64 protein-coding genes and 1 pseudogene (2 of these 65 only partly in view) are annotated in these 54178 nt (G+C 69.4%); 50 read left to right on the top strand and 15 right to left on the bottom strand.

What is annotated here, in order from left to right; translation table 11 throughout:
* Positions 1 to 87, top strand: partial view of a DNA-directed RNA polymerase subunit beta' gene (locus tag R4Z62_RS13400; protein ID WP_064534615.1) — the end only. 3828 nt of this gene lie to the left of the window's left edge; only the last 87 of its 3915 coding nucleotides appear in the window; its start codon lies off the left edge, out of view; the stop codon is at positions 85 to 87.
* 269 nt (positions 88 to 356) lie between these two features.
* On the opposite strand, the gene R4Z62_RS13395 is transcribed toward R4Z62_RS13400, so the two are convergent.
* Entirely contained in the window at positions 357 to 860 is a 504-nt protein-coding gene (locus R4Z62_RS13395) for an RICIN domain-containing protein (protein ID WP_491519901.1), read from the bottom strand.
* 660 nt (positions 861 to 1520) lie between these two features.
* On the opposite strand from R4Z62_RS13395, the gene rpsL reads away from it, so the two are divergent.
* The 4 genes from rpsL to tuf all read left to right on the top strand — a co-directional run bounded on the left by rpsL (position 1521) and on the right by tuf (position 5890).
* Positions 1521 to 1892: a 30S ribosomal protein S12 gene (gene rpsL, locus R4Z62_RS13390; RefSeq protein WP_003948652.1), complete on the top strand. Its 372-nt coding sequence runs from the start codon at positions 1521 to 1523 to the stop codon at positions 1890 to 1892.
* A 2-nt stretch (positions 1893 to 1894) separates the two neighbouring features.
* Complete coding sequence (gene rpsG / locus R4Z62_RS13385) at positions 1895 to 2365, top strand: 30S ribosomal protein S7 (RefSeq protein WP_003992340.1); 471 nt, start codon at positions 1895 to 1897, stop codon at positions 2363 to 2365.
* Positions 2366 to 2404: 39 nt separating this feature from the next.
* Positions 2405 to 4531 (top strand): elongation factor G, encoded by a 2127-nt coding sequence (gene fusA / locus R4Z62_RS13380; protein ID WP_491519900.1) that lies wholly within the window; start codon positions 2405 to 2407, stop codon positions 4529 to 4531.
* A 165-nt stretch (positions 4532 to 4696) separates the two neighbouring features.
* Positions 4697 to 5890, top strand: coding sequence for an elongation factor Tu (gene tuf / locus R4Z62_RS13375; protein ID WP_018564791.1), 1194 nt, complete (start codon positions 4697 to 4699; stop codon positions 5888 to 5890).
* A 327-nt stretch (positions 5891 to 6217) separates the two neighbouring features.
* Here the strand turns inward: tuf and R4Z62_RS13370 are convergent, their stop codons facing one another.
* The 5 genes from R4Z62_RS13370 to R4Z62_RS13350 all read right to left on the bottom strand — a co-directional run bounded on the left by R4Z62_RS13370 (position 6218) and on the right by R4Z62_RS13350 (position 12129).
* Positions 6218 to 7594, bottom strand: a complete 1377-nt coding sequence (locus R4Z62_RS13370; protein WP_355476304.1) for an alpha-lytic protease prodomain-containing protein — start codon at positions 7592 to 7594, stop codon at positions 6218 to 6220.
* A gap of 154 nt (positions 7595 to 7748) precedes the next feature.
* Positions 7749 to 8717, bottom strand: a complete 969-nt coding sequence (locus tag R4Z62_RS13365; RefSeq protein ID WP_389597502.1) for a LysR family transcriptional regulator — start codon at positions 8715 to 8717, stop codon at positions 7749 to 7751.
* A gap of 101 nt (positions 8718 to 8818) precedes the next feature.
* Positions 8819 to 11011: a permease gene (locus R4Z62_RS13360; RefSeq protein ID WP_491519899.1), complete on the bottom strand. Its 2193-nt coding sequence runs from the start codon at positions 11009 to 11011 to the stop codon at positions 8819 to 8821.
* A complete protein-coding gene (locus tag R4Z62_RS13355; RefSeq protein ID WP_491519898.1) occupies positions 11008 to 11682 on the bottom strand; it encodes an ABC transporter ATP-binding protein in 675 nt (224 codons plus the stop codon). Before R4Z62_RS13355 ends, R4Z62_RS13360 begins: the two co-directional genes overlap by 4 nt.
* 90 nt (positions 11683 to 11772) lie before the next feature.
* Entirely contained in the window at positions 11773 to 12129 is a 357-nt protein-coding gene (locus R4Z62_RS13350; RefSeq protein WP_064534623.1) for a hypothetical protein, read from the bottom strand.
* Positions 12130 to 12722: 593 nt separating this feature from the next.
* Here R4Z62_RS13350 and gdhA point away from each other — a divergent pair.
* Complete coding sequence (gene gdhA, locus R4Z62_RS13345; RefSeq protein WP_064534625.1) at positions 12723 to 14081, top strand: NADP-specific glutamate dehydrogenase; 1359 nt, start codon at positions 12723 to 12725, stop codon at positions 14079 to 14081.
* Positions 14082 to 14212: 131 nt separating this feature from the next.
* On the opposite strand, the gene R4Z62_RS13340 is transcribed toward gdhA, so the two are convergent.
* Positions 14213 to 15733, bottom strand: coding sequence for an MFS transporter (locus R4Z62_RS13340; RefSeq protein ID WP_491519897.1), 1521 nt, complete (start codon positions 15731 to 15733; stop codon positions 14213 to 14215).
* Positions 15734 to 16142: 409 nt separating this feature from the next.
* Between R4Z62_RS13340 and R4Z62_RS13335 the strand changes: the two genes are divergently transcribed.
* From R4Z62_RS13335 to R4Z62_RS13325, 3 genes are all read left to right on the top strand, one after another.
* Complete coding sequence (locus R4Z62_RS13335) at positions 16143 to 16640, top strand: MarR family winged helix-turn-helix transcriptional regulator (protein WP_064534629.1); 498 nt, start codon at positions 16143 to 16145, stop codon at positions 16638 to 16640.
* A gap of 245 nt (positions 16641 to 16885) precedes the next feature.
* The gene (locus tag R4Z62_RS13330; RefSeq protein WP_159393107.1) at positions 16886 to 18196 is read left to right on the top strand and encodes an AAA family ATPase; all 1311 of its coding nucleotides are present in this window, start codon (positions 16886 to 16888) and stop codon (positions 18194 to 18196) included.
* A gap of 3 nt (positions 18197 to 18199) precedes the next feature.
* The gene (locus R4Z62_RS13325) at positions 18200 to 18706 is read left to right on the top strand and encodes a hypothetical protein (protein ID WP_355476294.1); all 507 of its coding nucleotides are present in this window, start codon (positions 18200 to 18202) and stop codon (positions 18704 to 18706) included.
* Between the two features lie 28 nt (positions 18707 to 18734).
* Here R4Z62_RS13325 and R4Z62_RS13320 read toward each other — a convergent pair whose 3' ends face one another.
* From R4Z62_RS13320 to R4Z62_RS13305, 4 genes and pseudogenes are all read right to left on the bottom strand, one after another.
* Entirely contained in the window at positions 18735 to 19631 is an 897-nt protein-coding gene (locus R4Z62_RS13320; RefSeq protein WP_355476292.1) for a helix-turn-helix domain-containing protein, read from the bottom strand.
* 272 nt (positions 19632 to 19903) lie between these two features.
* Complete coding sequence (locus tag R4Z62_RS13315; protein ID WP_491521868.1) at positions 19904 to 20290, bottom strand: ATP-binding protein; 387 nt, start codon at positions 20288 to 20290, stop codon at positions 19904 to 19906.
* Between the two features lie 22 nt (positions 20291 to 20312).
* Positions 20313 to 22115 (bottom strand): reverse transcriptase/maturase family protein, encoded by a 1803-nt coding sequence (locus R4Z62_RS13310; protein ID WP_491519784.1) that lies wholly within the window; start codon positions 22113 to 22115, stop codon positions 20313 to 20315.
* Between the two features lie 536 nt (positions 22116 to 22651).
* A pseudogene (locus R4Z62_RS13305) lies at positions 22652 to 22837 on the bottom strand (ATP-binding protein); the annotation flags it as partial.
* A 146-nt stretch (positions 22838 to 22983) separates the two neighbouring features.
* On the opposite strand from R4Z62_RS13305, the gene R4Z62_RS13300 reads away from it, so the two are divergent.
* The 35 genes from R4Z62_RS13300 (at position 22984) to R4Z62_RS13130 (ending at position 44305) form a co-directional block, all read left to right on the top strand.
* Positions 22984 to 23841 (top strand): helix-turn-helix domain-containing protein, encoded by an 858-nt coding sequence (locus R4Z62_RS13300; RefSeq protein ID WP_355476288.1) that lies wholly within the window; start codon positions 22984 to 22986, stop codon positions 23839 to 23841.
* A complete protein-coding gene (locus R4Z62_RS13295; protein WP_355476286.1) occupies positions 23838 to 24089 on the top strand; it encodes a DUF397 domain-containing protein in 252 nt (83 codons plus the stop codon). The genes R4Z62_RS13300 and R4Z62_RS13295 overlap by 4 nt, the downstream gene beginning before the upstream one ends.
* Positions 24090 to 24606: 517 nt before the next feature.
* Positions 24607 to 24915 (top strand): 30S ribosomal protein S10, encoded by a 309-nt coding sequence (gene rpsJ, locus R4Z62_RS13290; protein ID WP_003948644.1) that lies wholly within the window; start codon positions 24607 to 24609, stop codon positions 24913 to 24915.
* Positions 24916 to 24932: 17 nt separating this feature from the next.
* Entirely contained in the window at positions 24933 to 25577 is a 645-nt protein-coding gene (gene rplC / locus R4Z62_RS13285; protein WP_018564803.1) for a 50S ribosomal protein L3, read from the top strand.
* A gap of 8 nt (positions 25578 to 25585) precedes the next feature.
* Entirely contained in the window at positions 25586 to 26245 is a 660-nt protein-coding gene (rplD, locus tag R4Z62_RS13280) for a 50S ribosomal protein L4 (RefSeq protein WP_064534640.1), read from the top strand.
* Positions 26245 to 26664, top strand: coding sequence for a 50S ribosomal protein L23 (gene rplW, locus R4Z62_RS13275; RefSeq protein ID WP_064534642.1), 420 nt, complete (start codon positions 26245 to 26247; stop codon positions 26662 to 26664). Before rplD ends, rplW begins: the two co-directional genes overlap by 1 nt.
* A 53-nt stretch (positions 26665 to 26717) precedes the next feature.
* The gene (gene rplB, locus R4Z62_RS13270; protein ID WP_018564806.1) at positions 26718 to 27554 is read left to right on the top strand and encodes a 50S ribosomal protein L2; all 837 of its coding nucleotides are present in this window, start codon (positions 26718 to 26720) and stop codon (positions 27552 to 27554) included.
* A gap of 12 nt (positions 27555 to 27566) precedes the next feature.
* A complete protein-coding gene (gene rpsS / locus R4Z62_RS13265) occupies positions 27567 to 27848 on the top strand; it encodes a 30S ribosomal protein S19 (RefSeq protein ID WP_003948639.1) in 282 nt (93 codons plus the stop codon).
* A 44-nt stretch (positions 27849 to 27892) separates the two neighbouring features.
* Positions 27893 to 28240 carry a 50S ribosomal protein L22 gene (gene rplV / locus R4Z62_RS13260; protein ID WP_003974262.1) on the top strand — a complete coding sequence of 116 codons (348 nt, stop codon included), beginning with the start codon at positions 27893 to 27895 and terminating at the stop codon, positions 28238 to 28240.
* The gene (gene rpsC / locus R4Z62_RS13255; RefSeq protein WP_028420771.1) at positions 28240 to 29070 is read left to right on the top strand and encodes a 30S ribosomal protein S3; all 831 of its coding nucleotides are present in this window, start codon (positions 28240 to 28242) and stop codon (positions 29068 to 29070) included. Before rplV ends, rpsC begins: the two co-directional genes overlap by 1 nt.
* Positions 29071 to 29075: 5 nt before the next feature.
* Complete coding sequence (rplP, locus tag R4Z62_RS13250; RefSeq protein WP_018564810.1) at positions 29076 to 29495, top strand: 50S ribosomal protein L16; 420 nt, start codon at positions 29076 to 29078, stop codon at positions 29493 to 29495.
* Positions 29495 to 29719 carry a 50S ribosomal protein L29 gene (gene rpmC / locus R4Z62_RS13245; protein WP_018564811.1) on the top strand — a complete coding sequence of 75 codons (225 nt, stop codon included), beginning with the start codon at positions 29495 to 29497 and terminating at the stop codon, positions 29717 to 29719. The genes rplP and rpmC overlap by 1 nt, the downstream gene beginning before the upstream one ends.
* The gene (gene rpsQ, locus R4Z62_RS13240; RefSeq protein ID WP_018543912.1) at positions 29716 to 30000 is read left to right on the top strand and encodes a 30S ribosomal protein S17; all 285 of its coding nucleotides are present in this window, start codon (positions 29716 to 29718) and stop codon (positions 29998 to 30000) included. Before rpmC ends, rpsQ begins: the two co-directional genes overlap by 4 nt.
* Positions 30001 to 30106: 106 nt before the next feature.
* On the top strand, positions 30107 to 30475 hold the full coding sequence (gene rplN, locus R4Z62_RS13235) for a 50S ribosomal protein L14 (RefSeq protein ID WP_003998823.1): 369 nt from the start codon (positions 30107 to 30109) through the stop codon (positions 30473 to 30475).
* A 2-nt stretch (positions 30476 to 30477) separates the two neighbouring features.
* Positions 30478 to 30801 (top strand): 50S ribosomal protein L24, encoded by a 324-nt coding sequence (gene rplX / locus R4Z62_RS13230; protein WP_024883202.1) that lies wholly within the window; start codon positions 30478 to 30480, stop codon positions 30799 to 30801.
* Complete coding sequence (rplE, locus tag R4Z62_RS13225) at positions 30801 to 31358, top strand: 50S ribosomal protein L5 (RefSeq protein ID WP_018564813.1); 558 nt, start codon at positions 30801 to 30803, stop codon at positions 31356 to 31358. The genes rplX and rplE overlap by 1 nt, the downstream gene beginning before the upstream one ends.
* 5 nt (positions 31359 to 31363) lie before the next feature.
* Positions 31364 to 31549 (top strand): type Z 30S ribosomal protein S14, encoded by a 186-nt coding sequence (locus R4Z62_RS13220; protein WP_003948630.1) that lies wholly within the window; start codon positions 31364 to 31366, stop codon positions 31547 to 31549.
* 212 nt (positions 31550 to 31761) lie between these two features.
* Positions 31762 to 32160 (top strand): 30S ribosomal protein S8, encoded by a 399-nt coding sequence (gene rpsH / locus R4Z62_RS13215; protein ID WP_026252022.1) that lies wholly within the window; start codon positions 31762 to 31764, stop codon positions 32158 to 32160.
* Positions 32161 to 32184: 24 nt separating this feature from the next.
* The gene (gene rplF / locus R4Z62_RS13210) at positions 32185 to 32724 is read left to right on the top strand and encodes a 50S ribosomal protein L6 (protein ID WP_064534646.1); all 540 of its coding nucleotides are present in this window, start codon (positions 32185 to 32187) and stop codon (positions 32722 to 32724) included.
* A 3-nt stretch (positions 32725 to 32727) separates the two neighbouring features.
* A complete protein-coding gene (gene rplR / locus R4Z62_RS13205; RefSeq protein ID WP_018564816.1) occupies positions 32728 to 33111 on the top strand; it encodes a 50S ribosomal protein L18 in 384 nt (127 codons plus the stop codon).
* A 64-nt stretch (positions 33112 to 33175) separates the two neighbouring features.
* A complete protein-coding gene (gene rpsE, locus R4Z62_RS13200) occupies positions 33176 to 33781 on the top strand; it encodes a 30S ribosomal protein S5 (RefSeq protein ID WP_007494753.1) in 606 nt (201 codons plus the stop codon).
* A gap of 2 nt (positions 33782 to 33783) precedes the next feature.
* The gene (gene rpmD / locus R4Z62_RS13195; RefSeq protein ID WP_009190145.1) at positions 33784 to 33966 is read left to right on the top strand and encodes a 50S ribosomal protein L30; all 183 of its coding nucleotides are present in this window, start codon (positions 33784 to 33786) and stop codon (positions 33964 to 33966) included.
* A gap of 2 nt (positions 33967 to 33968) precedes the next feature.
* The gene (gene rplO, locus R4Z62_RS13190) at positions 33969 to 34424 is read left to right on the top strand and encodes a 50S ribosomal protein L15 (protein ID WP_064534647.1); all 456 of its coding nucleotides are present in this window, start codon (positions 33969 to 33971) and stop codon (positions 34422 to 34424) included.
* A 242-nt stretch (positions 34425 to 34666) separates the two neighbouring features.
* Complete coding sequence (gene secY / locus R4Z62_RS13185) at positions 34667 to 35980, top strand: preprotein translocase subunit SecY (RefSeq protein ID WP_064534649.1); 1314 nt, start codon at positions 34667 to 34669, stop codon at positions 35978 to 35980.
* Positions 35980 to 36642, top strand: a complete 663-nt coding sequence (locus R4Z62_RS13180) for an adenylate kinase (protein ID WP_491519896.1) — start codon at positions 35980 to 35982, stop codon at positions 36640 to 36642. Before secY ends, R4Z62_RS13180 begins: the two co-directional genes overlap by 1 nt.
* 120 nt (positions 36643 to 36762) lie before the next feature.
* Positions 36763 to 37599 carry a type I methionyl aminopeptidase gene (map, locus tag R4Z62_RS13175; RefSeq protein ID WP_491519895.1) on the top strand — a complete coding sequence of 279 codons (837 nt, stop codon included), beginning with the start codon at positions 36763 to 36765 and terminating at the stop codon, positions 37597 to 37599.
* Positions 37600 to 37835: 236 nt separating this feature from the next.
* On the top strand, positions 37836 to 38057 hold the full coding sequence (gene infA / locus R4Z62_RS13170; RefSeq protein ID WP_004927214.1) for a translation initiation factor IF-1: 222 nt from the start codon (positions 37836 to 37838) through the stop codon (positions 38055 to 38057).
* Between the two features lie 70 nt (positions 38058 to 38127).
* The gene (rpmJ, locus tag R4Z62_RS13165; protein ID WP_003998809.1) at positions 38128 to 38241 is read left to right on the top strand and encodes a 50S ribosomal protein L36; all 114 of its coding nucleotides are present in this window, start codon (positions 38128 to 38130) and stop codon (positions 38239 to 38241) included.
* Between the two features lie 202 nt (positions 38242 to 38443).
* Positions 38444 to 38824: a 30S ribosomal protein S13 gene (gene rpsM / locus R4Z62_RS13160; protein ID WP_018564821.1), complete on the top strand. Its 381-nt coding sequence runs from the start codon at positions 38444 to 38446 to the stop codon at positions 38822 to 38824.
* Positions 38825 to 38890: 66 nt separating this feature from the next.
* Positions 38891 to 39295: a 30S ribosomal protein S11 gene (rpsK, locus tag R4Z62_RS13155; protein WP_003956432.1), complete on the top strand. Its 405-nt coding sequence runs from the start codon at positions 38891 to 38893 to the stop codon at positions 39293 to 39295.
* 140 nt (positions 39296 to 39435) lie between these two features.
* A complete protein-coding gene (locus tag R4Z62_RS13150) occupies positions 39436 to 40458 on the top strand; it encodes a DNA-directed RNA polymerase subunit alpha (RefSeq protein ID WP_003966937.1) in 1023 nt (340 codons plus the stop codon).
* Between the two features lie 171 nt (positions 40459 to 40629).
* Positions 40630 to 41115: a 50S ribosomal protein L17 gene (rplQ, locus tag R4Z62_RS13145; protein ID WP_018564822.1), complete on the top strand. Its 486-nt coding sequence runs from the start codon at positions 40630 to 40632 to the stop codon at positions 41113 to 41115.
* A gap of 119 nt (positions 41116 to 41234) precedes the next feature.
* The gene (gene truA, locus R4Z62_RS13140; protein ID WP_385497289.1) at positions 41235 to 42089 is read left to right on the top strand and encodes a tRNA pseudouridine(38-40) synthase TruA; all 855 of its coding nucleotides are present in this window, start codon (positions 41235 to 41237) and stop codon (positions 42087 to 42089) included.
* Positions 42090 to 42179: 90 nt separating this feature from the next.
* On the top strand, positions 42180 to 43508 hold the full coding sequence (locus R4Z62_RS13135; protein WP_491519894.1) for a UDP-glucose dehydrogenase family protein: 1329 nt from the start codon (positions 42180 to 42182) through the stop codon (positions 43506 to 43508).
* Between the two features lie 17 nt (positions 43509 to 43525).
* Positions 43526 to 44305: a polyprenol monophosphomannose synthase gene (locus R4Z62_RS13130; protein WP_491519893.1), complete on the top strand. Its 780-nt coding sequence runs from the start codon at positions 43526 to 43528 to the stop codon at positions 44303 to 44305.
* A 21-nt stretch (positions 44306 to 44326) separates the two neighbouring features.
* On the opposite strand, the gene R4Z62_RS13125 is transcribed toward R4Z62_RS13130, so the two are convergent.
* Positions 44327 to 45205, bottom strand: coding sequence for a hypothetical protein (locus R4Z62_RS13125; RefSeq protein WP_064534661.1), 879 nt, complete (start codon positions 45203 to 45205; stop codon positions 44327 to 44329).
* Between the two features lie 317 nt (positions 45206 to 45522).
* Here R4Z62_RS13125 and rplM point away from each other — a divergent pair, with 317 nt between their 5' ends.
* From rplM to glmM, 3 genes are all read left to right on the top strand, one after another.
* Positions 45523 to 45966 carry a 50S ribosomal protein L13 gene (gene rplM, locus R4Z62_RS13120; RefSeq protein WP_018564826.1) on the top strand — a complete coding sequence of 148 codons (444 nt, stop codon included), beginning with the start codon at positions 45523 to 45525 and terminating at the stop codon, positions 45964 to 45966.
* Positions 45967 to 46008: 42 nt separating this feature from the next.
* Complete coding sequence (gene rpsI, locus R4Z62_RS13115) at positions 46009 to 46521, top strand: 30S ribosomal protein S9 (RefSeq protein WP_018564827.1); 513 nt, start codon at positions 46009 to 46011, stop codon at positions 46519 to 46521.
* A 275-nt stretch (positions 46522 to 46796) separates the two neighbouring features.
* Positions 46797 to 48155, top strand: a complete 1359-nt coding sequence (glmM, locus tag R4Z62_RS13110; RefSeq protein WP_064534662.1) for a phosphoglucosamine mutase — start codon at positions 46797 to 46799, stop codon at positions 48153 to 48155.
* A gap of 94 nt (positions 48156 to 48249) precedes the next feature.
* On the opposite strand, the gene R4Z62_RS13105 is transcribed toward glmM, so the two are convergent.
* On the bottom strand, positions 48250 to 49200 hold the full coding sequence (locus R4Z62_RS13105) for a DUF389 domain-containing protein (protein ID WP_491519892.1): 951 nt from the start codon (positions 49198 to 49200) through the stop codon (positions 48250 to 48252).
* Between the two features lie 28 nt (positions 49201 to 49228).
* Positions 49229 to 50197: a type I pantothenate kinase gene (gene coaA / locus R4Z62_RS13100; protein ID WP_491521867.1), complete on the bottom strand. Its 969-nt coding sequence runs from the start codon at positions 50195 to 50197 to the stop codon at positions 49229 to 49231.
* 170 nt (positions 50198 to 50367) lie between these two features.
* On the opposite strand from coaA, the gene glmS reads away from it, so the two are divergent.
* The 3 genes from glmS (at position 50368) to R4Z62_RS13085 (ending at position 52947) form a co-directional block, all read left to right on the top strand.
* Positions 50368 to 52215, top strand: coding sequence for a glutamine--fructose-6-phosphate transaminase (isomerizing) (gene glmS / locus R4Z62_RS13095; protein ID WP_064534667.1), 1848 nt, complete (start codon positions 50368 to 50370; stop codon positions 52213 to 52215).
* 109 nt (positions 52216 to 52324) lie between these two features.
* On the top strand, positions 52325 to 52540 hold the full coding sequence (locus tag R4Z62_RS13090; RefSeq protein ID WP_491519891.1) for a DUF4287 domain-containing protein: 216 nt from the start codon (positions 52325 to 52327) through the stop codon (positions 52538 to 52540).
* A gap of 35 nt (positions 52541 to 52575) precedes the next feature.
* A complete protein-coding gene (locus R4Z62_RS13085) occupies positions 52576 to 52947 on the top strand; it encodes a holo-ACP synthase (protein WP_018564833.1) in 372 nt (123 codons plus the stop codon).
* Positions 52948 to 52966: 19 nt separating this feature from the next.
* Here R4Z62_RS13085 and R4Z62_RS13080 read toward each other — a convergent pair whose 3' ends face one another.
* Positions 52967 to 54178, bottom strand: partial view of a PP2C family protein-serine/threonine phosphatase gene (locus R4Z62_RS13080; protein WP_491519890.1) — the 3' portion only. It continues 579 nt past the right edge of the window; 1212 of the gene's 1791 nt are visible here — the last part of the coding sequence; its start codon lies beyond the right edge, outside the window; its stop codon occupies positions 52967 to 52969.

Here is a 54178-nt window from a genome sequence, read left to right as displayed (position 1 = left end):
GACGACATCGACTACTCGCCGTTCGGCACCGGCTCCGGCCAGGCCGTTCCGCTGGAGGACTACGACTACGGTCCGTACAACCAGTAAGCGAGCAGCAGCATGAAGGGCGGTCACCCCGGTGGGGTGGCCGCCCTTCGGCGCGTCGGCGGGGCGGGGCGCAGCCCTCTTGGCCCGGCCGGAGAAAAGACCCGGAAGAGCCCTGTGGACCGAATAAGGGCTGGCCGGGAAAATACCCGCCGAACGGAAGAGGGAGGGCCCTGGGAATTGGGATTCCCAGGGCCCTCCCTTCCTCTTCTTTCTTCAATTACGCGCCGGTCCGCTGATGCCGTGAGCGAATGCCGACGGAGTGTGGTCCGCTAGACCCAGGACCATTTCTGGTCTTTGTTGCCGTTGCAGCTCCACTGGATCGCATTGGTCCCCTTGCCGAAGCTTCCGGACCCGGCAAGGCACATCTTCGAGTTCCTGTTGATGATTTCGTTCCCGCTGCTGCCGGACTTCCAGTACCACTTTTGGTCGGGATTCCCGTTGCAGTCCCACACCGATATGTTGGCGCCGCGTGCGGTCGAACCGCCGGAGACGCCCAGACACTGGCCATTGCCGTTGATGACCTGGTAGATGGTCCCGAGGACGTCCTCGGCGACGGGGTTGAAGGTCCAGGTCTGGTCCCGGTTGCCGTTACAGGACCACATGTAGCCCACCGTGCGGTTGGCGCCGTTGAGGCTTCCCAGGCAGTAGCCGTAACCGCTCCGCAGGCTGTGGCTGGCGCCCGCCGCCGATGCTGTCGGCGCGAGCCCGGCAGCGGTCACGAGTGCGGCCGAGAGGGCTCCGGTCACGACTGATGCGCGCGTGAACTTATTCATGTCCTATGTCACTCCAGTTGCTCTTCGGGAAGGGGTCTTCACGATCGGACCGCGAGGGCCGGCTGGCTGAAATTGGCCATGACTGCATCTTGCGCGGTGAAAGATGACAGACACCTCGACTGCGGATGATCCCCCCGCTGATCGGCCGCACCGGGATGCTAACAAGTCGTGATCACCGAGTGGAAGCGCATTCCGGACAAGGGTTGACCGTTTCCGTGCGTAACGGAAAGTGACGATGTTTCTGTCGGTTTCCGGTGCCGTGATCGAGTGCGGGCCGTGGATGCGCGTGGGCCGGTCGCGGCGCGCGGCCGCGGGTTCGGTCCTCCGTCCCGGCCGGCGCGGCTCCGGACCGGGGCCGAGGGGACGTGCGCGACGGCTCGGCGGAGCCCGCGTCGCCCGGTGTCCGGGCGCCGGCGTTCCCGTCCGCCGTTTCTGTTTTGACCGGAGTGACTGCGCTGGGTACGCTCAGACCTTGTGCCTGGGGTGTGCCCTGACCCTGTTGCGTGCCTGTAAACCGCACCGGGGCCGAGAGTGGCCACCGCAATCCGCGCTTCTTCCCGTCTTGCGGCGGGGATCCGCGGGATTCGACACACCCGACCGCGTGGGTCGGCGATGTTCCAGGTTAGCTGTACCCATCGGCACACAGAAACCGGAGAAGTAGTGCCTACGATCCAGCAGCTGGTCCGCAAGGGCCGGCAGGACAAGGTCGAGAAGAACAAGACGCCGGCACTCGAGGGTTCGCCCCAGCGCCGTGGCGTCTGCACGCGTGTGTTCACGACCACCCCGAAGAAGCCGAACTCGGCCCTGCGTAAGGTCGCGCGTGTGCGTCTGACCAGTGGCATCGAGGTCACCGCTTACATTCCGGGTGAGGGACACAACCTGCAGGAGCACTCCATCGTGCTCGTGCGCGGCGGCCGTGTGAAGGACCTGCCGGGTGTTCGCTACAAGATCATCCGCGGCTCGCTCGACACCCAGGGTGTCAAGAACCGCAAGCAGGCCCGCAGCCGTTACGGCGCCAAGAAGGAGAAGTAAGAATGCCTCGTAAGGGCCCCGCCCCGAAGCGCCCGGTCATCATCGACCCGGTCTACGGTTCTCCTCTGGTCACGTCGCTGATCAACAAGGTGCTGCTGAACGGCAAGCGCTCCACCGCCGAGCGCATCGTCTACGGCGCCATGGAGGGTCTGCGTGAGAAGACGGGCAACGACCCGATCATCACGCTGAAGCGCGCGCTGGAGAACATCAAGCCGACCCTTGAGGTCAAGTCCCGCCGTGTCGGTGGTGCGACGTACCAGGTTCCGATCGAGGTCAAGCCCGGTCGCGCCAACACGCTCGCGCTGCGCTGGCTGGTCGGTTACTCCCGCGCCCGCCGCGAGAAGACCATGACCGAGCGTCTGCTCAACGAGCTTCTCGACGCTTCGAACGGCCTCGGTGCGGCCGTCAAGAAGCGCGAGGACACGCACAAGATGGCCGAGTCCAACAAGGCCTTCGCGCACTACCGCTGGTAGTCGCTACCCACATCGAGACCGAGAGAAGACTGAAGCCTTATGGCTACCACTTCACTTGACCTGGCCAAGGTCCGCAACATCGGGATCATGGCCCACATCGACGCGGGCAAGACGACCACCACCGAGCGGATCCTGTTCTACACCGGCGTGTCGTACAAGATCGGTGAGGTCCACGACGGCGCCGCCACCATGGACTGGATGGAGCAGGAGCAGGAGCGTGGCATCACGATCACGTCTGCTGCGACCACCTGTCACTGGCCGCTCGAAGACAACGACTACACCATCAACATCATCGACACCCCCGGGCACGTCGACTTCACCGTAGAGGTGGAGCGCTCCCTGCGCGTGCTCGACGGTGCCGTGACGGTGTTCGACGGTGTCGCCGGTGTCGAGCCGCAGTCCGAGACGGTGTGGCGTCAGGCCGACCGCTACGGCGTGCCGCGCATCTGCTTCGTCAACAAGCTGGACCGCACCGGCGCCGAGTTCCACCGCTGCGTCGACATGATCAGCGACCGCCTGGGCGCGCAGCCGCTGGTCATGCAGCTGCCGATCGGTGCCGAGGCCGACTTCAAGGGCGTCGTGGACCTGGTCCGCATGAAGGCGCTCGTGTGGTCCGCCGAGGCGGCCAAGGGCGAGATGTACGACATCGTCGACATCCCGGACACCCACACCGAGGCTGCCGAGGAGTGGCGCGGCAAGCTGGTCGAGGCCGTCGCGGAGAACGACGAAGAGCTGATGGAGCTGTACCTGGAGGGCACCGAGCCCACCGAGGACCAGCTGTACGCGGCCATCCGCCGCATCACCATCGCCTCCGGCAAGTCCAGCGAGACCACGGTCACCCCCGTGTTCTGCGGCACCGCGTTCAAGAACAAGGGCGTCCAGCCCCTGCTCGACGCGGTCGTGCGCTACCTGCCGACCCCCCTGGACGTCGAGGCCATCGAGGGCCACGACGTCAAGGACCCCGAGGTCGTCGTCAAGCGCAAGCCGTCCGAGGACGAGCCGCTGTCGGCCCTCGCGTTCAAGATCATGAGCGACCCGCACCTGGGCAAGCTCACCTTCGTCCGGGTGTACTCCGGCCGCCTGGAGTCCGGCACCGCCGTGCTGAACTCCGTCAAGGGCCGCAAGGAGCGCATCGGCAAGATCTACCGCATGCACGCCAACAAGCGTGAGGAGATCGACGCGGTGGGCGCCGGCGACATCGTCGCCGTCATGGGCCTGAAGCAGACCACCACCGGTGAGACGCTCGCGGACGAGAAGAACCCGGTGATCCTGGAGTCCATGGACTTCCCGGCGCCGGTCATCGAGGTCGCGATCGAGCCCAAGTCCAAGGGTGACCAGGAGAAGCTGGGTGTCGCCATCCAGCGGCTCGCGGAGGAGGACCCCTCCTTCCAGGTCAGCACCAACGAGGAGACCGGCCAGACCGTCATCGGCGGTATGGGCGAGCTGCACCTCGAGGTGCTCGTCGACCGGATGAAGCGCGAGTTCAAGGTCGAGGCCAACGTCGGCAAGCCGCAGGTCGCCTACCGCGAGACGATCCGCAAGGCCGTCGAGCGCGTGGACTACACCCACAAGAAGCAGACCGGTGGTACCGGTCAGTTCGCCAAGGTGCAGATCGCGATCGAGCCGATCGACAGCGGTGACACGGCGTACGAGTTCGTGAACAAGGTCACCGGTGGCCGCATCCCGAAGGAGTACATCCCTTCGGTCGACGCCGGTGCGCAGGAGGCCATGCAGTTCGGCATCCTGGCCGGCTACGAGATGACGGGCGTCCGCGTCACGCTTCTCGACGGCGGCTACCACGAGGTCGACTCCTCCGAGCTCGCCTTCAAGATCGCCGGTTCGCAGGCCTTCAAGGAGGCCGCGCGCAAGGCCAGCCCCGTGCTGCTCGAGCCGATGATGGCCGTCGAGGTCACCACGCCCGAGGACTACATGGGTGAGGTCATCGGCGACATCAACTCCCGCCGTGGCCAGATCCAGGCCATGGAGGAGCGGGCGGGTGCCCGCGTCGTGAAGGGTCTCGTGCCCCTCTCGGAGATGTTCGGCTACGTCGGAGACCTCCGCAGCAAGACGTCGGGTCGCGCAAGCTACTCGATGCAGTTCGACTCCTACGCCGAGGTTCCGCGGAACGTCGCCGAGGAGATCATCGCGAAGGCCAAGGGCGAGTAACTCTCCCGAGTTCCAGCCCGTAGGCTTGACTCCGGAGCCTCGTGGGGCATTCCGCCGGAACCGACAGGAACCGGCCGGAACGCCCCCGGGATCCGGGCCATCCAGCAAAGATCACCTGGCGCCGATGAAGTAAGGCGTACAGAACCACTCCACAGGAGGACCCCAGTGGCGAAGGCGAAGTTCGAGCGGACTAAGCCGCACGTCAACATCGGCACCATCGGTCACATCGACCACGGTAAGACGACCCTCACGGCCGCCATTACCAAGGTGCTGCACGACGCGTACCCGGAGCTCAACGAGGCCACCGCGTTCGACAACATCGACAAGGCGCCCGAGGAGCGTCAGCGCGGTATCACCATCTCCATCGCGCACGTCGAGTACCAGACGGAGACCCGTCACTACGCCCACGTCGACTGCCCGGGTCACGCGGACTACATCAAGAACATGATCACCGGTGCCGCCCAGATGGACGGCGCGATCCTGGTGGTCGCCGCGACCGACGGCCCGATGCCGCAGACCAAGGAGCACGTGCTCCTGGCCCGCCAGGTCGGCGTTCCGTACATCGTCGTCGCCCTGAACAAGGCCGACATGGTGGACGACGAGGAGATCCTGGAGCTCGTTGAGCTCGAGGTGCGTGAGCTCCTCTCCGAGTACGAGTTCCCGGGCGACGACGTCCCGGTCGTCAAGGTCTCCGCGCTGAAGGCCCTCGAGGGCGACGCGAAGTGGACCCAGTCCGTCCTGGACCTCATGAGCGCCGTCGACACCGCGATCCCGGAGCCGGAGCGCGACGTCGACAAGCCGTTCCTGATGCCGATCGAGGACGTCTTCACGATCACCGGTCGCGGTACGGTCGTCACCGGCCGTATCGAGCGTGGTGTCCTCAAGGTCAACGAGACCGTCGACATCATCGGCATCAAGACCGAGAAGACCACCACCACGGTCACCGGCATCGAGATGTTCCGCAAGCTGCTCGACGAGGGCCAGGCCGGTGAGAACGTCGGTCTGCTCCTCCGTGGCATCAAGCGCGAGGACGTCGAGCGCGGCCAGGTCATCATCAAGCCGGGCTCGGTCACCCCGCACACCGAGTTCGAGGCGCAGGCCTACATCCTCTCCAAGGACGAGGGTGGCCGCCACACGCCGTTCTTCAACAACTACCGCCCGCAGTTCTACTTCCGTACGACGGACGTGACCGGCGTCGTGACCCTCCCCGAGGGCACCGAGATGGTCATGCCGGGTGACAACACCGAGATGACGGTGGAGCTCATCCAGCCCGTCGCCATGGAAGAGGGCCTGAAGTTCGCCATCCGCGAGGGTGGCCGCACCGTGGGCGCCGGCCAGGTCATCAAGATCAACAAGTGACCCAGGTCCTGTAGCACCAGCAGCAGCTGAGCTACGGGAAGGGCCCGTACGACTCCGGTCGTACGGGCCCTTCCGCATGTCCGGATCCATAGAGCAGGCGTGCGGCGGCGAGCATCGGTGTCGAGGCCACCTCCGGGCAGCCACCGGGTGCCGGAGGGAGAGAAGATCCAGCACGCGTGAGGCGCGCGCCTTCGTGCGGGCGAACACGCCGGAGCGGGCCCGGACTCGCCCTGGGTCGGGTGGTCCGGGCCCGCTTTTTCCCCCTCGGGCGGGCAGTGGCTCAGGTGGGGCGGTGGTTGTCGTGGGGTCCGGGAGCCGGGGTCGGGCTCAGGACTGGGCCCACAGGGCCGGGACGTTCGGGGGCTCCCAGCCGGGCTGGGCCTGGTGGCCCTGGAGGCAGCGGTAGGTGGAGCCGCCGTAGGTGACGGTGTCGCCGGGCTGGTAGACCGTGCCGGCCGCCCAGGTGCCGCTGGGGTCGCCGGGGCCGGGGCCGGGGCCCGGGTCGTCACCGGTGGTCTTCAGGGTGAGGCCGTAGTTGGACAGGATGGGGTTGATCGGCTGGAAGTAGGTCGTCCCGCCGCTGGAGCAGTTCCCGGAGCCGCCCGAGGTGACGCCCTGCGCCTGGCTGCCGGAGATGAAGGAGCCGCCGGAGTCACCGGGTTCGGCGCACACCGAGGTGCGGGTGACACCGGAGACGGTGCCCTCCTGGTAGGTCACGCTGGAGTTCAGCTGCTGGACGGTGCCGCAGTGCCAGCCGGTGGTCGAACCCGAGCGGCACACCGAGGAGCCGACGGTCGCCACCGTGGACCCGGTCACCTGGAGGTTCTGGCCGTTCTGGTTGACGTACGGCGTCGCGGTCCAGCTGGAGTTGGTGGCCACCCACGACATGTCGTTGCCGGGGAAGATCGACGCCTGGAAGGTGCCCTGCGACACCTGGTTGGCGCCGGTGGTGGTGGAGCCCGCCTGCCCGCAGTGCCCGGCCGAGGCGAAGCCCTGCTGGGTGCCCCGGGTGATGGGGAAGCCGATCGAGCAGCGCGTGTTGCCGTTGATGTAGTACGCGTCGCCGCCCCGCAGGTCGTACAGCGGGCGGGGCCGCTCGGACGTCTTCACCACCTTGGCCAGCGACGGGTCGACCCCGGCGGCGGCCAGCAGGTCACGGGCCGCGGCGGGCCGCAGGGCCTGTACGACCAGCGTGTTGGTGGGTACGTCGACGTACCACGCCGGGGCGTCGCGTGTGTCGCGATGGGCGGCGGCGCGGTCCAGGCGCGCCTTGGCCGCGTCCAGCGAGGCGAGGGAGTGGCGGACCACGACCGCCTCGGCGCCCCCTGCCCTGATCGCCGCCGCGTCGGCGGCGTCGGTGGTGGCCACGCTCAGCCTGCCGGAGTCCGCGCCGTGCACCCACGCGCCCGCGTAGTCCGCGCCGAGGGCGGCGCGCAGCCGGCCCGCGGTGGCCCCGGCCTCGGCCTCGTTGGCCAGCCGGTGCTCGGCCTGCTGCCGGTCGATGCCCAGGTCGCGCTGCATGGCGTTCAGGACGGCCGCCGAGGTCTCGGCGGTGTGCAGGGTCCGGGCGGCCGACCGCACCGGCGCCTGCGACTGCGTGGTGGCGGCTGCCTGGGCGCCGGCCTGTCCGCTGAGCCCGGTCAGGACCAGTGCGCCCGTCGCCACCACCGCGGCGCACGCGGCTCTCGTATGTCTGTGGGGCATGGGGGATCTCCTCGGGTTCGGTGGGGGGTGCCGAAACCGTAGGAGGGCCGACTGGGCGGCGTAAGACTCCGGTTGACCCCCTTGCCCGGCGTTATGGAACCGGACCGTCCGGCGTGCTACGGCCTTCTCGGGGGAGCCGGCGGCGCGGGCGGGGTCACGGCAGGGTGCTGCTCGTCCGGCCGCCGCCGGCGAGCCAGTCGGCGTAGCTGTCGCTGCGCGCCGCCACGGCGGAGTGGGCGCGGCGGACCTGGGCGAGGACGGTGTCCGCGGTGCCGGCGCGCTGGGTCGCCGGGTGCCAGCCCAGCAGGTGCCGCCACAGGAGCGGGGTGCCGGCCAGCGGCCTGGTGGTGATGCCGGGCGTGGTCGGGAAGGTGGCCCGGCACAGCCCCACCGCCCGGCCCACCTGGACCAGGTGCACACAGGAGGCGATGTCCGTCTCGTACATCCGGCCGGGCGCGAACCCGGCGCGGGCGCAGGCGGCGGTGAAGCAGTCGGCGAAACAGCCGTCGCCGGGCACGCAGGCCCACTCCTCGTCGGCCAGCTTGGCCAGTTCGACCTCGCAGGTGCGGGCGAGCGGATGGTCGTCGGCGAGCATGACGAAGACCGGGTCGACGGCGAACTCCTCCCACGCCAGGTGTTCGCTGTCCGGTGGCGCGGCGGTGCCGCAGGCCCCGGTGACGGCGAAGTCGAGGCGGCCCTCGGCGAGCAGCGTCGCCAGTTCGCGTTCCGACCAGGAGGCCTGGGTGGAGACCTGGACGTCGGGCGCGGCCGCCGCCAGCAGGTCCACGAGGGCGCCCAGCAGCGGCCCGTGCGTGGCGCCCAGCCGCAGCCGCTCGGCCTCCCGGCCGGCCCGTGCGCGGGCGAACCGGACGGCCTCCTGCTGGAGTTCGGTCACCGCGGGCAGCACGATCCGCGCGCGTTCCAGCACGAGTTCGCCGAGCGGAGTGGCGCGCACGCCGTGCCGCCCGCGTTCGAACAGTTCTCCGCCCAGGGCCCGTTCGATGCGTCTGAGCTGGGCGCTCAGCGCGGGTTGTGCGAGCCCTAAGACCGTTGCCGCTCTGGTGAGGCTGCCCGCCTCGGCTATCGCCCGGACCGTCTTGAGATGCCGCAACTCCAGCTCCATGGGGGGAGCTTGCTGCGCAGGCGGCGGAGGGGCAAGGGGTTGGTCCGGACCACTGGAAGCACGGACGGCGCGTACCGGCCGCGGCGGACCGGGCCGGGGGTTCAGTCCGCGACGGGGCGCCAGCGGCGGGCGGCCCGGGTCGTCACGACGGAGGCCAGCGCGCCGGTGAGCAGTGCGAGGACGGCGGCGCCGGCCCCGCCGGTCAGCAGCAGCCCCGTCGACAGGTGGCCGCCGCTGGTCCGGCTCAGGAAGAGCGTGCTGTCCCAGAAGATGAAGACCATCGCCACGCCGACCGAGAAGACCATCGGCACGGTCAGATGCCAGAACGCGACGGACCGGAACACGCGGGTGCGGCCGGTGAGGACGACGAGCGGTGCCAGCGCGGTGCTGAAGCGGCGGAACTCCGCCATGGTGCTGACGCCCGCGGCGGCGAGCAGGACCAGCAGGCCCGACGTGCCCAGCATCATCACCCAGCGCACATTGCGGCGCATGTTGCTCGCGCCCAGCACCCATTCGTCGCCGAGCGCGCCCGCCTCGGCGTGCGGCAGCGCGGTGAAGGCGGCTTCCTTGACGGCCGTGAGCTGGGCGGTGTCCTTGTGCGCGGAGACGACCAGCAGGGTGTTCCCGGCCCGCCGCCAGCCGGGCGTGACGGCTGTCCTCGTGTCCGTCCCGTACCAGCGCAGGAGTTCTCCGACGCGGGGATCGGCCGGGGTCATGGGCAGCGCCGCCGCGGTGCAGGACAGATGCAGTCGCCGCATGGCCGGGCACGGGCCGTCCAGGGTGGTGAGGAGCCCGGTCTCGGTCTCCTGGGTGCCCACGACGAGCAGATCGCTCCCGGCGGGCAGCGCGGCGCCGAACCTGGCGAGGTCGGCGTCGGTGAACCCGCCGGTGCGCACCACGGTGACGCCCGTCCCGATCCGGGACCGCGTCGCGTCCGCCTCCCGCACCATGTCGCTGCTGCGGCTGGTCCACAGCTGGAGCTGGACGACCAAGCCCAGGCCGATGATCACCGCGGTGGCGAGCCGGATGACGACGCCCGGGTGGGCGGCCGTCCACCGGCCCCCGACCAGCATCCCGACGCCGCCGCGCCGCCGCCCGGCGGCCGCCATGCCCGTGCCGAGGCGGCGGCCGATCCTCCCGATCAGCGACGGCAGGAAGGCCCAGCACCCGATCGTGCCGACGGCGAACATGATGATGTACGCCTTGCTGTGCACGAACTGGCCGGCCAGCAGGACCACCACGGAGGCGCCGAGGCCGGCGAAGCGCCAGTGAGGGACCCGCTCGGCGAGCCGGCGCGGCCTGGTCGCGCCCTTCGTGCGGCCCAGCCGGTGCAGGGCGACCACCATGGCCAGCATCAGCACGAAGACGCCGGCCGCGCAGCCCAGGGCCAGGGGCCAGACGGCCCGCACGTCGTGCCGGTTCAGTACGAACCCGGTCTCGGGAAGGCGTACCTCCACCGCCGTGGCGAGCGCGAACGGGACACAGCCCGCCAGGACGCCGCAGGCCACCGGCAGCAGCGCCTCGCCCAGGTCGACCAGGGCGCGGTGGCGCCGGCCCGCACCGATCGCGCCGAGCAGCTGGGTACGCCGGTCGCGGGGCGCCGAGCCGACCCGGACGGCGATGACGCAGAAGGCGAGGGCGGGCAACCCGAGCAGACCGCCGATGCCGGTCATCATCATGGTCAGCGACTGCACGGTCAGGGCCTCGCCCAGACCCCAGGCGCGCCCGTAGCCGGAGATCGGGGTCCAGTCCTCGCGCTCCTTGCCCTCGGGTGCCTTCAGCGGGCGTGCGTAGGCGAGGCGCTCGGCGGGGGAGGCGAGGCCGGACTCACCGATCACCCCGCTGACGCGGCCGTATCGGCTCGTGATGCCCTCGGCGGCCCCCACCCGTGCCAGTTCCGGGGAGAGCACGGCCTCGCCGGGGGCGGGCCAGGCCTTGAGACCGGGTGGCGGCGGGGCCGTCGCGGTGAGCGGCCAGACCTTGACGAACCAGTGCGGGGTGGAGCCGATCGCGTCGGAGGTGGCCAGCCACAGGGCCACGGGCGCCTGTCCGTGCGCGGCGAGGACGGGGCCGCGGGCCCGCTCACGCGCGTCCCGGCCGTCGTAGGCGGCCGCGGCGGCCACCGCGGCCAGCGCCGCCGTGGTGAGGAAGGCCGCGGCCAGCAGCAGGGCGAGGAACCTCAGCCTGCTGCCCCGGGCGGCCCGGCCGGCCGAGGCCCCCACGCGCAGGAGCTGCCACCAGAGCCTGCGGCCGGACCCGGGGCGCCGGACGGCGGGGGAGTCCGCGCCGCTCATGCCACCGCCACCAGGAGGCTGCCCGACTCCAGCCGGTACCAGTGGTCGGCGCGTTCGGCGACGGTCAGGTCGTGGGTGACGACCACCAGCGCGCAGTTGCTGCGGCGCGGCAGGGCGAACAGCAGGTCGGCGACGGCCTCGCGGGTCTCGGTGTCCAGCGCGCCGGTGGGCTCGTCGGCGAGGATGACCGCCGGGTCGGTGATGAGGGCGCGCGCCACCGCGGTGCGCTGGCGCTCGCCCCCGGAGAGCAGCCCGGTCTGCGTCTGTTCCCGCGGCACGCCGAGTTCCTCCAGGAGCGCCGCGGCACGGGCGTACGCCTGCCGGTGCTCCATGCCGCCGAGCAGGGCCGCCAGCGCCACGTTCTCCACGGGGGTCAGCTCCGGCAGCAGTTCGCCGAACTGGAAGACCATGCCCACCGTGTTCCTGCGGTGTTCGGTGAGCCTGCGCTCGGACAGCGTGGCGAGGTCCACTCCGGCCAGCGCGACGGAGCCGTCGTCGGGCCGCATGAGGCCCAGCAGACAGGTCAGCAGCGTGGATTTGCCGCTTCCGCTCGGTCCCGTGATCACCACCGACTCACCGGAGCGCACCCGCAGCTCGACCCCGTCGAGCACTTTCCGCTCGGCGAAGGAGCATGTGAGTCCGGAAACAGCGACCGCTTCCACCTGATCCACCTTCTCGACCTCTCAGACCGTGCCCCGCGCACCGCCGTTTGGGGCTGCCCCACGCTCCGGGGCGGCCCCAAACGTCATTTCTCCCCGCTCCTAGCCGACAGAGGTCCAGCCGGTGCAGATGTCATCGTCCCAGTCGTGCTCTTCGCATGCGTGGATCTTGGTTATCTTCGAGCCGGACGCGGAATAGACCGTCGTGTTCTTGCCCGACTTGTTCCAGAGCGTCTTCTTCGTGGAGCCGGAGCTCTGGCGGTTGTACTCGCCCTTGACCCACTGCTTGGAGCCGAGGTCCTTGACCCCTGTCTTTCCCTTGTCCCCGCCGGCGGGAGCCCACTGGGAGACCCGGCCGGAGACCGTGACGGTGGTGCCGAACGCCTGGGCGGCGGGCACGGCGACGGCTGCCGCGGCGATGAGACCGCCGCTCACCATCCTGATGAGCGAAGCGCGCATGAGATACCCCCTGTTGATCGGTCGCGATTTCCTTGCGGAAGAGCCGGACCGGAAGTGCCGTGAATTCGGAACTAAAAGTTCCGAATATGTTCACTTTTTCGACCTGCCGGCCGACGGGAAAACACAGTACAGGCGGACATGAAGGGAAAGGGAAAGGGTGAGAGTATGTCTGGAAATCGCCTGGCGCTCGCCGCGCTCTGGCACGGCGCGAGATTGTCGGCGCGCACCGGAAGCGCTTGCTGAGCGGGTGTTGTGACGTATTGGGCCGGTGATTCCCGCGCGGTCGGAAGGGAATGGCCGATTCCTGGCCCCCGCCGCCCGCTGCGGCGGCCGCGGACCGCGGAGCCCCGGTCTCCTCCGCCGGGAGCCCCGGTCCCAGCGGCGCCGGCGCTCCCGGCGCTCCCGGCGGGGGAGACCGGGGGCGGACCGCGGCGGTGACGGAAAACGAATCTCGGATGGTGAGCAGCCGCCGCTCGATCACTGGTCAGCGTGTTCACGCAGGAGTAACACTGGAGCGTCCCGCGCGCGGCAACGGCGCCGAGCGCTCACCACCGGTCACGCACCGGTAGCACGCCGCGCCAGAAAGGGCCCCCGTGACGACCCGAGACGACACCAAGACACAGCTCGACGCCCTCCGCAGCGAGATCGAGCGGCGCAACCCCGCTCAGCCCGAGTTCCACCAGGCCGTGCACGAGGTGCTGGACACCCTGGCCCCGGTGCTGGCGGCGCGCCCGGAGTACGCGGAGCCCGGCCTGGTCGAGCGGCTGTGCGAGCCGGAGCGGCAGGTGATCTTCCGGGTGCCGTGGCAGGACGACAAGGGGCGGGTGCACGTCAACCGCGGTTTCCGGGTGGAGTTCAACAGCGCGCTCGGCCCGTACAAGGGCGGCCTGCGCTTCCACCCCTCCGTCAACCTCGGCATCGTCAAGTTCCTCGGCTTCGAGCAGATCTTCAAGAACGCGCTGACCGGGCTCGGCATCGGCGGCGGCAAGGGCGGCAGCGACTTCGACCCGCACGGCCGCAGCGACGCGGAGGTCATGCGGTTCTGCCAGTCGTTCATGACGGAGCTGTACCGGCACATCGGTGAGCACACCGACGTGCCCGCCGGGGACATCGGCGTCGGCGGACGCGAGATCGGCTACCTCTTCGGGCAGTACCGGCGCATCACCAACCGCTGGGAGGCCGGCGTCCTCACCGGCAAGGGCCCCGGCTGGGGCGGCTCGGCGATCCGGCCCGAGGCCACCGGCTACGGCAGCGTCCTGTTCGCCGAGGCCATGCTGCGCGAGCGCGGCGAGGACCTGGAGGGCCAGACGGCCGTCGTCTCCGGCTCCGGCAACGTCGCCATCTACACCATCGAGAAGCTGCTCGCCCTCGGCGCCAACCCCCTGACCTGCTCGGACTCCGGCGGCTATGTCGTCGACGACAAGGGCATCGACCTCGATCTGCTCAAGCAGGTCAAGGAGGTCGAGCGCGGGCGGATCAGCGACTACGCCGAGCGCCGGGGCAGCTCCGCGCGCTATGTGTCCGGCGGCCGGGTGTGGGAAGTGCCGGCCGATGTCGCCCTGCCGTCCGCCACCCAGAACGAGCTGGACGAGAACGACGCCGCCACGCTGGTGCGCAACGGTGTGAAGGCCGTCTCCGAGGGCGCGAACATGCCGACCGTGCCCGAGGCCGTGCACCTGTTCCAGCGCGCCGGGGTCGCCTTCGGGCCCGGCAAGGCCGCCAACGCGGGCGGCGTCGCGGTCAGCGCCCTGGAGATGGCGCAGAACCACGCCCGTACGGCCTGGTCGCCCGCCCGTGTCGAGGAGGAGCTGGCGCGCATCATGGGCGACATCCACACCACCTGCCACGAGACCGCCGAGCGCTACGGCGCCCCCGGCGACTATGTGACCGGCGCGAACATCGCCGGGTTCGAGCGGGTCGCCGACTCGATGCTCGCGCAGGGCGTCATCTGACCCGTGCTCGCGCAGGGCGTCATCTGATCCGCACCGCCCGACCCGCACCGCCCAGGACACACGACCGCGCCCCGCTCCGGAACCCGTACGGTCCGGAGCGGGGCGCGATCGTGTGTGTGCCCGCCGTACGGCTAGTGCGCGGCGGCTCCCGCCGGGGCGCCGTGCCGGGACGGCCGGGCGGTCACCAGGAGGCCGGAGGCCACCGCGGCGAGCAGCATCGCGCCCACGCCCCACCAGATGGCCTGGGTGTAGCCGTGGACGATGCCCTCGCGCAGGACCTGCGCCTTGCGGGAGGGGTCGGTCAGGTGCTGTCCGACATAGGTGGAGGTCGCCGAGGTGGCGATGGTGTTGAGCAGCGCGGTGCCCAGCGAACCGCCCACCTGCTGCGAGGTGTTGACCATGGCGGAGGTCACACCGGCGTCCTGCGGCCGGACCCCGTTGGTCGCGGTGGAGAAGACCGGCATGAAGGTGAGGCCCATGCCGAGGCCGAGCAGCAGCTCGGCGGGCAGCACGTGCGTGGTGTACGCGGAGTCGACGCCGAGCTGGGTCAGCACCAGCAGCCCGGAGGCGGCGAGCAGCATGCCCGGCACCATCAGCAGCCGCGGGGGAGTGCGGGGCAGCAGCCGGGCGGAGATCTGCGTGGAGCCGATGATGATCGACGCGGACATCGGCAGGAACGCCAGGCCGCTGCGGACCGGCGAGTACCCGAGGATGCCCTGGAAGTAGTAGGTCATGAACAGGAACAGACCGAACATGCCGATGGTGGCCAGGGCCATCGTCAGGAAGCTGCCCGCGCGGTTGCGGTCGGAGACCACGCGCAGCGGCAGCAGCGGGTGCTTGGCCTTCATCTGCCACAGCACGAACGCCACCAGCAGCACCACACCGCCGCCCAGCAGGCCGACGACCAGGCTGTCGCTCCAGCCGCGCGGCTCGGCCTCGGAGAAGCCGTAGACGACGGCGACCAGGCCGCCGCAGCCGAGGATGACACCGGGGATGTCGAGCCTGGCCCCGCTGTGCCCGGGGCGGTCGCGCAGCAGGATGACGGCGCCGATCACGGCGACGGCCGCGATCGGGATGTTCACGTACAGGCACCAGCGCCAGTTCGCGTACGAGGTGAGGACGCCGCCCAGCAGCAGGCCGAGCGCGGCGCCCGCGCCCGCGATGGCGCCGTAGATGCCGAACGCCTTCCCGCGCTCGCGGGGGTCGGTGAAGGTCGTCGTCATCAGGGAGAGCGCGGAGGGCGCGAGGACGGCGCCGAAGACGCCCTGGAGGGCGCGGGCGCCGAAGAGCATGCCGGGGCTGCCGGCCGCGCCGCCGATCGCGGAGGCGACGGCGAAGCCGATCAGGCCGATGATGAAGGTGCGCTTGCGGCCGACCAGGTCGGCGATGCGGCCGCCGAGCAGCAGCAGGCCGCCGAAGGCGAGGGTGTAGGCGGTGATGACCCACTGGCGGTTGCCGTCGGACATGCCGAGGGCCTTCTGGGCGGAGGGCAGCGCGATGTTCACGATGGTCGCGTCGAGGACCACCATCAGCTGGGCGAGGGCGATGATCACCAGACCCCACCAGCGGCGGGGGTCGGGGGCATCGGCGGGTGCGTGCGCGGTGGCGGCCGGGGCCGTCCGTATCGCTTCGGTCGGAGGGGAGTCGCTCATGGGTCGGGCGTCGCTTCCTTGGCTGGTGGAGAGGCGTGCGTGGAGAAGGCGTGCGGTGGTGGCGCGCCGCCGTGGCCGGTACGCCGGGGCGGTCCGCGGCCGTGGTCTGTGGTCTGCGTCTGCGTCTGCGGTGTGCGTCTGCGGTGCGGGTCTGTGGTCTGTGGTCGAGGTACGCGGGCGGGCTACGGGGCGCGGTGACGCGGCGGCCGGGCCCGGCTCGCGGCTCGGCGCGGCCGTGCGCGACGGCGGTGACCCGGACGTCCGTCCGGTCCGGTCCGGTCCCCCCGGCCCCGTTCCCCCCGGGCACCTGGAGACCTTTTGTCCCCCGGTGGCCCCTGTGCCCCCACGCCATCGTCACCTTCGGAGATCGTCAGTGATCCTGATGGTCAGTGCAGTGTACGCTGCCCGCATGAACGACGTGCCGCTCTCCGATGTCATGAGCCATCGGCTCGGATATCTGCTGAAGCACGCCTACGCCGCCATCGCCGCCGATATGGGCGAGGCGCTCGCGCCCTTCCGTCTCATCCCGCGCGAGCTGGGCGTCATGACGGTCATCGCCGCCGCCGGGCAGCAGCAGTCCCAGCTGGAGATCGCCGCGCTGCTCGGCGTCGACCGCACCACGATGGTCGGCATCGTCGACGCGCTGGAGGGCAAGGGCTACGTGGAGCGCCGCCGCAGCGACCAGGACCGGCGCCGCAACGTCGTCACGCTCACCCCGGCCGGCCGGCAGTGCCTCGCCGAGGCCGAACAGGCCCGCGAGCGCGTCGAGCGCGACTTTCTCGCCCCGCTGGACGAGCCGGCCGTCGAGGCCCTGACCGACGCCCTGCGCACCCTGCGCCTGTCCCGCACGGACGCGGCCGCCGCAGCGGCCATCGGCCGCATGACGTGCGGGGGCCACCCGGGCTGAGGCCCGCTCCCGTCCGTCCTCGCCTGCGCCGCGCCACCCGCCGGGCGCGCGAGTGTCGGCTGACCACACGCCCCTGTGAAGGCATTCTCAGGCGAAGGCGGCCCCCGCGGCGATCTTCGACAGGACGCGGCCGGTCAGCGTTGGACGGTCCGTAAGAGCTGCTGCTTAGCTGGGGGCAGAACGAGCCGGGTCGGAGCGAGTGAGAGAGGTGCGCGGTGGAGACTCCCCGTCTGGAGGAGGTGCGCTTGACCTCTTTCAAGAGCTTTACGGGCCGGCGTCTGCCGTTGCAGGACCTCACGGTACTGATCGGGCGCAACGGCAGCGGCAAGTCCAATGCGCTGGACGGGCTGATGGTGTTGTCCCGGCTGGCCCAGGGCGAGCCGGTGCGGGATGCGCTGGACGGCCCGAGAAGCGGCGGCGAGGAGCCTATTCGTGGTGGGGCGGAGGGATGCGTGCCCCTGGGCGAGGAGAGTTTCCAGCTCGGCTGCCGCGTGCGCTCGGGCCGGGCGGTCTTCGACCTCGATGTGGAGATCGCGGTACGCCCTGAGGTCCGGGTCATGCGAGAGGAACTGACGGCGGTGGAAGGCGTCCCCTATGGGGGGCGCAGGCTGGCCGCCGGCCGTTCGCTCCTGGCCAGCGACCCCGTGGACCCGCGCCGAAGTGACCTCAAGGTCCGGTACTTCAACGGGCGGCGGGGCCTGGACCCGGGTATCCCGTTCGCCGCGGACCGCCTGCTGACCAGCCAGGTTCCGGTACGTCTGCCCGCGACCACGGAAGCGACCAAGCTGGTGCACAGGGCGGCACGGGACGTCCTTGCCGTGCTGCGTGAGGTCTTTCTGCTGGACCCGGTGCCGCACCTCATGAGGCAGTACGTCAACGCACGCGACACGGAACTGCGGCGCAGCGCCGACAATGTGAGCGCGGCGGTCGAGGGGCTGCGGGAGACCGACCCCTCCGCCTTCGCCCAGCTTACGGAACTCGTGGCGGGGATGCCCGAGTATCCGGTGCGGGGCATCAGCACCGTCGACACAAGGCTCGGTGATGTGCAGCTGGTGCTGCGCGAGTCGGGCTACCACGGTACCGACCACGATGTGCCGGCCCGGCTCCTCAGCGACGGCATGCTGCGCTTCCTGGCCTTCGGCACCGCGCTGCTCAGCGCCCCTGTCACCAACGGAGACGACGGCCCCCTGAGAGCCCAGCGGCACCTGGTGATCGAAGAGGTCGAAAACGGTCTGTACCCCACCCAGGCGGCGCGGGTGCTGCGCCTGATGAAAGCGGAGTCGGAGCGGCGCAGCATCGACGTATTGTTCACCACCCACAGCCCGGCCCTGCTCAACTCGCTTGAGGCGCAGGACCATTCAGGCGTCGTCGTGTGCACCAGGGATCCGGACTCAGGGGAGAGCGTATTGACGCGCCTCACAGATCTGCCCGGCTACGTGGACCTGCTGGCAGCGGGGGACCTGGGTGACGCGGTGACCAAGAACCGTCTGCCGGATGCCGTACGCCCCCCAGACCCGGGTGTGACCAGCGTCGAGGACTTCCTGAGGAGCCTGTGAGCTGTGAGCAGACAGCACCGCTCGGGGCTCCGGCTCCCTGTCGTCGACTTCCTGGACACCTCGGTCTTCGTCGAGATCCTTGATGTGCCTCACATGAACGATCACCGTGCAGACGTCCTCGCGGAGATGGACGACCGGCTCAGGAAGAAGATCCGGTTCGTGCTGCCCACGGCGACGGTGGTGGAGACCGGCAACCACGTGTTCCAGATCAAGGACGGTACGGCACGCCGCACCTGTGCCGGGATCTTCCTGAACATGCTCCGCAAGACCGCGGCGGGTGAGGCTCCCTGGGTGCTGCACGAGCGCACCTGGGACGGACCGTTCCTCGCTTCGCTGTGTGATGGCGGCACGACGGGGATGGACCTGGCCGAGCACGCGGTGCGTCAGCAGCTCGGCACCGGCGATCTGAGTATCGTCGCCGAGCGGGACCTGTACGCGGCCCGCGCCCAGGCGGAAGTCCGTATCTGGACGCTGGAGGCGACGATGGGGACCTGGGCCGAGCTGCCGTAGACGCGGCGAGTGGTGGCGGGGCCGGGGTTCATGCGGCGGCGCCGGTGTCGAGACCGGTGTCCCGGCAGTCGCGGCAGTAGGCGCCTGGGTGCGGGGTCCGGATCGCGCGTTCGCAGTTCTCGCAGTTGTGGAAAGGCGGAGGGGCGGCTTCGACGCTGGACGGTGGCGGTGCGGACACCGGCGGCGCGGGAGGTGGCAGCAGCTCGGTGAGGCGGTGGGCGAGCAGGGCCGCCGGGTGCCGCAGGGGGTCTTGGGGGAGGTTCGCGGTCAGGGCATGGCGTACGGCGTCGGGGTGGGCGCCGCGTTCGAGCCAGGCGGCGACGGCGGGGGCGAGCCGGCGGACGGCCCGCTCGGAGAGGAGGAGGCGGGGATCGTGGCGGTGCAGCCCGGCGAGGAGGGCGGTGGCCGTGCGGTGCCGGGCGAGGTCGGGGGCGAGCGGGGCCGGGAGCGGGGGGCCGGGCGCCGGCTCGGGGGCGGAGGGAGCCGGTGGCGGCGGATCCATCGGGGCAGGCGGCGGGGGCTTGAGCGGCTCAGGCGTCCTGGGCGTCTTGGGCGCGGCGGCCTGGGCGGGCCGGGGCTGGGGCTGGTTGTACGAGACCGTGTGCGTGACCATGCGGCCGCTGGGCAGGCGCTCGCGGATGCGGGCCAGGTAGCCGTGGGCCTCCAGCTCGCGCAGCGCGGCGGCGATACGGGTCTCGCCCTCGGGGAAGCGGGCGGCCAGCGTCTTGATGTCGACGCGGGCGCCGGAGGGCAGCGACTGGATGTGACAGGCCAGGCCGATCGCGGTGAGCGAGAGCACGCCGTGCTGGGCGAGGTGGTTGCCGACGACCGTGAAGCGGGTCGTGTGCCGGGTGCGGATGTGGGTGATGCCGCGCGGATTCAGCGGCTGGGAGCACGAGGGCGCGCTAAGGTTCTGGATATCCATCGGGAAGGTCCTTGCTTCCTCGGTGGTCAGGCCCTCGATCGGGATGCCAGTCCCGGCCGGGGGCCGTCGCATGTCTGCGGTGGTGGTGCGGTCGCGGCGAGCATATGCCAGCGAACGGGGCGGAAATCCAGCCGAGTTGGGCGTTGCCACTCTTCCGGGTGACGGGGTGCGGCGTGACGGCCGGGGCGGACCGGCGAGGTGGGGTGGGTTGGTCGGTAGGTCTTCCCCCAGGTCCTTTCAAGCATTGATCACGCGCCGGACCGCGTCGCCGGTCACCGGCTCGTGACGGCCCGCGATCCGGCCGGCCCGGTCGCCACCTCCGCCCAGACGGTCTTGCGCGGGGGCGGCCCGGTGGTGACTCCCCAGCGGTCGGCGAGCGCCTCCACGAGGAGCAGGCCACGGCCGGACTCGGCGACGTCGCCGACCGCGTCTGCCGCGCGCTCCGGGTGCGGGAGCCGGTCGCCGCGCGTGTCGGTCACCTCGATACGGAGGGTGTCGCCGACGACGTAGAGCAAAAGCCGGAAGTCGCGGCCGGGAACGCGGCCGTGGGTCAGTACCGGTAGGCCACAGGCGAGGTGGCTGCCGCGGCAGCTCCTTTTCCTGTGGCCCCCGGCCCGAACCCGCCGTGCACCTTTCGGTGCAGCGGGCTCTCCAGCGATTACTGCGTGATCCTGGGCCCGGTTATGCGTGGATGTTTTCATGGCAGGGCGGACAGACCACCAGGGTTCTGCGTCGCTTCTTGACCATTAGCTGCATCCACGGAGGCTGCTCTTTCCGCGCCTGGAGCTCTGCAAGGTGGCGAACTTGGTGGACTTGCACGGCTGTTCGCTTGTTGCAGAGTTCGCACCGTCCTTTGCGGAGCCGGTCGATGAGCTGGCTTCCGCGCGGGCGGCTGCGGGGAGTGAATTGAGTAGGCGGAAGGTCGTCAATGACGGCTTTCCGCTGCCGGATCAGGGGAATACCACCGAACCGTGCGATCAGCGGTTTCCTGCCCTCACGTTTGATCCTGGCCTCAAAACATCTGCGTGGTCCGACGGGTGTCCGGATGGTTGTTTTGTACTTGTTGGCCATCGCGGTCACCCGTGACCGATGCCTGGCGGCCAGGGTCTTGAGCATGGAGGTCAGCATGACCCCCTTGAGCCGGTCGAGTTTCCAGACATCGCCGGCCAGCAGGTAGTACTGAACGATGCCCCGGTACTGCGCTCCGTAAATGCCGATGATGTCGAAGGGTGTGCAACTCGTCAGCGGGAGCAGGTGTGTGGGTTTGCCACGGTGGAGGAACGGGGCGCATTTGGCCTTGATCACACCTTTGGGTACGCGGAGTTGGATCTTCCCGTTGATGGAGCGGAGACCGCGATTGATGCGGCCGCCCCTGGAGACCTTTTCATCTGCGTGCTGGACGGTGATCTCGTAGCCGAGGAAGCGGGCCGCTTGGGTGCGGCCATGGGTGATCAGCGTTTTGCCCTGGTTGAGTTCCAGCTTGAGGTCGTCGCGGAGGAATGCGGCCAGGCGCTGTTTGATCGTCTCGGCTTCGGCCTTGGGTCCGATGAACCCGAGGAGATGATCGTCCGCGTAGCGGATGTAGCGTAGCCGCCGGTAGCCGGGATCATGCGGATCACCGACCGGATGGTGGCGCAACTCCTTTCGCCATTGGCGGACTTGAGCGGACTCGGTATTCTCCTTCCTGTAGGCGAGTCGCTTCCGGGCAGTGCCGATTGCGTTCTCCAGCTCCTTATAGGCCGGATTCTTGCGGCGAGCTGCTCCTCGGGTGAATTCCGGGATGAGAACTGTCTCGACGAATGTGTCCAACCGGTCCATGTAGATGTTGGACAGGAGTGGGGAGAGCACACCGCCTTGCGGGGAGCCCGACAGGGTGGCGTGCCATCTCCAGTCCTCCAGGTATCCCGCCTTCAGCATCTGTCGGATGAGGCGGAGGAACCGGTTATCGTGGATCTTCTCCGATAGAATGGCCAGCAGAATCTCATGATCCAGCGAGCCGAAGCAGTCGGAGATGTCTCCTTCGATGAACCAGGTTGTCCCGGTCCAGTTGTATGTCACTTCGGACAGTGCCGTGTGACAGCCCCGGCCGGGGCGGAAACCGTGAGAGCGGCTGGAGAAACGCGGCTCGTAATACGTTTCCAGAAGAAGGCGTATCACTTCACCGACGAGTTTGTCCGACCAGGACGGCAGGCCGAGCGGGCGCGTCTTTCCGTTGGATTTCGGAATGTGGACGCGCCGCACCGGGCGGAAGCGATAGCGCTCATGACGCATGGCTTCGATGATGTGTCCGATCTTGGCTTCGGACATGCCGTCAGCGGTTTCCCCGCAGACTCCGGGTGTCATCGCGCCGTGGTTGGCGTAGATGCGCCCGTAGGCCAGTAGATACAGGCTTGGATTGAACAACTGTCGATACAGTTCATCACACGGCAGGCTTCGCCTGCCGCGTTCACGCAGGACATCAAGCACCGTTTCGGCGTTCTGCATTACGCATACCTCCCAGCATCGTGATGTCCGAATCACCTGGCCCCCTTCGCCCTGTGGACGGCTTTCCCGTCCTCCTTGGCAGGTCGTTACTCCTACGACTACTACGGGGCCTCCGTCACCTTGAGGCTCGCGCCTTTTAGGTGATCCCATGTTCGTCTCTGTTGTACGTGTCTAGCGCGAGTTAGGCGCCCCACTCATCCCCTTGAATTCCCTCACTGGGAATCATTCCGCGACCCGAAGGGTGCGATGGATACGCAGTTACTCCACCGCAGGGTGCGGCGCCGGTGTCACGTGTGGCTTTCCGGCGGATGCAGTCCATTTCATCCTTTGGAGATTGGAGTTCAGGCAGTACAGCTTTCGCCATATCGCGCGGGTCCCTCAGTGCCTCGCTTCCACACGTGAACACGAGCACTGATTTCCTGGCATGCTGCTGTCCCCTTCACCTTTCGGTTCCAAGTAAGCCATCAGACCCAGAAACCTCCCTTCAGTTCCTCCCGGTTGAACCGGGGATACAACAGAGCGCCTCATGGCGCACCGGCGTTGGCCGCCAGCTCGGCGACGATGTACTCCGCCGGATGCGACGGAAGGCCCCAGGAGCGCAACTGCTCGGTGGCGAGCAGACGGGCGAGCCGGGCCCCGCGGGGAGTGGAGGACAGCTGAAGGCTGAAGTTCCGGACGGGGCCTGTGAGGTGGTTTTCAGGGGCACGTGTTTCTTGATTCACGTCACTCAGCGTGGCCTCACCTGCTTCCGTTGGTGAGTGACAACGCCTGCACGTACTGCCACTGTCCCGGCTTTTGTCTCGGCTGTCTCGGCTGTCTCGGCGTTGTACGAGTACGGGTACGTACGAGTCGCGTCGGAGGAGGAGTCGTGAGCGAAGCGGTGAGTGAAGGGGCCGACGAGGCGGGCTGGGACGTCGAGCCGGGCGACGAGATCGAGCCGGTGGTGCAGGCGGTGGGCCGACTGCTCAAGGTCTGCCGGGAGGCGGCCGGGATGACGGTGGCCGACCTGTCCAGGACCATGGGGTACGGCGAGGACATGCTCCGCAAGATCGAGCGGGGCGCACGCATCCCCCGGCCGGAGTTCCTGGACAAGGCGGATCAGCTCCTGCGGGCGCAGGGGCATCTGCGGGCCTTCATGGAGGACATGAGGAAGGCGCGGTATCCGAAGAAGGTGCGGCGGCTGGCCGATCTGGAGAAGCGGTCGGTGGAGATGCTGCTGTACGGCAACCACAACATCCACGGTCTGTTGCAGACGGAGGAGTACGCGCGAGCGCTGCTGAGTACCTGGCGTCCGGCCTACTCGCCGGACGAACTGGAGCGCATGGTGGCCGCTCGCACGGCACGCCAGACCGTCTTCGAGCGCTCGCCCGCACCGGAGCTCAGCTTCGTCCTGGAAGAAGTGACATTGCGCCGCCCGATCGGGGACACAATGGTGCTGCGTCGACAGCTCGAACACATGCTGGAGGTGGCGCAGTTGCCGTTCGTGGAACTTCAGGTGATGCCGACCGCCCACGCGAACCACCCTGGCACGGGAGGCCTCATCGAAGTGCTGAAGTTCGCGGACGGTACGGGGATGGGCCGTACCGACGGCGACTTCTCCGGCCGCCCGGTCTCGCACCCCAGGCAGCTCCGCGTCCTCGATCTGCGCTATGGCATCATCCGGGCTCAGGCGCTCACGCCAGAGGAGTCTCTGGTCTTCATCGAGCAAACGCTGGGAGAACTATGAGCACCCCGGAACTCCACTGGTTCAAGAGCAGCCACAGCGACAGCAGCAACGGCAACGACTGCGTCGAAGTGGCCCTCCACTGGTTCAAGAGCAGCTACAGCAGCAGCAGCAACGGCAACGACTGCGTCGAGGTGGCCCACGCCCCCACCACCATCCACGTCCGCGACTCCAAGAACACCAGCGGCCCCCAGCTCGCGCTGGCCCCAGGTGCCTGGGCGGATTTCGTGTCGTACGCCTCGGAGAGCTGATCTCTCGACCACCCCGCCTCACCGGGCGACGGCGGCGCCGTGTCTGTGGACCAGGTAGTCCATTGTCTGGGACCCGCCCCCCGCCGCCCCGCCCGCCGGTTTGACCTGCGTCACCTTCGGGGTAATCTCTTCGGCTCGATTGGCCAGGCCGCCGTCCCGTATGGCAGACTGTCGGAGTTGCTCGGCCGAGTGTTGATGCTGCGCGCCTCCCGCCGGGAGGACCGGAAGCGAGTCCCACAGTACTCGTCGCCCTAACTGCCTCACGGCAGCGCTGGGGCGGACGTACGGGAATCTTCCGGGAAGCGTGGGCGCGGCACCGGCCAGGCGCCCGGTGGGTCTTCGATCCCCGGCCTGCGGCTTCGGTAGGGCCGCGCAATCCCGCAGGGATGTCCTCACAAGGGACATCCATGTCGGCGAGAGCGCGACACACCCGACCGCGTGGGTCGGCGAAGACCAAGGGGAACCAGGAAGACACCGGGTTCCAGAGCGTAAGAAGAGACAGGACTACGAAGTAGCCATGGCGGGACAGAAGATCCGCATCCGGCTCAAGGCCTACGACCACGAGGTCATCGACTCTTCGGCGAAGAAGATCGTCGAGACGGTGACCCGCACTGGTGCGTCGGTCGCGGGCCCGGTGCCGCTGCCCACTGAGAAGAACGTGTACTGCGTCATCAAGTCGCCGCACAAGTACAAGGACTCGCGCGAGCACTTCGAGATGCGCACGCACAAGCGCCTGATCGACATTCTCGACCCGACCCCCAAGACCGTTGACTCTCTGATGCGACTCGACCTCCCGGCCGGTGTCGACATCGAGATCAAGCTCTGAGGGCTGGTGATCTGAGAATGGCTAAGCAGATCAAGGGCATCCTGGGCGAGAAGCTCGGCATGACGCAGGTGTGGGACGAGAACAACCGTGTTGTTCCGGTCACCGTCGTCAAGGCCGGCCCCAACGTCGTCACCCAGGTCCGTACGAACGATGTCGACGGCTACGAGTCGGTCCAGATCGCCTTCGGCGAGATCGACCCGCGCAAGGTGAACAAGCCCCTCAAGGGCCACTTCGCCAAGGCCGACGTCACCCCCCGCCGTCACCTCGTCGAGATCCGCACCGCGGACGCCTCCGAGTACACCCTCGGCCAGGAAGTCACCGCCGAGGTCTTCGAGGCGGGCATCAAGGTCGACGTCACCGGCAAGAGCAAGGGCAAGGGCTTCGCCGGTGTCATGAAGCGTCACAACTTCAAGGGCCTCGGCGCCGGTCACGGCACCCAGCGCAAGCACCGCTCGCCCGGTTCCATCGGTGGCTGCGCCACCCCGGGCCGTGTGTTCAAGGGCCTCCGCATGGCGGGTCGTATGGGCAACGAGCGGGTCACCACCCAGAACCTGACCGTCCACGCCGTTGACGCGGAGAAGGGTCTGCTGCTCATCAAGGGCGCGGTTCCCGGTCCGAACGGCGGCCTCGTCCTGGTCCGCACCGCGGCCAAGGGGGCCTGAGGTAACCGATGAGCACTGTTGAGATCCTTTCGCCGGCGGGCGAGAAGGCCGGTACCGTCGAGCTCCCCGCGGAGATCTTCGGCGTTGAGAAGGTCAGCATTCCGCTGATCCACCAGGTCGTCGTCGCACAGCTGGCCGCTGCCCGCCAGGGCACCCACAAGACCAAGACGCGTGGCGAAGTCCGCGGCGGTGGCAAGAAGCCGTACCGCCAGAAGGGCACCGGCCGTGCCCGTCAGGGCTCGACCCGCGCGCCGCAGTTCGCCGGTGGTGGCGTCGTGCACGGTCCCGTGCCGCGCGACTACTCGCAGCGGACCCCGAAGAAGATGAAGGCCGCGGCCCTGCGCCACGCCCTCACCGACCGGGCCCGCCACAACCGCATCCACGTCGTCTCCGGCGTGGTCGAGGGTGAGACCGCCTCCACCAAGGCCGCCCGGACGCTGTTCGGCAAGATCTCGGAGCGCAAGAACCTGCTCCTGGTCGTCGACCGCGCCGACGAGGCCGCGTGGCTGTCCGCCCGCAACCTGCCCCAGGTCCACATCCTGGAGCCGGGCCAGCTGAACACGTACGACGTTCTCGTCTCGGACGACGTGGTCTTCACCAAGGCCGCTTTCGAGTCCTTCGTCGCCGGCCCGAACAAGGCCAACGACACCGAAGGGAGCGAGGCCTGATGGCTACGCGTCACCCCTCCATCGCCTCGAAGGCCGCCAAGGCCGCCAAGGCCGCGCGCGTCGCCAAGGCGCGCCGCCACGCCGCCGAGGGCAAGAACACCGTCGAGACCCCGCTGAGCAAGTCGTACACGGACCACCGTGACGTCCTGCTCAAGCCGGTCGTGTCGGAGAAGAGCTACGCGCTCCTCGACGAGAACAAGTACACGTTCATCGTCGACCCGAACGCCAACAAGACCCAGATCAAGCAGGCCGTCCAGGCGGTCTTCGAGGTCAAGGTCACCGGCGTCAACACGATCAACCGCCAGGGCAAGCGCAAGCGCACCAAGACCGGCTTCGGTCAGCGTGCCGCCACCAAGCGCGCGATCGTGACCCTCGCCGACGGCGACCGTATCGACATCTTCGGCGGTCCGACCGCCTGACGGTGGTCTGGAGCGTCCAGATTTCGGAATCACTTTCCGAGGACTGAGAGACAATGGGTATCCGCAAGTACAAGCCGACGACTCCTGGCCGTCGTGGCGCCAGCGTCGCCGACTTCGTCGAGGTCACGCGGTCCACGCCGGAGAAGTCGCTGGTCCGTCCCCTGCACAGCAAGGGCGGCCGTAACAATTCCGGTCGTGTGACCGTTCGCCACCAGGGTGGCGGACACAAGCGCGCCTACCGCGTGATCGACTTCCGTCGTCACGACAAGGACGGCGTGCCGGCGAAGGTCGCGCACATCGAGTACGACCCCAACCGCACCGCGCGCATCGCGCTGCTGCACTACGCCGACGGCGAGAAGCGCTACATCCTCGCCCCGCGCAACCTCCAGCAGGGCGACCGCGTCGAGAACGGTCCCGGGGCCGACATCAAGCCGGGCAACAACCTGGCTCTCCGCAACATCCCGGTCGGTACCACGATCCACGCGATCGAGCTCCGTCCCGGTGGCGGTGCCAAGTTCGCCCGCTCCGCCGGTGCCTCCGTGCAGCTGCTCGCGAAGGAGGGCACGATGGCCCACCTCCGCATGCCGTCCGGTGAGATCCGCCTGGTCGACCAGCGCTGCCGCGCCACGGTCGGCGAGGTCGGCAACGCCGAGCAGAGCAACATCAACTGGGGCAAGGCCGGCCGCAAGCGCTGGCTGGGCGTCCGCCCGACCGTTCGCGGTGTGGCGATGAACCCGGTTGACCACCCCCACGGTGGTGGTGAGGGCAAGACCTCGGGTGGCCGCCACCCGGTCAGCCCCTGGGGTCAGAAGGAAGGTCGTACTCGTTCTCCCAAGAAGGCGAGCAACAAGTACATCGTCCGCCGCCGCAAGACGAACAAGAAGCGCTAAGGACGGGTTGAGATGCCTCGTAGCTTGAAGAAGGGGCCTTTCGTCGACGACCACCTGATCAAGAAGGTGGACGTACAGAACGAAGCAGGCACCAAGAACGTCATCAAGACCTGGTCCCGTCGCTCGATGATCGTCCCGGCGATGCTCGGCCACACGATCGCGGTGCACAACGGCAAGACCCACATCCCGGTGTTTGTCACCGAGTCCATGGTCGGCCACAAGCTCGGCGAGTTCTCGCCGACGCGCACCTTCCGGGGTCACGTGAAGGACGACCGGAAGTCGAAGCGCCGCTAGTCAGCGGGGTGTGAAAGATCATGACAAACACTGAAGGGACAACCATGGAAGCCAGGGCCCAGGCGCGGTACATCCGCGTCACGCCCATGAAGGCCCGCCGTGTGGTGGACCTCATTCGTGGCATGGATGCCACGGAGGCTCAGGCGGTCCTGCGTTTCGCCCCGCAGGCCGCGAGCGTGCCGGTCGGCAAGGTGCTGGACAGCGCCATCGCCAACGCCGCGCACAACTACGACCACACCGACGCCGACAGCCTCTTCATTTCCGAGGCCTACGTCGACGAGGGCCCGACCCTGAAGCGGTTCAGGCCGCGCGCCCAGGGCCGTGCCTACCGGATCCGCAAGCGGACCAGCCACATCACCGTGGTCGTCAGCAGCAAGGAAGGAACCCGGTAATGGGCCAGAAGGTAAACCCGCACGGGTTCCGGCTCGGTGTCACGACCGACTTCAAGTCGCGTTGGTACGCCGACAAGCTGTACAAGGACTACGTCAAGGAAGACGTCGCCATCCGTCGGATGATGACGTCCGGCATGGAGCGCGCCGGCATCTCCAAGGTCGAGATCGAGCGCACCCGTGACCGTGTGCGGGTGGACATCCACACCGCGCGTCCGGGCATCGTCATCGGCCGCCGCGGCGCCGAGGCCGACCGCATCCGCGGTGACCTCGAGAAGCTCACCGGCAAGCAGGTCCAGCTGAACATCCTCGAGGTCAAGAACCCCGAGACCGACGCTCAGCTGGTTGCCCAGGCCGTCGCCGAGCAGCTCTCCTCCCGCGTCTCCTTCCGCCGTGCCATGCGCAAGAGCATGCAGTCGGCGATGAAGGCCGGCGCCAAGGGCATCAAGATCCAGTGCGGCGGCCGCCTCGGTGGCGCCGAGATGTCCCGCTCGGAGTTCTACCGCGAGGGCCGTGTGCCCCTGCACACGCTCCGCGCGAACGTGGACTACGGCTTCTTCGAGGCCAAGACGACCTTCGGCCGCATCGGCGTGAAGGTCTGGATCTACAAGGGCGACGTCAAGAACATCGCCGAGGTCCGCGCCGAGAACGCTGCGGCCCGTGCGGGTAACCGCCCGGCCCGCGGCGGTGCCGACCGCCCGGCCCGTGGTGGCCGCGGTGGCGAGCGGCGCGGTCGCAAGCCGCAGCAGCAGCAGGCTCCGGCCGCCGAGGCCCCCAAGGCCGAGGCTCCGGCCGCTGCGGCTCCGGCTGAGAGCACCGGAACGGAGGCCTGACCACCATGCTGATCCCCCGTAGGGTCAAGCACCGCAAGCAGCACCACCCCAAGCGCGACGGCATGGCCAAGGGTGGCACGCAGGTTGCGTTCGGCGAGTACGGCATCCAGGCGCTGACCCCGGCCTACGTCACGAACCGCCAGATCGAGGCGGCCCGTATCGCGATGACCCGCCACATCAAGCGTGGCGGCAAGGTCTGGATCAACATCTACCCGGACCGTCCCCTCACCAAGAAGCCGGCCGAGACCCGCATGGGTTCCGGTAAGGGTTCGCCGGAGTGGTGGATCGCGAACGTGAAGCCCGGACGCGTCATGTTCGAGCTGTCGTACCCCAACGAGAAGATCGCCCGTGAGGCGCTGACTCGTGCGGCCCACAAGCTGCCGATGAAGTGCCGGATCGTCAAGCGCGAGGCAGGTGAAGCGTGATGTCGGCCGGTACCAAGGCGTCCGAGCTGCGCGAGCTGGGCAACGAGGAGCTTCTGGGCAAGCTCCGCGAGGCCAAGGAAGAGCTGTTCAACCTCCGTTTCCAGGCGGCGACGGGCCAGCTCGAGAACCACGGCCGTCTGAAGGCGGTCCGTAAGGACATCGCGCGGATCTACACCCTGATGCGCGAGCGTGAGCTGGGCATCGAAACGGTGGAGAACGCATGAGCGAGAAGAACGTGACTGAGAACGCAGAGGCGCGCGGCTTCCGCAAGACCCGTGAGGGTCTCGTCGTCAGCGACAAGATGGACAAGACCGTCGTCGTCGCCGTCGAGGACCGCGTCAAGCACGCGCTGTACGGCAAGGTCATCCGCCGTACGAACAAGCTCAAGGCGCACGACGAGCAGAACGCCGCGGGCGTCGGCGACCGCGTCCTCCTCATGGAGACCCGGCCGCTGTCCGCGACGAAGCGCTGGCGCGTCGTCGAGATCCTCGAGAAGGCCAAGTAATTCCTGCGGGGACCATCCCGCAGGACAGTTCCGCCAGGCTCGGTGGGGCTCCGTAAGTTGACTTACGGAGCCCCACCGGGAACCGGCAGACAAACAGGAGATAGACGTGATCCAGCAGGAGTCGCGGCTGCGTGTCGCCGACAACACTGGTGCGAAGGAAATCCTTTGCATCCGTGTGCTCGGTGGCTCCGGTCGCCGCTACGCGGGCATCGGTGACGTCATCGTCGCCACCGTCAAGGACGCGATCCCCGGTGGCAACGTGAAGAAGGGTGACGTCGTCAAGGCGGTCATCGTTCGCACCGTCAAGGAGCGCCGCCGTCCGGACGGCTCGTACATCCGCTTCGACGAGAACGCCGCCGTCATTCTGAAGAACGACGGCGACCCTCGCGGCACCCGTATCTTCGGCCCGGTCGGCCGTGAGCTGCGCGAGAAGAAGTTCATGAAGATCATCTCCCTCGCGCCGGAGGTGCTGTGAGCATGAAGATCAAGAAGGGCGACCTGGTCCAGGTCATCACCGGTAAGGACAAGGGCAAGCAGGGCAAGGTCATCGCGGCCTTCCCCCGCGAGGACCGCGTCCTGGTCGAGGGTGTCAACCGGGTCAAGAAGCACACCAAGGCCGGCCCGACCGCCGGCGGTTCCCAGGCCGGCGGCATCGTGACCACCGAGGCCCCGATCCACGTCTCCAACGTCCAGCTGGTCGTGGAGAAGGACGGCAACAAGGTCGTCACGCGCGTCGGTTACCGCTTCGACGACGAGGGCAACAAGATCCGCGTTGCCAAGCGGACGGGTGAGGACATCTGATGGCTACCACCACTGCCCCGCGTCTGAAGCAGAAGTACCGCGGCGAGATCGCCCCCAAGCTGCGTGACGAGTTCAAGTACGAGAACGTCATGCAGATCCCGGGCCTCGTCAAGATCGTGGTCAACATGGGTGTGGGCGACGCCGCCCGCGACTCCAAGCTGATCGAGGGCGCCATCCGCGACCTCACCACGATCACCGGCCAGAAGCCCGCGGTCACCAAGGCCCGCAAGTCCATCGCGCAGTTCAAGCTGCGTGAGGGCCAGCCGATCGGTGCCCACGTCACGCTCCGTGGCGACCGCATGTGGGAGTTCCTGGACCGCACCCTGTCGCTGGCGCTGCCGCGCATCCGCGACTTCCGCGGCCTGTCCCCCAAGCAGTTCGACGGCCGTGGCAACTACACCTTCGGTCTCACGGAGCAGGTCATGTTCCACGAGATCGACCAGGACAAGATCGACCGTGTCCGGGGTATGGACATCACCGTGGTCACCACGGCGACCAACGACGAAGAGGGCCGCGCCCTTCTCCGTCACCTCGGCTTCCCGTTCAAGGAGGCGTGAGCGAGATGGCGAAGAAGGCTCTCATCGCGAAGGCTGCTCGCAAGCCCAAGTTCGGGGTGCGTGGCTACACCCGCTGCCAGCGCTGCGGCCGCCCGCACTCCGTGTACCGCAAGTTCGGCCTGTGCCGCGTGTGCCTTCGTGAGATGGCTCACCGTGGCGAGCTGCCGGGCGTGACCAAGAGCTCCTGGTAACAGCCCACTTGGGTTAACCAGGACTCTCGGTAAGCAACCGGGGTCGGCAGGCGACCCACCCCCCATGCCTTAGGCTTGTGGGGTTGGGCGCCCGCCGCGCCCTAAACGACTTACTACGCCGTAGGTCCACCGCGCCGCACCCGTCCCGTCTCGGATCGGGGAGAGGGATGGCGCACCAGGAAACCCCGGCGAGAGAGGCCGAAGGCCAATTCATGACCATGACTGATCCGATCGCAGACATGCTTACGCGTCTGCGGAACGCGAACTCGGCATACCACGACTCCGTGACGATGCCGGCATCGAAGATCAAGTCGCACATCGCGGAGATCCTCCAGCAGGAGGGCTTCATCACCGGCTGGAAGACCGAGGACGCCGAGGTCGGCAAGAACCTCGTCCTCGAGCTGAAGTACGGCCCGAACCGTGAGCGCTCCATCGCGGGCATCAAGCGGATCTCGAAGCCCGGTCTCCGGGTCTACGCGAAGTCCACCAACCTGCCCAAGGTGCTGGGCGGCCTCGGCGTGGCGATCATCTCCACGTCGCACGGGCTCCTCACCGACAAGCAGGCCGGCAAGAAGGGCGTGGGTGGGGAAGTCCTCGCCTACGTCTGGTAGCGGAAGGGAACGGAGGAAACAGCTATGTCGCGTATTGGCAAGCTCCCCATCACGGTTCCCGCCGGCGTGGACGTCACCATCGACGGCCGTACGGTCAAGGTCAAGGGCCCCAAGGGCGAACTGACCCACACCGTCGCGGCGCCGATCGACATCGCCAAGGGTGAGGACGGCGTTCTGAACGTCACCCGCCCCAACGACGAGCGTCAGAACAAGGCCCTGCACGGCCTGTCCCGCACGCTGGTGGCGAACATGATCACCGGCGTGACCCAGGGTTACGTGAAGAAGCTCGAGATCAGCGGTGTCGGTTACCGCGTGACGGCCAAGGGTTCGAACCTGGAGTTCGCGCTCGGCTACAGCCACCCGATCACCGTCGAGGCACCCGAGGGCATCACCTTCAAGGTCGAGGCCCCCACCCGCTTCTCGGTCGAGGGTATCGACAAGCAGAAGGTCGGCGAGGTTGCGGCGAACATCCGCAAGCTGCGCAAGCCCGACCCGTACAAGGCCAAGGGTGTCAAGTACGAGGGCGAAGTCATCCGCCGCAAGGTCGGAAAGGCGGGTAAGTAAGCCATGGCATACGGGCAGAAGATCCTCAAGGGCGACGCCTACAAGCGCGCCGCGATCAAGCGCCGTCACATCCGGATCCGCAAGCGGATCTCCGGTACGGCGGAGCGCCCCCGTCTGGTCGTGACCCGCTCCAACCGCCACATCGTGGCGCAGGTGATCGACGACCTCAAGGGCCACACCGTGGCATCGGCGTCCACGCTGGACACGTCGATCCGCGGCGGCGAGGGCGACAAGTCCGCGCAGGCCAAGCAGGTCGGCGCCCTGGTCGCCGAGCGTGCCAAGGCCGCCGGTGTCGAGGCTGTCGTGTTCGACCGTGGTGGCAACCAGTACGCAGGTCGGATCGCGGCTCTGGCTGACGCCGCCCGCGAAGCCGGACTGAAGTTCTGAGTCGCCCGTCGCGGCAGCGACTGATGTTGCTGCGAGCTAGCGGAAACAGAGAGAGGTAATTCCAATGGCTGGACCCCAGCGCCGCGGTGGCGGTGCCGGTGGCGGCGAGCGGCGGGACCGGAAGGGCCGTGACGGCGGCGCAGCTGCCGCCGAGAAGACCGCGTACGTCGAGCGCGTCGTCGCGATCAACCGTGTCGCCAAGGTTGTGAAGGGTGGTCGTCGCTTCAGCTTCACCGCGCTGGTCGTGGTGGGCGACGGTGACGGCACCGTGGGTGTCGGATACGGCAAGGCCAAGGAGGTGCCGGCCGCCATCGCCAAGGGTGTTGAGGAGGCCAAGAAGCACTTCTTCAAGGTCCCCCGCATCCAGGGCACCATCCCGCACCCGATCCAGGGTGAGAAGGCTGCCGGCGTCGTGCTGCTCAAGCCCGCGTCGCCCGGTACCGGTGTTATCGCCGGTGGTCCGGTGCGCGCCGTGCTCGAGTGCGCCGGTATCCACGACATCCTGTCGAAGTCCCTGGGCTCCGACAACGCGATCAACATCGTGCACGCCACCGTGGCGGCCCTCAAGGGCCTGCAGCGTCCCGAGGAGGTCGCGGCCCGCCGCGGTCTGCCGCTCGAGGACGTCGCCCCCGCGGCTCTCCTTCGTGCGCGTGCCGGGGCGGGTGCGTAATCATGGCGCAGCTCAAGATCACGCAGACGAAGTCCTACATCGGCAGCAAGCAGAACCACCGCGACACCCTGCGTTCCCTGGGCCTCAAGCGCCTGGGTGACGTGGTCGTCAAGGAGGATCGTCCCGAGTTCCGCGGCATGGTGCACACCGTCCGCCACCTCGTGACGGTCGAGGAGGTCGACTGATCATGGCGGAGCAGAACCCGCTCAAGATCCACAACCTCCGTCCCGCCCCGGGCGCCAAGACCGCCAAGACCCGTGTGGGTCGTGGTGAGGCGTCGAAGGGTAAGACGGCCGGTCGTGGTACCAAGGGCACGAAGGCCCGCTACCAGGTTCCGGAGCGCTTCGAGGGTGGCCAGATGCCCCTCCACATGCGTCTTCCGAAGCTGAAGGGCTTCAAGAACCCGTTCAAGACCGAGTACCAGGTCGTGAACCTCGACAAGCTGGCCGCGCTGTACCCCGAGGGTGGCGAGGTCACCGTCGAGGGCCTGGTGGCCAAGGGTGCCGTTCGCAAGAACAGCCTCGTCAAGGTCCTCGGCCAGGGCGAGGTCTCCGTGGCGCTCCAGGTGACGGTCGACGCCGTCTCCGGGTCCGCCAAGGAGAAGATCACCGCCGCCGGCGGTAGCGTCACCGAGCTCGTCTGAATCCCTCGGACGTCTTGATGACCTGAACGTCCCGACCGGGGATACCCACAAATGGGGTATCCCCGGTTGGTCGTTCCTAGGGGGGCGGTATCGCCGGTAAGGTGGCCTGCACTGTCCACTTCCACCGGACGCCGCACCTCGGGCACCCGGAGCGGCAGTCGTCCGTTGTCCATTCGTCGTTCTCTGTTGGAACCTCAAAACCGTCACCCTGACGCACGTGCGCGGGGGTCGCAGGAGGCACCGTGCTCACCGGCTTCGTCCGGGCGTTCAGGACGCCCGACCTGCGCAAGAAGCTGCTCTTCACGCTCGGCATCGTCGTGGTGTACCGGGTCGGTACCCACGTCCCGATCCCGGGTGTCAACTACAAGGCCGTGCAGCAGTGCGTGACCGAAGCCTCGGGCAACCAGGGGCTGTTCGGTCTGGTCAACATGTTCAGCGGCGGCGCGCTGCTCCAGATCACGATCTTCGCCCTCGGGATCCTGCCGTACATCACGGCGAGCATCATCCTGCAGCTGCTGACCGTGGTGATCCCGCGTCTGGAGGCCCTCAAGAAGGAGGGCCAGTCCGGCACCGCGAAGATCACCCAGTACACCCGCTACCTGACGGTGGCGCTCGCCATCCTCCAGGGCACCGGCCTGGTGGCCACCGCCCGCAGCGGCGCCCTGTTCTCCGGGTGCACGGTGGCGTCGAGCATCGTCCCGGACCAGGCGATCTTCAACACCATCGTCATGGTGATCTGCATGACCGCCGGCACCGTCACGGTCATGTGGCTCGGTGAGCTGATCACCGACCGCGGCATCGGCAACGGCATGTCGATCCTGATGTTCATCTCGATCGCCGCCACCTTCCCGTCGGCCCTGTGGTCGATCAAGAAGTCGGGCAAGCTGGCCGGCGGCTGGATCGAGTTCGGCACCGTGCTCCTGGTCGGCCTGGTCATGGTCGGTCTGGTCGTCTTCGTGGAGCAGGCCCAGCGCCGCATCCCGGTGCAGTACGCGAAGCGCATGATCGGCCGCCGGTCCTACGGCGGTACGTCGACGTACATCCCGCTCAAGGTGAACCAGGCGGGTGTGATCCCCGTCATCTTCGCCTCGTCGCTGCTCTACATCCCGGCGCTCGTCGCGCAGTTCTCCGGCGGCAACTCCGGGTGGAAGACCTGGGTCCAGCAGAACCTGACCAAGGGCGACCACCCGATCTACATCACCGCGTACTTCTTGCTCATCGTGTTCTTCGCGTTCTTCTACGTGGCGATCTCCTTCAACCCCGAAGAAGTCGCCGACAACATGAAGAAGTATGGTGGCTTCATCCCGGGCATCCGGGCTGGCCGACCGACCGCTGAGTACCTTTCGTACGTGCTCAACCGGATCACCTGGCCGGGTTCGCTGTACTTGGGTCTGATCGCTCTCGTGCCAACAGTGGCGTTGGTCGGCTTCGGGGCAAGCCAGAACTTCCCGTTCGGCGGTACCAGCATCCTGATCATCGTGGGTGTGGGTCTGGAGACGGTGAAGCAGATCGAGAGCCAGCTCCAGCAGCGCAATTACGAAGGGTTCCTCCGCTGATGCGAATCGTCCTCGTCGGGCCGCCGGGCGCAGGCAAGGGTACGCAGGCCACGCGCCTTGCAGAGAAGCTGTCGATCCCGCACATCTCCACGGGTGACCTGTTCCGCGCCAACATCAGCAGGCAGACGGAGCTGGGCAAGCTCGCGAAGTCCTACATGGACGCCGGCAACCTGGTCCCGGACGAGGTCACCATCGCGATGGCCAAGGACCGCATGGAGCAGCCGGACGCCGAGGGCGGGTTCCTGCTCGACGGGTTCCCGCGCAATGTGTCGCAGGCCGAGGCGCTGGACGAGACGCTCGGCAGCGAGGGCATCCGGCTGGACGCGGTGCTCGACCTGGAGGCTCCCGAGGACGAGGTCGTGAAGCGGATCGCCGGCCGGCGCATCTGCCGCAACGACTCCAGCCACGTCTTCCACGTGTCGTACAGCAAGCCCGAGCAGGAAGGCGTCTGCGACGTCTGCGGCGGCGAGCTGTACCAGCGGGACGACGACCACGAGGACACCGTCCGCAAGCGGCTCGAGGTCTACCACACGCAGACCGAGCCGATCATCGACTACTACCGGAAGCAGGGCCTGGTCGTGACGATCTCGTCGCTGGGTCCGGTGGACGAGATCACGCGGCGCGCCCTGGAGGCGCTCAAGCGCGAGGACGCCACGCAGTAGTCATCACGACGGTCGCAGCCGCGGTCCCTTCGCCGGGGACCGCGGCTGCGCTGTGGGCGCCCCGAGGCGCCCTTATGGTTGAAGCAGTCGGCCCCCGGTTCCGAGAAAGGCCCCGTCCCCATGGTGCAGATCAAGACCCCCGAGCAGATCGCCACGATGCGTGCGGCGGGGCTGGTCGTCGCCGCGATCCACGCGGCCACCCGGGAGGCGGCCGTGCCGGGCGCGAGCACCAAGGACCTGGACCAGGTGGCCCGCAAGGTGCTGGCCGAGCACGACGCCAAGCCGAACTTCCTCGGCTACGGCGGCTTCCCCGCCACGATCTGCACCTCGGTCAACGAGGTGGTCGTGCACGGCATCCCCGCCGAGGACGTCGTCCTCAAGGACGGCGACATCATCTCCATCGACTGCGGCGCGATCGTCGACGGCTGGCACGGTGACGCGGCGTACACCGCCTTCGTCGGTTCCGGGCACGCCCCGGAACTGGTCGAGCTGTCGCGGGTGACCGAGGAGTCGATGTGGGCGGGCATCGCGGCCATGAAGCAGGGCAACCGGCTCGTGGACATCTCCCGTGCCGTCGAGACGTACATCCGCCGCCAGCCCAAGCCCGGCGGCGGCAAGTACGGGATCATCGAGGACTACGGCGGCCACGGCATCGGCACCGAGATGCACATGGACCCGCATCTGCTGAACTACGTCGACCGCCGCCGCGGCAAGGGCCCCAAGCTGGTCCCCGGCTTCTGCCTGGCCATCGAGCCCATGGTCTCCCTCGGCACCCCGAGGACCCGCGTCCTGGACGACGAGTGGACGGTCATCACCACGGACGGCACCTGGTCCTCGCACTGGGAGCACTCGGTGGCCCTGACCGAACAGGGCCCGCTGGTCCTGACCTCCCCCGACGGCGGCCGCGCGAAGCTGGCCGAGCTGGGCGTGACGGCGGCGCCGGACCCGCTGGGCTGATTCCCGCCCGGCGCGGGCGCCGGCTCAGCCGCCCTGACCCGCGGCCCACGCTCGGACGAGTTGTCCGAGGGGGCCCGGCGTAACGATCTCCCGGGTGGGGCAGACTTTCCCGATTCGTGTTTCCGGGTGCGCTGACGTAGACTGACTCGTCGGCTCTCGTGCATCCGTATGTCCGCATGCGCCCGCAAGGGAAAGCAGAGAGAGTCGATCAAGGTAGTCGATTCGAAGGGCGAAGCGTGGCCAAGAAGCAAGGTGCCATCGAGATCGAGGGCACTGTCGTCGAGTCTCTGCCGAACGCCATGTTCAGGGTCGAGCTCCAGAACGGCCACCAGGTCCTGGCACACATCAGCGGCAAGATGCGTATGCACTACATCCGCATCCTCCCTGACGACCGGGTCGTGGTGGAGCTTTCTCCGTACGACCTGACGCGTGGCCGGATCGTCTACCGGTACAAGTAGATCTTGCCCACGTCCCGTGGCCGCCAGGCCATGGGTCCGCCGGCAACTGACCCGGAGAACCTCACATCCCATGAAGGTCAAGCCGAGCGTCAAGAAGATCTGCGACAAGTGCAGGGTGATCCGCCGTCACGGTCGGGTCATGGTCATCTGCGAGAACCCGCGCCACAAGCAGCGCCAGGGCTGACGCACGACCGACCGCTCCCTCTGCACCGCAATCGCAGAGATTCGCGCGACGCGAGCTGAATATGTTCATACGCAGGACCCGAGCGGCGTGCGCGCACGCTCGACACCCCCGGTTCGGAGGCCGGGGACCCAGTTCGTACCTGGTACGGCGGCTGGGCACCGGTCCTGTGGAAGACCTCCGAAGATCAAACTGGAGCCATTGAATGGCACGCGTTTCCGGTGTTGACATCCCGCGCGAAAAGCGCGTGGAGGTCGCCCTGACCTATGTGTTCGGCATCGGCCGGACCCTGTCCCAGCAGACGCTGGACGCCACCGGCATCGACCCGAACACCCGCGTTCGCGACCTCTCCGAGGAGCAGCTCGTCGCGATCCGCGAGTACGTCGACAACAACATCAAGACCGAGGGTGACCTCCGTCGCGAGATCCAGGCCGACATCCGCCGCAAGGTCGAGATCGGCTGCTACCAGGGTCTGCGGCACCGCCGCGGTCTGCCCGTCCGCGGTCAGCGCACCAGCACGAACGCCCGTACCCGCAAGGGCCCGCGTCGCGCCATCGCCGGCAAGAAGAAGCCGGGCAAGAAGTAGTCCGCAGCGGACTCGCCGTCCAGCGGTCTTCGCTGTAGGACCGACCACCTCCCGTAGGAGAACGACATGCCCCCCAAGGGACGTCAGGGCGCTGCCAAGAAGGTGCGCCGCAAGGAAAAGAAGAACGTCGCTCACGGCCACGCGCACATCAAGAGCACGTTCAACAACACCATCGTTTCGATCACCGACCCCAGCGGCAACGTGATCTCCTGGGCCTCCGCCGGCCACGTCGGCTTCAAGGGCTCCCGCAAGTCCACGCCGTTCGCCGCGCAGATGGCCGCCGAGTCGGCTGCCCGCCGCGCCCAGGAGCACGGCATGCGCAAGGTCGACGTGTTCGTCAAGGGTCCGGGTTCCGGTCGTGAGACCGCCATCCGCTCGCTCCAGGCGACCGGTCTCGAGGTCGGCTCCATCCAGGACGTCACCCCGACCCCGCACAACGGCTGCCGCCCGCCGAAGCGCCGTCGCGTCTGACGCCGTCTCGCAGTGCTTGCCGGGCGGTGCGGCTCCTTCGGGCCGTGCCGCCCGTACCCTTGCAGTATGCGCACCCCTTCGGGTGCGGTCCGTCGGGCGTCAAATAGCGGGCGCCCACGAAAGAAGGATCTGATCCACAGATGCTGATCGCTCAGCGACCTTCGTTGACCGAAGAGGTCGTCGACGAGTTCCGCTCCCGGTTCGTCATCGAGCCGCTGGAGCCGGGCTTCGGCTACACCCTCGGCAACTCCCTGCGCCGTACCCTCCTCTCCTCGATCCCGGGTGCGGCGGTCACGTCCATCCGCATCGACGGCGTGCTGCACGAGTTCACCACCGTGCCGGGCGTCAAGGAGGACGTCACCGACCTGATCCTCAACATCAAGCAGCTGGTCGTCTCCTCGGAGCACGACGAGCCGGTCGTGATGTACCTGCGCAAGCAGGGCCCGGGTCTGGTCACCGCCGCCGACATCGCGCCCCCGGCCGGTGTCGAGGTGCACAACCCCGACCTCGTCCTCGCCACGCTCAACGGCAAGGGCAAGCTGGAGATGGAGCTGACCGTCGAGCGCGGTCGCGGCTATGTCTCCGCCGTGCAGAACAAGCAGGTGGGCCAGGAGATCGGCCGTATCCCGGTCGACTCCATCTACTCGCCGGTTCTCAAGGTCACGTACAAGGTCGAGGCCACCCGTGTCGAGCAGCGCACCGACTTCGACAAGCTGATCGTCGACGTCGAGACCAAGCAGGCGATGCGTCCGCGCGACGCCATGGCCTCCGCGGGCAAGACCCTGGTGGAGCTGTTCGGTCTCGCCCGCGAGCTGAACATCGACGCCGAGGGCATCGACATGGGTCCGTCCCCGACGGACGCCGCGCTCGCCGCCGATCTGGCGCTGCCGATCGAGGAGCTGGAGCTCACCGTTCGGTCGTACAACTGCCTCAAGCGCGAGGGCATCCACTCCGTGGGTGAGCTCGTCGCCCGCTCCGAGGCCGACCTGCTCGACATCCGCAACTTCGGTGCGAAGTCGATCGACGAGGTCAAGGCGAAGCTGGCCGGCATGGGCCTGGCCCTCAAGGACAGCCCGCCCGGATTCGACCCGACCGCCGCCGCGGACGCCTTCGGCGCCGACGACGACGCGGACGCCGGGTTCGTCGAGACCGAGCAGTACTGACAGCTCGGGACCGACGGTCCGACACCGGGTGCGGGTGCGCTGTGCCTGATCGCGCAGTTCCCCGCGCCCCTTCCGGGGCTGAAGAGCCCCGGATCTCCGACAGGCGACCGCCTGCTCGGATACTGACTCCGGTACCTGGTACGGCCGGGGCAGACACCTAGGAGAAACATCATGCCGAGGCCCACCAAGGGTGCCCGTCTGGGCGGCAGCGCCGCGCACGAGAAGCTCCTCCTCGCGAACCTCGCGAAGGCGCTGTTCGAGCACGGCCGCATCACCACCACCGAGGCGAAGGCGCGCCGCCTGCGCCCGTACGCCGAGCGTCTGGTCACCAAGGCGAAGAAGGGCGACCTTCACAACCGCCGTCAGGTGCTCCAGGTCATCACGGACAAGAGCGTCGTCCACACGCTCTTCACCGAGATCGGCCCGCGGTACGAGAACCGTCCCGGTGGCTACACCCGCATCACCAAGATCGGTAACCGCCGTGGCGACAACGCGCCCATGGCCGTCATCGAGCTGGTCGAGGCGCTGACGGTGCAGCAGAACGCCGTGGGCGAGGCCGAGGCCGCCACCAAGCGCGCGGTCAAGGAGGCCGAGGAGGCCAAGGTCGAGCAGACCGAGGCCACCGAGGCTCCGGCCGAGGAGTCCAAGGACGCCTGAGGCTGACGCCTGAAGCGGGCCCGTCCCTTTCCGGGGGCGGGCCCGCTTCCGTGTGCTCCGTGTGCTCCGGACCGCTTCCGTGTTTTTCGGACAGTCGGGTGTCCTGAGAGGATTCCGCCGTGAGTGACGAAGCAGAGCCCGGTCATGTCCGCGTCCGCCTCGACCTGTCCTACGACGGCGGCGGCTTCCACGGCTGGGCCAAGCAGGCCGGCGGGAAGCGCACCGTGCAGGGCGAGATCGAGGACGCGCTGCGTACGGTCACGCGCTCGCAGCGGACGTACGAGCTGACCGTCGCCGGGCGGACCGACGCCGGGGTGCACGCGCGCGGCCAGGTGGCCCATGTGGACCTGCCGGAGGAGGTCTGGCGCGAGCACCACGAGAAGCTGCTCAAGCGGCTCGCCGGGCGGCTGCCCAGGGACGTGCGCGTCTGGGCGCTGCGGCCCGCCCCGAGCGGCTTCAACGCCCGTTTCTCCGCCGTCTGGCGCCGCTACGCCTACCGGGTCACCGACAACCCGGGCGGGGTCGACCCGCTGCTGCGCGGCCACGTCCTGTGGCACGACTGGCCGCTGGACGTCGACGCCATGAACGAGGCCGCCCGCGCCCTGCTCGGCGAGCACGACTTCGCCGCGTACTGCAAGAAGCGCGAGGGCGCGACCACCATCCGCACCCTCCAGCAGCTCAGCCTGGAGCGCGGGGCGGACGGGATCGTCACGGCCACGGTCCGCGCGGACGCGTTCTGCCACAACATGGTGCGCTCGCTGATCGGCGCGCTGCTCTTCGTCGGCGACGGCCACCGCCCGCCCGACTGGCCCGGAAAGGTGCTGGCCGCGGGCGTACGGGACTCCGCCGTGCATGTCGTACGGCCGCACGGGCTGACGCTGGAGGAGGTCGGCTACCCGGCCGACGAGCTGCTGGCCGCGCGCAGCCGGGAGGCGCGCAACAAGCGGTCGCTGCCCACCGCCGGCTGCTGCTGAGCGGGTAGGGAGGGGGCGCGGCGGGGAACTCGCCCGAGCGGCCCGCCCGCCGCGCGGTGGCGGCGGCCGTACGGCGAGGAGGGCGGACGCATGCGGCTCACCGTCATCGGCACCGGCCGCCTGGGTGCCACGCACGCCGCCTGCATGGCGGAGCTGGGGCACGAGGTGGCCGGCGTCGACGTCGACCGGGGCAAGGTCGCCGCGCTGGGCGCCGGGCGGGCGCCGTTCCACGAGCCGGGGCTCGCGCCGCTGGTCGCCCGGCACACGGCGAGCGGGCGGCTGCGGTTCACCACCTCCTTCGAGGAGGCGGGCGCCTTCGGCCAGGTGCACTTCGTGTGTGTGGGCACCCCGCAGCGCCAGGGCGGCGACGCGGCCGACCTGACCTGCGTGGAGCGCGCCTTCGCCGCCATCGCGGGGCACACGCGCAAGGGCGCGCTGCTGGTGGGCAGGTCGACGGTGCCGGTGGGCACGGCGGACCGGCTGGCCGCGGCGCACGGCGTGGAGATCGCCTGGAACCCGGAGTTCCTGCGGGAGGGCTTCGCCGTCCGGGACACGCTGCGGCCCGACCGGCTGGTGTTCGGGGTGCGCACGGCGCGTGCCGAGCGGCTGCTGCGGACCGTGTACGCGCCGCTGCTGGGCGCCGGGACGCCGCTGGTCGTCACCGGGTTCGCCACCGCCGAGCTGGTGAAGACGGCCGCGAACTCCTTCCTGGCCACCAGGATCTCCTTCATCAACGCGATGGCCGAGGTGTGCGAGGCCACCGGCGGTGACGTACGGCGGCTGGCCGAGGCGCTGGGGCTCGACGGGCGGATCGGGCCGGCGTTCCTGCGGGCCGGGGCGGGTTTCGGCGGAGGCTGCCTGCCCGAGGACATCCGGGCCTTCGCGCACCGGGCCGCCGAGCTGGGCGTGGACCTGGGGCTGCTGCGCCAGGTCGACGCGATCAACATGCGGCGCCGGGACCGGGTGATCGCGATGGCCCGGGAGCTGTGCGGGGGCACGGTCCTCGGGGCGCGGGTGGCCGTCCTGGGCGCGGCCTTCAAGCCGGACTCCGACGACGTCCGCGACTCGCCCGCGCTGAACGTGGCCGCGCGGCTCGGTCTCGACGGTGCCGATGTGACGGTCTACGACCCCGTGGCCATGGACAACGCGCGCGAGGCGTTCCCGCTGCTCGGCTACGCGCTGTCGGCCGAGGAGGCGCTGCGCGGCGCTGAGCTGGTGCTGCATCTGACCGAGTGGCCGCAGTTCCGCGAGGTCGATCCGGTCCGGGCGGCGGCGCTGGTGTACCGTCCGCGGATCGTGGACGGCAGGGGCGTGCTGGACGCGGACCGCTGGACGGCGGCGGGCTGGCGGTTCTGGGCGCTGGGCGGCTCCGGGCCGGTGGGGGCGGCCGGGGAGAGCGGGGAGGGCGGGCAGCGATGAGGGAGCCGGAGGAGCCGATGGGGCGATCTCAAGACGGCGGCGACGGCGGCGGCGAGGACGCGCGGGTCACGGTGGTGATGCCGACGTACAACGAGGCGGGGAGCCTGCCGCGCACGGCGGCGGCGGTGCTGGGCCTGCCGCTGGCCGGGCTGCGGCTGCTGGTGGTCGACGACTCCAGTCCGGACGGCACCGGCCGGATCGCCGAGGAGCTGGCGCGGGAGTACGGCACGGCCGGTGCCGGGGGCGGCGCCCGGATGAGCGTCCTGCACCGCACGGAGAAGGACGGTCTCGGCCGGGCGTACGTCGCGGGCATGACGGCCGCGCTGGCGGACGGCGCCGACTGGGTCGTGCAGATGGACGCCGACGGCAGCCATCCCGCCGAGGCGGTGCCGCGCATGCTGCGCGAGGCGCTCGCCACCGGGGCCGGTCTCGTGGTGGGCAGCCGGTACGCGGCGGGCGGCTCGCTGGACGAGGAGTGGGGCGCGCACCGGGTGCTGCTCTCCCGGTTCGCGAACGCCTACGCGCGCGCCGTGCTCGGCACGCGGATCAGGGACATCACGGCGGGCTTCAACCTGTGGTCGGCGGCGGTCCTGCGCGACGTGGATCTCTCGACGCTGGACAGCGCGGGCTACAGCTTCCAGGTCGAGCTGAAGTACCGGGCGGTGCGGGCGGGGCACCGGGCCGCCGAGGTGCCGATCCGGTTCGGGCAGCGCGCCGAGGGTGTGTCGAAGATGACGCTGCGCACCCAGCTGGAGTCGGCGGTGGTGCCGCTGCGGCTGCGGCTGCGGCGCCGGTAGGGGCCGGTCCCGCCCGCGCGGCTACCGGGTGGCGGCCGCGGACGCCTGGGCCTCGCCGCGCCGGCGGATCTGCCGGAACGCGTACTCGGCGAGGTCGTCGCCGCTGCGGAAGACCTTGGTGTCCTTGGTCGTGACGTCCTTGTCGCCGGGGAAGCCGGCGAGGGTGAAGTAGGCGTAGCGGCCGTAGGAGTTGGTGGTGGAGCGGCAGACCGCGCCGGAGCAGAAGTCCTTGACGCCGCTGCCGGTGAGCGGCTTGACGATGCTCTTCTTGTCGGTCTGGCTCTTGGCCTTGGCCGCCTGTGCCTCGCTGTCGAAGACGGCGACACCGACGGTGACGTCGATGCCGTCGCGGGTGTAGGTGGCACGGATCACACGGGTGCAGCCGTTGCCGGTGAGGGCCTTGGCCAGGCTGCCCTGGACGGCGGAGGCGCAGTCCTTGGTGTCGGCGGTGGGACCCTTGGCGTAGGCGGCCTCGTTCATGGTGAGGCGGGCGCCGGGGAAGAGGGTGTCCGGGCCGAGGGGGGCCGTGTCCTTGCGCGCGCTGGATATGAAGTCCTTCGGATCCAGCGGGGGCGGGGCGGTGGTCGGCTCGAAGGAGGGCGCGCCGGCCGAGCCGCTCGGCAGGGTGGCGGTGGCGGGCAGCTGGGAGGCGGGGCCGCCGGAGGCGTCGTCGTCGCTGTTCGCGGACACCACGGCGACGGCGACGGCCGCGCCCACGGCGACCGTGGCCAGCGCTCCGCCCCCGATGAACAGCAGCCTGCGCCGCTTGGTCCGGGACTCGGACGCCTCGGCGAGTGCCGCCCAGTCCGGGGTCTGGTCGTCGCCGCTGGACGGCTGCTGAGAATGCGGTGTCCACGGGTCCCACTGGGACTGCGGACCGCCCCCCTGCCCATAGCTCATGGGGCGCATCTTAACGGCGCCCGCCGCGGGCGCCGCCCGCCGTGGCGGGAGCCCGCCGCCCGTACACTGGGACGCGGAACACGCGGGAACGACCCGGGCAACCCCGTTTTGACCCCCGGAGTGCCGCACGGGTATCCTGCATGTTCGTTGTGTATTGGCTTGGCTCTTCTCACGGACCCGGCCCTTACACCGGTCCACCGGGCCGATGACCAGCGACCAGCACGCGGTTTGCGTCACCGCTGTGCGGTCAGGGCTGTCGTGATCGTCTTCGGTGACCTTGTCAGGACCATTCACTGAAGAAGCGAAGGCTACGAACCGTGCGTACGTACAGCCCCAAGCCCGGCGACATCACGCGCCAGTGGCACGTCATCGACGCCCAGGACGTCGTCCTGGGTCGTCTGGCGACCACCGCCGCCACCCTCCTGCGCGGCAAGCACAAGCCGATCTACGCGCCGCACGTCGACGCTGGTGACTTCGTCATCATCATCAACGCCGACAAGGTGCACCTGTCCGGCAACAAGCGGCAGCAGAAGCTGGCGTACCGCCACTCCGGCTACCCGGGTGGTCTGCGCTCCGTCCGCTACGACGACCTGCTCGCGAACAACCCCGAGAAGGCCGTCGAGAAGGCCGTCAAGGGCATGCTCCCCAAGAACACCCTGGGCCGTCAGATGCTCTCGAAGCTGAAGGTCTACAGGGGTGACCAGCACCCGCACGGCGCCCAGCAGCCGGTGCCGTTCGAGATCACCCAGGTCGCGCAGTAAGTCCGGCCACCCCCTAAGACCGAAGAGAATCTGAGGAGAATCGTGGCCGAGACCACTGCCGAGCAGCCGCTCGAAGAGCTTGACATCGACAGCTACACCACCGAGTCCGAGGTGCCCGTCGAGGGCGAGTACACCTCGGAGTCGATGGCCTCCCGTTTCGGTGAGCCGCAGCCGGCCGCCGGCCTGGGCCGCCGCAAGAACGCCATCGCCCGTGTCCGGATCGTCCCGGGCACCGGCAAGTGGAAGATCAACGGTCGCACCCTCGAGGACTACTTCCCGAACAAGGTGCACCAGCAGGAAGTCAACGAGCCCTTCAAGGTGCTGGAGCTCGAGGGCCGTTACGACGTCGTCGCCCGCATCTCCGGCGGCGGTGTCTCCGGTCAGGCCGGTGCCCTCCGCCTCGGCGTCGCCCGCGCCCTGAACGAGGCCGACGTCGACAACAACCGCGGCCCGCTCAAGAAGGCCGGCTTCCTCAAGCGCGACGACCGTGCGGTCGAGCGCAAGAAGGCCGGTCTGAAGAAGGCCCGCAAGGCTCCGCAGTACAGCAAGCGCTAAACAGCGGCTGCCTGCGGACAGGCCTACTCCGAACGCCCCGGCGGCACGCCATTGTGCCGCCGGGGCGTTCGTTTATCACCGGCCGTGGGCGTATAACGGCACAAGGTGCTCAGGTGCACGTGTGCTCAGCGGACGGTCCGATCGGATGCCCGGTTCCGGCGGGGTCCGGCTCCGGGATCCGCGGGCGCACCGGGACCATCGAACCCAGTGAACGGTGAACGCGCGTCGGACACCACGGCACGGCTTCACGAACTGACGCTTTCTCAGGAGGACAAGTGGGACGACTCTTCGGCACGGACGGCGTGCGTGGCGTCGCCAACGCGGACCTGACCGCCGAGATGGCGCTCGGCCTGTCCGTCGCCGCGGCGCACGTGCTGGCCGAGGCGGGCACCTTCGAGGGGCACCGCCCGAAGGCCGTGGTCGGCCGGGACCCGCGCGCCTCCGGGGAGTTCCTGGAGGCCGCCGTGGTCGCGGGCCTGGCCAGCGCCGGTGTGGACGTGCTGCGGGTCGGCGTGCTGCCGACGCCCGCCGTCGCGTACCTGACCGGCTCGCTCGGCGCCGACCTCGGCGTGATGCTCTCGGCCAGCCACAACGCCATGCCGGACAACGGCATCAAGTTCTTCGCCCGCGGCGGCCACAAGCTCGCCGACGAGCTGGAGGACCGGATCGAGAAGATCTACCAGGAGCACCGCACCGGCGCCCCCTGGGACCGGCCGACCGGCGCCGGCGTCGGCCGGGTGCGCGACTACGACGAGGGCTTCGACAAGTACGTCGCCCATCTCGTCGGGGTCCTGCCCAACCGGCTCGACGGCCTGCGGATCGTGCTGGACGAGGCGCACGGCGCCGCCGCCCGGGTCTCGCCCGAGGCGTTCGCGCGGGCCGGTGCCGAGGTCGTCACCATCGGTGCCGAACCGGACGGCCTCAACATCAACGACGGCTGCGGCTCCACCCACCTGGACCAGCTCAAGGCCGCCGTCGTCGCGCACGGCGCCCACCTGGGCATCGCGCACGACGGCGACGCCGACCGCTGCCTGGCCGTGGACCACACCGGTGAGGAGATCGACGGCGACCAGATCCTGGCCGTGCTCGCGCTGGCGATGCGGGAGCGTTCCGCGCTGCGCTCCGACACCGTCGTCGCGACCGTCATGTCCAACCTGGGCTTCAAGCTGGCCATGGAGCGCGAGGGCATCCGCCTCCTGCAGACCGGTGTCGGCGACCGGTACGTCCTGGAGGAGATGAAGTCCGGCGGGTTCGCCCTCGGCGGCGAGCAGTCCGGCCACGTCATCATCCTCGACCACGCCACCACCGGCGACGGCACGCTGACCGGCCTGATGCTGGCGGCCCGGGTCGCGGACACCGGCCGTACGCTGCGGGAGCTGGCCGGGGTGATGGAGCGCCTGCCGCAGGTCCTGGTCAATGTGCCGGACGTGGACAAGTCCCGGGTGCGGACCTCCGCCGACCTGGCCACCGCGGTCGCCGAGGCCGAGCACGAGCTGGGCCAGACCGGCCGGGTGCTGCTGCGCCCCTCCGGCACCGAGCCGCTGGTGCGCGTCATGGTCGAGGCCGCCGACATCGAGCAGGCCCGCTCGGTGGCGGGGCGGCTGGCGGACGCGGTGAAGTCGGCGCTGGGCTGAAGAGCGTGAGCACGCGGTGGTGGCGCGGGGCGGGTGCTCCGCGCCACCACCGCGTGCTCGTGCGCCGTGCGCCGCCGGCGGTGCGTCAGGCGTCCTACGGCCGCCCGGCGGGCCTGCGCATACGGGCGCGCTGGGTGGACCACAGCCACTTCTGGAGGAGCAGGGTGAGGGTCCCGGCGAGCACGATGCCGAAGAGGTTCAGCAGCAGTTGCTTGCTGGAGCCCCAGGTCTGGGCGGTGTCGCCGTAGGCGAAGGCGACGGCCGCGTTGGCGGCGGCCGGGACGGTGGTCACCGAGATCGCCACGCCGACCAGGGCGCCGGACTTGGCCGAGGTCAGCGAGAGCGTGCCGGCGGCCCCGGCGAGGACCGCCACCACGAAGGAGAACGCGTCGGGCGCGTACACGAAGTTGGTGTTGGGCCGGGGCGCCTCCAGCTTGGCCCGGCTGAACAGGCCGAGCACGTCCATGAAGAGGCTGAAGCCCACGGTCACGGCCATCGCCAGCGCGAACCCGGCCAGCAGCGCGACCAGCGAGCGCAGCGCGAGCCGCGGCGCCCGCCGCACCAGGGCCGTGCTGACCCCGGCCAGCGGGCCGAACTCCGGGCCCACGGCCATCGCGCCGACGATCAGGACGGCGTTGTCGAGCACCACACCGCAGGCCGCGATCATGGTGGCCAGGGTGATGAACGCCAGATAGGTGATCGACAGCGTCGACTCCTCGTGGGTGGCGTCGGTCAGCTCCTCCCACAGCACCGCGTCGGCGGCCTCGCCCGGTGCCTCCTCCTCGGCCCGCTCCGCCCGGTCGGACAGCGTCAGGTCGATGCTCTCCACGGCGATGGAACCGCTGCGGTCGATGCCCAGCTCCCGCAGCCCGCCGAGGAGTTCGTCGGCGGCCTCCCGGGCGACGTCGCACATCACGACGTCCCCGGCGGGGCTGCGGGCGGCGCCCGGCAGCACCACCAGGTGAGCGGTGCCGACCGTCCTCTCGATCAGCTCCGCCACCTCGTCGGTGCGGTCGGCGGGGGTGATCAGTCGCAGATGCAGCATGCGGGGCAGCGTAGACGCCGCCGGTGTCTCACAGCTTGCGCAGCCGCAGCCGCTGCACCTTGTGGTCGGGGCCCTTGCGCACGACGAGCGTGGCCCGGCCTCGGGTGGGCGCGATGTTCTCCACCAGGTTCGGCCGGTTGATGGTCCGCCACATGGTGCGGGCGTAGTCGAGGGCCTCGTCCTCGGACACCTGGGTGCACTTGCGGAAGTACGAGGAGGGGTCCTGGAAGGCGGTGTCGCGCAGCTTGCGGAACCGGTTCAGGTACCAGCGCTCGATGTCCTCGGTGCGCGCGTCGACGTACACGCTGAAGTCGAAGTAGTCGGCGAGCCCGACCCGGGTGCGGCCGTCCTGCCCCGGCAGCGCGGGCTGGAGGACGTTCAGGCCCTCCACGATCAGGATGTCCGGGCGGCGGACGGTCAGCTTCTCGCCGGGCACGATGTCGTAGATCAGGTGCGAGTAGACGGGCGCGGTCACCTCCGCCTTGCCCGCCTTCACATCGGCGACGAACCGGGTGAGCGCCCGGCGGTCGTACGACTCCGGGAACCCCTTGTGGGACATCAGGCCGCGCGCCTGGAGCTCCCGCGTCGGCAGCAGGAACCCGTCCGTGGTCACCCGCTCCACCCGCGGGTGCTCGGGCCAGCGCGACAGCAGCGCCTGGAGCAGCCGGGCCACGGTCGACTTGCCGACCGCGACCGAGCCCGCCACCCCTATGACGAACGGCGTCCCGGACTGCGAGCCCTGCTCGCCGAGGAACGTGTTCAGCGCGCCGCGCAGTCCGTCGGTCGCGCCGACGTAGAGGTTGAGCAGCCGGGACAGCGGCAGGTACACGTCCCGCACCTCGTCCAGGTCGATGACGTCCCCGAGCCCGCGCACCCGCTCCACCTCCTCGGCGGTGAGCGGCAGCGGCGTCTTGTCACGCAGCGCGCTCCACTCGTCACGAGTGAGGTCGACATAGGGAGTCGCCTCCGGCCTTGACCGGTGGGCGCTCCGCGGCATCGAGGGCACCGGAGAGATCACAGTCCATTGTTAACGGAGTCCGGACGCGGCGGGGGGTGGGGTCGGTCACGTGGCGGCGGCCGCGCGAGGTTCGTACCCCCGTGGGAATTTCCGAATTCGGGCAGGCGGCGGCCGGTTTCGAAGGGTGACGGGTCGTAAGGTGCGGAGGCATGTGTGGAATCGTGGGATATGTGGGTGTGCAGTCGGCGCTCGACGTGGTGATGGCGGGGCTGCGGCGGCTGGAGTACCGGGGGTACGACTCGGCGGGGGTGGCGGTGCTCGCGGACGGCGGGCTCGCGGCGGCCAAACGGGCCGGGAAGCTGGTCAATCTGGAGAAGGAGCTGGTGGAACGGCCGCTGCCGACCGGGTCCACCGGCATCGGGCACACCCGGTGGGCGACCCACGGCGGGCCCACCGACGCCAACGCGCACCCGCACCTCGACAACGCCGGGCGCGTCGCGGTCGTGCACAACGGGATCATCGAGAACTTCGCGCTGCTGCGCGCCGAACTCGCCGAGCGCGGGCACGGCCTGGCCTCCGAGACGGACACCGAGGTCGTCGCGCATCTGCTCGCCGAGGCGTTCTCCTCGTGCGCCGATCTCGCCGAGGCCATGCGGCAGGTGTGCCGGCGCCTCGAAGGGGCGTTCACGCTGGTGGCCGTGCACGCCGACGCGCCCGGCGTGGTCGTCGGCGCCCGCCGCAACTCGCCGCTGGTCGTCGGGGTCGGGGAGGGCGAGGCGTTCCTCGCCTCCGATGTCGCCGCGTTCATCGCGCACACCCGCTCCGCGATCGAACTCGGCCAGGACCAGGTCGTCGAACTGCGCCGGGACGGCGTCACCGTCACCGGCTTCGACGGACGGCCCGCCGAGGTCCGCTCCTACAACGTCGACTGGGACGCCGCCGCCGCCGAGAAGGGCGGCTACGACTACTTCATGCTCAAGGAGATCGCCGAGCAGCCCAAGGCGGTCGCCGACACCCTGCTCGGCCGGATCGACGCGGCCGGCTCGCTGACCCTGGACGAGGTGCGCATCGACGCCGCCGAGCTGCGCGAGACGGACAAGGTCGTCATCGTCGCCTGCGGTACGGCCTTCCACGCGGGCCTGATCGCCAAGTACGCCATCGAGCACTGGACCCGCGTCCCCTGCGAGGTCGAGCTGGCCAGCGAGTTCCGCTACCGGGACCCCATTCTCGACGCCCGGACGCTGGTCGTGGCCATCTCCCAGTCCGGGGAGACCATGGACACCCTGATGGCGCTGCGGCACGCCCGCGAGCAGGGCGCCCGGGTGCTCGCCATCTGCAACACCAACGGCTCCACCATCCCGCGCGAGTCGGACGCGGTGCTCTACACCCACGCCGGGCCCGAGGTCGCCGTCGCCTCCACCAAGGCGTTCCTGACCCAGCTGGTCGCCTGCTACCTGGTCGCCCTCTATCTCGGCCAGGTGCGCGGCACCCAGTGGGGCGACGAGATCCGCGCCGTCATCCGCGACCTCTCGCGCATCGGCGGCGCCGTCGAACGCGTCCTGGAGACCATGGAGCCGGTGCGGGAACTCGCCCGCTCGCTGGCGGAGAAGAACACCGTGCTCTTCCTCGGGCGGCACGTCGGGTACCCGGTCGCCCTGGAGGGCGCGCTCAAGCTCAAGGAGCTCGCGTACATGCACGCCGAGGGCTTCGCGGCCGGCGAGCTGAAGCACGGGCCGATCGCCCTCATCGACGAGGACCTGCCGGTCGTCGTGGTCGTCCCCTCGCCGCGCGGCCGGTCCCTGCTGCACGGCAAGATCGTCTCCAACATCCAGGAGATCCGCGCCCGGGGCGCCCGGACCATCGTGATCGCCGAGGAGGGCGACGAGGCGGTCGTCCCCTACGCCGACCACCTCATCCGCGTCCCGGCCACACCCACCCTGCTCCAGCCGCTGGTCGCCACGGTGCCCCTCCAGGTCTTCGCCTGCGAACTGGCCACCGCCCGGGGCAACGAGGTGGACCAGCCCCGCAACCTGGCGAAGTCGGTGACCGTGGAGTAGCGGGAGCGGTGCGGGGACGCGACCGGGAAGGCGGTGCGCGGCGATGAGTTCCGGCGCCGTTGTCAGTCCTATGGGTGATAGTCGTACCGACCGACGAAAGGACCCCGCCATGACCGCCGCACCCGTCAAGGGCCCCGCCAGCTACTTCCCCTCCATCGAGAAGAAGTACGGCCGGCCGGTCGCCGAGTGGAAGGAACTGATCCGCTCCTCGCCGCTGGCCCGGCACATGGAACTGGTCGCCTGGCTCAAGACCGAGCACGGCCTCGGCCACGGCCATGCCAACGCCCTGGTGGCGCACACCCTGGCCGAGGACAGCGGCAAGTAGGGCTCCGGCGGGGCGAAGCCCCGTAGGGTCCCTCCATGAGCATCATCGGGGTCGGTATCGACGTGGCCGAGATCGACCGGTTCGCGGCGTCGCTGGAGCGGACGCCCGGACTGGTCGCCCGCCTCTTCGTGGAACGGGAACTGCTGCTGCCCAGCGGCGAGCGCCGGGGCATGGCCTCGCTCGCCGCCCGGTTCGCCGCCAAGGAGGCCGTGGCCAAGGCGCTCGGCGCCCCCGCCGGGCTGCTGTGGACGGACGCGGAGGTGTACGTCGAGGACAGCGGGCGGCCCCGGCTGCGGGTGAAGGGCTCGGTGGCGGCGCGCGCCGCCGAACTCGGCGTACGGTCCTGGCACCTCTCGCTCAGCCATGACGCGGGCGTGGCCTCCGCCGTCGTCGTCGCGGAGGGGTAGCCGGCGCCGCGACGGCGCGTCAGCCTTCTTTCCCCTCCCGCGCGTCCGGGTCCACCACGCGGAACGCCAGCACCGTCGCGTCGTCCTCCGCGTGCGGGCCGGTGAGACCGTCGACCAGGTCCCGCACGAAGGCGTCGAGCGCGTCGCGCCCCGGCGGGACGCCGCCCGCCGCGCCCCGCGCGACGGCCCGCAGCAGCCGCGCGGAGTCCCGGTCGAGGTCGGAGCCGCGGCGCTCGATCAGGCCGTCCGAGTAGAGCAGCACCACGTCCCCGGGGCGCAGCGGCGTCTCCGCCGCCGTGTACGTCTCCTCCGGCAGCACGCCCAGCGGCATGCCGGGGCCGCCCGGGGGCGGATCGAGCAGCCGGGGCTCGCCGTCGCGGACCAGGACCGGCACCGGATGGCCCGCGCAGGTCCAGCGCAGCAGCCGGGTGTCGGGGTGGTAGCGGGCGATGACCGCGGTGGCGGTGGACTCCTCGCCGTCGTCGCAGGCGACCGCGTTGAGCCAGCCGGTGAGCCGTTCCACCCACTCGCCCGTGTACGCGAGACCGGCCAGCGCGTACCGCAGCTTCGCCATCAGCGTGACGGCGGCCAGGCCGTGGCCGCGGGCGTCGCCGAGCGCGACGAGCAGCTTGCCCGAGGGCAGCACCCGGGTCTTGTACCAGTCGCCGCCGACCCGCGCGGCGCGCGCCTCGGGCCGGTAGACGGCCACCGCCTCCACGCCGTGCCGGGCCAGTTCCGCCGGGAAGCCGGGCAGTACGGCGTCGCGGAGCCGTTCGGCCACCTCGGCGACGGTGTCCGCGCGTTCCCGCTGGGCCTGGGCCTCCCGGGTCGCCCGCTCGGCCAGCGCGTGGCTGCGCCGGTCGGAGGTGGCGTCGTGCAGCACCGCGCGCACCGCCCACACCGGCCCCGAGGTGAGCCGTACCGGCTCGGCGACGAGATGGACGATCCGGTCGTCGGGACCGGTCAGGCGCAGGTCGCACTCCGCCACCGGCGCGCTCAGCAGGATGTCGTGGACGGCCCGGTACAGCGCGTCCAGGCTCCGCGGTGTCAGCCGCCGCCCCAGCTCCAGCAGGCCGGGCGGCGGCTCGCCGTCGGCCGCCCCGAGGACGTGCCCGAACCCGGAGGACACCTCGACGGCGCCGTCGCCCAGGCTCCACTCGGCCCAGCAGACCCCCACCAGGCGCTGCGCCTCCTGCGCCATCAGGGACTCGTGGCCGCGTTCCCAGCTGAC

This window comes from Streptomyces sp. PL-25 (assembly GCF_058344915.1).
The sequence above is the reverse complement of the archived record's forward strand: the minus strand, read 5'-3'. Positions and strand labels throughout refer to the sequence as shown.

Excerpts from the sequence above, each read along its gene's own strand:
- R4Z62_RS13360 (WP_491519899.1), bottom strand. The coding sequence starts at position 11,011 with ATGAGCGGCGCGGACTCCCCCGCCGTCCGGCGCCCCGGGTCCGGCCGC.
- glmS (WP_064534667.1), top strand. The coding sequence starts at position 50,368 with ATGTGTGGAATCGTGGGATATGTGGGTGTGCAGTCGGCGCTCGACGTG.
- R4Z62_RS13220 (WP_003948630.1), top strand. The coding sequence starts at position 31,364 with ATGGCGAAGAAGGCTCTCATCGCGAAGGCTGCTCGCAAGCCCAAGTTC.
- rpmC (WP_018564811.1), top strand. The coding sequence starts at position 29,495 with ATGTCGGCCGGTACCAAGGCGTCCGAGCTGCGCGAGCTGGGCAACGAG.
- rplD (WP_064534640.1), top strand. The coding sequence starts at position 25,586 with ATGAGCACTGTTGAGATCCTTTCGCCGGCGGGCGAGAAGGCCGGTACC.
- rpsG (WP_003992340.1), top strand. The coding sequence starts at position 1,895 with ATGCCTCGTAAGGGCCCCGCCCCGAAGCGCCCGGTCATCATCGACCCG.
- rplC (WP_018564803.1), top strand. The coding sequence starts at position 24,933 with ATGGCTAAGCAGATCAAGGGCATCCTGGGCGAGAAGCTCGGCATGACG.
- R4Z62_RS13180 (WP_491519896.1), top strand. The coding sequence starts at position 35,980 with ATGCGAATCGTCCTCGTCGGGCCGCCGGGCGCAGGCAAGGGTACGCAG.
- rpsQ (WP_018543912.1), top strand. The coding sequence starts at position 29,716 with ATGAGCGAGAAGAACGTGACTGAGAACGCAGAGGCGCGCGGCTTCCGC.
- R4Z62_RS13150 (WP_003966937.1), top strand. The coding sequence starts at position 39,436 with ATGCTGATCGCTCAGCGACCTTCGTTGACCGAAGAGGTCGTCGACGAG.
- rpsM (WP_018564821.1), top strand. The coding sequence starts at position 38,444 with ATGGCACGCGTTTCCGGTGTTGACATCCCGCGCGAAAAGCGCGTGGAG.
- R4Z62_RS13350 (WP_064534623.1), bottom strand. The coding sequence starts at position 12,129 with ATGCGCGCTTCGCTCATCAGGATGGTGAGCGGCGGTCTCATCGCCGCG.
- R4Z62_RS13370 (WP_355476304.1), bottom strand. The coding sequence starts at position 7,594 with ATGCCCCACAGACATACGAGAGCCGCGTGCGCCGCGGTGGTGGCGACG.
- rpsS (WP_003948639.1), top strand. The coding sequence starts at position 27,567 with ATGCCTCGTAGCTTGAAGAAGGGGCCTTTCGTCGACGACCACCTGATC.
- rplF (WP_064534646.1), top strand. The coding sequence starts at position 32,185 with ATGTCGCGTATTGGCAAGCTCCCCATCACGGTTCCCGCCGGCGTGGAC.
- rplE (WP_018564813.1), top strand. The coding sequence starts at position 30,801 with ATGGCTACCACCACTGCCCCGCGTCTGAAGCAGAAGTACCGCGGCGAG.
- fusA (WP_491519900.1), top strand. The coding sequence starts at position 2,405 with ATGGCTACCACTTCACTTGACCTGGCCAAGGTCCGCAACATCGGGATC.
- R4Z62_RS13295 (WP_355476286.1), top strand. The coding sequence starts at position 23,838 with ATGAGCACCCCGGAACTCCACTGGTTCAAGAGCAGCCACAGCGACAGC.
- R4Z62_RS13130 (WP_491519893.1), top strand. The coding sequence starts at position 43,526 with ATGGGGCGATCTCAAGACGGCGGCGACGGCGGCGGCGAGGACGCGCGG.
- rpsE (WP_007494753.1), top strand. The coding sequence starts at position 33,176 with ATGGCTGGACCCCAGCGCCGCGGTGGCGGTGCCGGTGGCGGCGAGCGG.
- rpsC (WP_028420771.1), top strand. The coding sequence starts at position 28,240 with ATGGGCCAGAAGGTAAACCCGCACGGGTTCCGGCTCGGTGTCACGACC.
- rplQ (WP_018564822.1), top strand. The coding sequence starts at position 40,630 with ATGCCGAGGCCCACCAAGGGTGCCCGTCTGGGCGGCAGCGCCGCGCAC.
- R4Z62_RS13320 (WP_355476292.1), bottom strand. The coding sequence starts at position 19,631 with ATGGATATCCAGAACCTTAGCGCGCCCTCGTGCTCCCAGCCGCTGAAT.
- R4Z62_RS13340 (WP_491519897.1), bottom strand. The coding sequence starts at position 15,733 with ATGAGCGACTCCCCTCCGACCGAAGCGATACGGACGGCCCCGGCCGCC.
- rplP (WP_018564810.1), top strand. The coding sequence starts at position 29,076 with ATGCTGATCCCCCGTAGGGTCAAGCACCGCAAGCAGCACCACCCCAAG.
- R4Z62_RS13105 (WP_491519892.1), bottom strand. The coding sequence starts at position 49,200 with ATGCTGCATCTGCGACTGATCACCCCCGCCGACCGCACCGACGAGGTG.
- rplV (WP_003974262.1), top strand. The coding sequence starts at position 27,893 with ATGGAAGCCAGGGCCCAGGCGCGGTACATCCGCGTCACGCCCATGAAG.
- R4Z62_RS13085 (WP_018564833.1), top strand. The coding sequence starts at position 52,576 with ATGAGCATCATCGGGGTCGGTATCGACGTGGCCGAGATCGACCGGTTC.
- R4Z62_RS13335 (WP_064534629.1), top strand. The coding sequence starts at position 16,143 with ATGAACGACGTGCCGCTCTCCGATGTCATGAGCCATCGGCTCGGATAT.
- R4Z62_RS13135 (WP_491519894.1), top strand. The coding sequence starts at position 42,180 with ATGCGGCTCACCGTCATCGGCACCGGCCGCCTGGGTGCCACGCACGCC.
- rpsK (WP_003956432.1), top strand. The coding sequence starts at position 38,891 with ATGCCCCCCAAGGGACGTCAGGGCGCTGCCAAGAAGGTGCGCCGCAAG.
- rplW (WP_064534642.1), top strand. The coding sequence starts at position 26,245 with ATGGCTACGCGTCACCCCTCCATCGCCTCGAAGGCCGCCAAGGCCGCC.
- rplX (WP_024883202.1), top strand. The coding sequence starts at position 30,478 with ATGAAGATCAAGAAGGGCGACCTGGTCCAGGTCATCACCGGTAAGGAC.
- rplB (WP_018564806.1), top strand. The coding sequence starts at position 26,718 with ATGGGTATCCGCAAGTACAAGCCGACGACTCCTGGCCGTCGTGGCGCC.
- R4Z62_RS13310 (WP_491519784.1), bottom strand. The coding sequence starts at position 22,115 with ATGCAGAACGCCGAAACGGTGCTTGATGTCCTGCGTGAACGCGGCAGG.
- rpsH (WP_026252022.1), top strand. The coding sequence starts at position 31,762 with ATGACCATGACTGATCCGATCGCAGACATGCTTACGCGTCTGCGGAAC.
- rplR (WP_018564816.1), top strand. The coding sequence starts at position 32,728 with ATGGCATACGGGCAGAAGATCCTCAAGGGCGACGCCTACAAGCGCGCC.
- rpsJ (WP_003948644.1), top strand. The coding sequence starts at position 24,607 with ATGGCGGGACAGAAGATCCGCATCCGGCTCAAGGCCTACGACCACGAG.
- R4Z62_RS13090 (WP_491519891.1), top strand. The coding sequence starts at position 52,325 with ATGACCGCCGCACCCGTCAAGGGCCCCGCCAGCTACTTCCCCTCCATC.
- R4Z62_RS13395 (WP_491519901.1), bottom strand. The coding sequence starts at position 860 with ATGAATAAGTTCACGCGCGCATCAGTCGTGACCGGAGCCCTCTCGGCC.
- rplO (WP_064534647.1), top strand. The coding sequence starts at position 33,969 with ATGGCGGAGCAGAACCCGCTCAAGATCCACAACCTCCGTCCCGCCCCG.
- rpmJ (WP_003998809.1), top strand. The coding sequence starts at position 38,128 with ATGAAGGTCAAGCCGAGCGTCAAGAAGATCTGCGACAAGTGCAGGGTG.
- R4Z62_RS13365 (WP_389597502.1), bottom strand. The coding sequence starts at position 8,717 with ATGGAGCTGGAGTTGCGGCATCTCAAGACGGTCCGGGCGATAGCCGAG.
- map (WP_491519895.1), top strand. The coding sequence starts at position 36,763 with ATGGTGCAGATCAAGACCCCCGAGCAGATCGCCACGATGCGTGCGGCG.
- rpmD (WP_009190145.1), top strand. The coding sequence starts at position 33,784 with ATGGCGCAGCTCAAGATCACGCAGACGAAGTCCTACATCGGCAGCAAG.
- coaA (WP_491521867.1), bottom strand. The coding sequence starts at position 50,197 with ATGCCGCGGAGCGCCCACCGGTCAAGGCCGGAGGCGACTCCCTATGTC.
- R4Z62_RS13125 (WP_064534661.1), bottom strand. The coding sequence starts at position 45,205 with ATGAGCTATGGGCAGGGGGGCGGTCCGCAGTCCCAGTGGGACCCGTGG.